57 protein-coding genes (2 of these 57 cut by a window edge) are annotated in these 55,583 nt (G+C 64.9%); 20 read left to right on the forward strand and 37 right to left on the reverse strand.

Annotated features, from left to right (window positions below; genetic code table 11):
• On the reverse strand, nt 1-423 hold the start of the coding sequence (locus tag U0034_RS23270; RefSeq protein ID WP_085229688.1) for a benzaldehyde dehydrogenase. 1,056 nt of this gene lie to the left of the window's left edge; 423 of the gene's 1,479 nt are visible here — the first part of the coding sequence; the start codon lies at nt 421-423; its stop codon lies off the left edge, out of view.
• A 327-nt stretch (nt 424-750) separates the two neighbouring features.
• Between U0034_RS23270 and U0034_RS23275 the strand changes: the two genes are divergently transcribed.
• Nucleotides 751-2,631, forward strand: coding sequence for a sigma-54-dependent Fis family transcriptional regulator (locus tag U0034_RS23275; protein WP_085229689.1), 1,881 nt, complete (start codon nt 751-753; stop codon nt 2,629-2,631).
• Nucleotides 2,632-2,717: 86 nt separating this feature from the next.
• Here the strand turns inward: U0034_RS23275 and U0034_RS23280 are convergent, their stop codons facing one another.
• Nucleotides 2,718-3,608, reverse strand: a complete 891-nt coding sequence (locus U0034_RS23280) for a LysR family transcriptional regulator (protein ID WP_085229690.1) — start codon at nt 3,606-3,608, stop codon at nt 2,718-2,720.
• A gap of 130 nt (nt 3,609-3,738) precedes the next feature.
• On the opposite strand from U0034_RS23280, the gene U0034_RS23285 reads away from it, so the two are divergent.
• Both U0034_RS23285 and U0034_RS23290 read left to right on the forward strand, forming a co-directional pair.
• A complete protein-coding gene (locus U0034_RS23285; protein ID WP_085229691.1) occupies nt 3,739-5,292 on the forward strand; it encodes an MFS transporter in 1,554 nt (517 codons plus the stop codon).
• Entirely contained in the window at nt 5,289-6,119 is an 831-nt protein-coding gene (locus tag U0034_RS23290; RefSeq protein WP_254902579.1) for an expansin EXLX1 family cellulose-binding protein, read from the forward strand. Before U0034_RS23285 ends, U0034_RS23290 begins: the two co-directional genes overlap by 4 nt.
• Before the next feature lie 122 nt (nt 6,120-6,241).
• Here the strand turns inward: U0034_RS23290 and U0034_RS23295 are convergent, their stop codons facing one another.
• Entirely contained in the window at nt 6,242-6,880 is a 639-nt protein-coding gene (locus tag U0034_RS23295; protein ID WP_085229693.1) for a LysE family translocator, read from the reverse strand.
• Nucleotides 6,881-7,182: 302 nt separating this feature from the next.
• Here U0034_RS23295 and U0034_RS23300 point away from each other — a divergent pair, with 302 nt between their 5' ends.
• Both U0034_RS23300 and U0034_RS23305 read left to right on the forward strand, forming a co-directional pair.
• Nucleotides 7,183-8,025: a helix-turn-helix transcriptional regulator gene (locus U0034_RS23300; RefSeq protein ID WP_085229695.1), complete on the forward strand. Its 843-nt coding sequence runs from the start codon at nt 7,183-7,185 to the stop codon at nt 8,023-8,025.
• A gap of 120 nt (nt 8,026-8,145) precedes the next feature.
• The gene (locus U0034_RS23305) at nt 8,146-8,871 is read left to right on the forward strand and encodes an alanyl-tRNA editing protein (RefSeq protein WP_085229696.1); all 726 of its coding nucleotides are present in this window, start codon (nt 8,146-8,148) and stop codon (nt 8,869-8,871) included.
• Nucleotides 8,872-8,939: 68 nt separating this feature from the next.
• On the opposite strand, the gene rhaS is transcribed toward U0034_RS23305, so the two are convergent.
• The 6 genes from rhaS to U0034_RS23335 all read right to left on the reverse strand — a co-directional run bounded on the left by rhaS (nt 8,940) and on the right by U0034_RS23335 (nt 15,074).
• Nucleotides 8,940-9,947 carry a rhamnose ABC transporter substrate-binding protein gene (rhaS, locus tag U0034_RS23310; protein WP_085229697.1) on the reverse strand — a complete coding sequence of 336 codons (1,008 nt, stop codon included), beginning with the start codon at nt 9,945-9,947 and terminating at the stop codon, nt 8,940-8,942.
• A 151-nt stretch (nt 9,948-10,098) separates the two neighbouring features.
• Entirely contained in the window at nt 10,099-11,115 is a 1,017-nt protein-coding gene (locus tag U0034_RS23315) for an ABC transporter permease (RefSeq protein ID WP_085229698.1), read from the reverse strand.
• A complete protein-coding gene (locus tag U0034_RS23320; RefSeq protein ID WP_085229699.1) occupies nt 11,108-12,166 on the reverse strand; it encodes an ABC transporter permease in 1,059 nt (352 codons plus the stop codon). The genes U0034_RS23315 and U0034_RS23320 overlap by 8 nt, the downstream gene beginning before the upstream one ends.
• Nucleotides 12,163-13,689 (reverse strand): sugar ABC transporter ATP-binding protein, encoded by a 1,527-nt coding sequence (locus tag U0034_RS23325; RefSeq protein ID WP_085229700.1) that lies wholly within the window; start codon nt 13,687-13,689, stop codon nt 12,163-12,165. Before U0034_RS23325 ends, U0034_RS23320 begins: the two co-directional genes overlap by 4 nt.
• 146 nt (nt 13,690-13,835) lie before the next feature.
• Nucleotides 13,836-14,744 (reverse strand): amidohydrolase family protein, encoded by a 909-nt coding sequence (locus U0034_RS23330; RefSeq protein WP_085229701.1) that lies wholly within the window; start codon nt 14,742-14,744, stop codon nt 13,836-13,838.
• 15 nt (nt 14,745-14,759) lie between these two features.
• A complete protein-coding gene (locus tag U0034_RS23335) occupies nt 14,760-15,074 on the reverse strand; it encodes an L-rhamnose mutarotase (RefSeq protein ID WP_085229702.1) in 315 nt (104 codons plus the stop codon).
• Nucleotides 15,075-15,201: 127 nt separating this feature from the next.
• Between U0034_RS23335 and U0034_RS23340 the strand changes: the two genes are divergently transcribed.
• Nucleotides 15,202-16,194, forward strand: a complete 993-nt coding sequence (locus tag U0034_RS23340; RefSeq protein WP_085229703.1) for a LysR family transcriptional regulator — start codon at nt 15,202-15,204, stop codon at nt 16,192-16,194.
• Here U0034_RS23340 and U0034_RS23345 read toward each other — a convergent pair.
• The 5 genes from U0034_RS23345 to U0034_RS23365 form a co-directional block, all read right to left on the reverse strand.
• Nucleotides 16,188-16,970: an SDR family NAD(P)-dependent oxidoreductase gene (locus tag U0034_RS23345; RefSeq protein ID WP_085229704.1), complete on the reverse strand. Its 783-nt coding sequence runs from the start codon at nt 16,968-16,970 to the stop codon at nt 16,188-16,190. The two genes, U0034_RS23340 and U0034_RS23345, sit on opposite strands and share 7 nt — an antisense overlap.
• Nucleotides 16,971-17,062: 92 nt before the next feature.
• Complete coding sequence (gene rhmD, locus U0034_RS23350) at nt 17,063-18,241, reverse strand: L-rhamnonate dehydratase (RefSeq protein WP_085229752.1); 1,179 nt, start codon at nt 18,239-18,241, stop codon at nt 17,063-17,065.
• Between the two features lie 61 nt (nt 18,242-18,302).
• Nucleotides 18,303-19,628, reverse strand: a complete 1,326-nt coding sequence (locus U0034_RS23355) for an MFS transporter (RefSeq protein WP_085229705.1) — start codon at nt 19,626-19,628, stop codon at nt 18,303-18,305.
• 78 nt (nt 19,629-19,706) lie between these two features.
• Nucleotides 19,707-20,459 (reverse strand): SDR family NAD(P)-dependent oxidoreductase, encoded by a 753-nt coding sequence (locus tag U0034_RS23360; RefSeq protein WP_085229706.1) that lies wholly within the window; start codon nt 20,457-20,459, stop codon nt 19,707-19,709.
• Entirely contained in the window at nt 20,456-21,319 is an 864-nt protein-coding gene (locus tag U0034_RS23365; RefSeq protein WP_085229707.1) for a fumarylacetoacetate hydrolase family protein, read from the reverse strand. Before U0034_RS23365 ends, U0034_RS23360 begins: the two co-directional genes overlap by 4 nt.
• Nucleotides 21,320-21,493: 174 nt before the next feature.
• Between U0034_RS23365 and U0034_RS23370 the strand changes: the two genes are divergently transcribed.
• Nucleotides 21,494-22,573 (forward strand): DnaJ C-terminal domain-containing protein, encoded by a 1,080-nt coding sequence (locus U0034_RS23370; RefSeq protein ID WP_085229708.1) that lies wholly within the window; start codon nt 21,494-21,496, stop codon nt 22,571-22,573.
• Between the two features lie 158 nt (nt 22,574-22,731).
• Here the strand turns inward: U0034_RS23370 and U0034_RS23375 are convergent, their stop codons facing one another.
• Complete coding sequence (locus tag U0034_RS23375; protein WP_085229709.1) at nt 22,732-23,205, reverse strand: VOC family protein; 474 nt, start codon at nt 23,203-23,205, stop codon at nt 22,732-22,734.
• Between the two features lie 325 nt (nt 23,206-23,530).
• On the opposite strand from U0034_RS23375, the gene U0034_RS23380 reads away from it, so the two are divergent.
• Both U0034_RS23380 and lhpI read left to right on the forward strand, forming a co-directional pair.
• Nucleotides 23,531-24,199 carry a helix-turn-helix domain-containing protein gene (locus U0034_RS23380; protein ID WP_085229710.1) on the forward strand — a complete coding sequence of 223 codons (669 nt, stop codon included), beginning with the start codon at nt 23,531-23,533 and terminating at the stop codon, nt 24,197-24,199.
• A 9-nt stretch (nt 24,200-24,208) separates the two neighbouring features.
• Nucleotides 24,209-25,117, forward strand: a complete 909-nt coding sequence (gene lhpI / locus U0034_RS23385) for a bifunctional Delta(1)-pyrroline-2-carboxylate/Delta(1)-piperideine-2-carboxylate reductase (RefSeq protein WP_085229753.1) — start codon at nt 24,209-24,211, stop codon at nt 25,115-25,117.
• A 29-nt stretch (nt 25,118-25,146) separates the two neighbouring features.
• On the opposite strand, the gene ligD is transcribed toward lhpI, so the two are convergent.
• From ligD to U0034_RS23420, 7 genes are all read right to left on the reverse strand, one after another.
• Nucleotides 25,147-27,939, reverse strand: coding sequence for a DNA ligase D (gene ligD / locus U0034_RS23390; protein ID WP_085229711.1), 2,793 nt, complete (start codon nt 27,937-27,939; stop codon nt 25,147-25,149).
• A gap of 50 nt (nt 27,940-27,989) precedes the next feature.
• On the reverse strand, nt 27,990-28,805 hold the full coding sequence (gene ku, locus U0034_RS23395; RefSeq protein ID WP_085229712.1) for a non-homologous end joining protein Ku: 816 nt from the start codon (nt 28,803-28,805) through the stop codon (nt 27,990-27,992).
• A gap of 168 nt (nt 28,806-28,973) precedes the next feature.
• Nucleotides 28,974-29,132, reverse strand: coding sequence for a DUF1328 domain-containing protein (locus U0034_RS23400; RefSeq protein WP_018443916.1), 159 nt, complete (start codon nt 29,130-29,132; stop codon nt 28,974-28,976).
• A gap of 270 nt (nt 29,133-29,402) precedes the next feature.
• The gene (locus U0034_RS23405) at nt 29,403-30,014 is read right to left on the reverse strand and encodes a hypothetical protein (RefSeq protein WP_085229713.1); all 612 of its coding nucleotides are present in this window, start codon (nt 30,012-30,014) and stop codon (nt 29,403-29,405) included.
• A 163-nt stretch (nt 30,015-30,177) separates the two neighbouring features.
• A complete protein-coding gene (locus tag U0034_RS23410; RefSeq protein WP_085229714.1) occupies nt 30,178-30,456 on the reverse strand; it encodes a DUF1488 family protein in 279 nt (92 codons plus the stop codon).
• Nucleotides 30,457-30,522: 66 nt separating this feature from the next.
• Nucleotides 30,523-31,077 carry a type 1 glutamine amidotransferase domain-containing protein gene (locus tag U0034_RS23415; protein WP_085229715.1) on the reverse strand — a complete coding sequence of 185 codons (555 nt, stop codon included), beginning with the start codon at nt 31,075-31,077 and terminating at the stop codon, nt 30,523-30,525.
• A 93-nt stretch (nt 31,078-31,170) separates the two neighbouring features.
• Complete coding sequence (locus tag U0034_RS23420; protein ID WP_085229754.1) at nt 31,171-31,734, reverse strand: ferritin-like domain-containing protein; 564 nt, start codon at nt 31,732-31,734, stop codon at nt 31,171-31,173.
• 220 nt (nt 31,735-31,954) lie between these two features.
• On the opposite strand from U0034_RS23420, the gene U0034_RS23425 reads away from it, so the two are divergent.
• Both U0034_RS23425 and U0034_RS23430 read left to right on the forward strand, forming a co-directional pair.
• Entirely contained in the window at nt 31,955-32,326 is a 372-nt protein-coding gene (locus tag U0034_RS23425) for a DUF3175 domain-containing protein (RefSeq protein WP_085229716.1), read from the forward strand.
• A gap of 14 nt (nt 32,327-32,340) precedes the next feature.
• Nucleotides 32,341-33,675 (forward strand): cation:proton antiporter, encoded by a 1,335-nt coding sequence (locus tag U0034_RS23430; protein ID WP_085229717.1) that lies wholly within the window; start codon nt 32,341-32,343, stop codon nt 33,673-33,675.
• A gap of 110 nt (nt 33,676-33,785) precedes the next feature.
• Here the strand turns inward: U0034_RS23430 and U0034_RS23435 are convergent, their stop codons facing one another.
• Together U0034_RS23435 and U0034_RS23440 are read right to left on the reverse strand one after the other, a co-directional pair.
• Complete coding sequence (locus tag U0034_RS23435) at nt 33,786-34,310, reverse strand: hypothetical protein (protein WP_085229718.1); 525 nt, start codon at nt 34,308-34,310, stop codon at nt 33,786-33,788.
• A gap of 176 nt (nt 34,311-34,486) precedes the next feature.
• Nucleotides 34,487-34,945 (reverse strand): response regulator, encoded by a 459-nt coding sequence (locus U0034_RS23440; protein WP_085229719.1) that lies wholly within the window; start codon nt 34,943-34,945, stop codon nt 34,487-34,489.
• A 165-nt stretch (nt 34,946-35,110) separates the two neighbouring features.
• Between U0034_RS23440 and U0034_RS23445 the strand changes: the two genes are divergently transcribed.
• Entirely contained in the window at nt 35,111-35,974 is an 864-nt protein-coding gene (locus U0034_RS23445; RefSeq protein ID WP_085229755.1) for a MipA/OmpV family protein, read from the forward strand.
• A gap of 31 nt (nt 35,975-36,005) precedes the next feature.
• Here the strand turns inward: U0034_RS23445 and U0034_RS23450 are convergent, their stop codons facing one another.
• From U0034_RS23450 to U0034_RS23475, 6 genes are all read right to left on the reverse strand, one after another.
• Nucleotides 36,006-36,473, reverse strand: a complete 468-nt coding sequence (locus tag U0034_RS23450; RefSeq protein WP_085229756.1) for a CBS domain-containing protein — start codon at nt 36,471-36,473, stop codon at nt 36,006-36,008.
• 67 nt (nt 36,474-36,540) lie between these two features.
• Nucleotides 36,541-38,043, reverse strand: coding sequence for an efflux transporter outer membrane subunit (locus U0034_RS23455; protein WP_085229720.1), 1,503 nt, complete (start codon nt 38,041-38,043; stop codon nt 36,541-36,543).
• Nucleotides 38,044-38,051: 8 nt separating this feature from the next.
• A complete protein-coding gene (locus tag U0034_RS23460) occupies nt 38,052-39,194 on the reverse strand; it encodes an ABC transporter permease (RefSeq protein ID WP_085229721.1) in 1,143 nt (380 codons plus the stop codon).
• Complete coding sequence (locus tag U0034_RS23465) at nt 39,191-40,147, reverse strand: ABC transporter ATP-binding protein (RefSeq protein ID WP_085229722.1); 957 nt, start codon at nt 40,145-40,147, stop codon at nt 39,191-39,193. Before U0034_RS23465 ends, U0034_RS23460 begins: the two co-directional genes overlap by 4 nt.
• The gene (locus tag U0034_RS23470; protein WP_085229723.1) at nt 40,144-41,070 is read right to left on the reverse strand and encodes an HlyD family secretion protein; all 927 of its coding nucleotides are present in this window, start codon (nt 41,068-41,070) and stop codon (nt 40,144-40,146) included. The genes U0034_RS23465 and U0034_RS23470 overlap by 4 nt, the downstream gene beginning before the upstream one ends.
• 35 nt (nt 41,071-41,105) lie before the next feature.
• The gene (locus tag U0034_RS23475; protein ID WP_386092432.1) at nt 41,106-41,828 is read right to left on the reverse strand and encodes a TetR/AcrR family transcriptional regulator; all 723 of its coding nucleotides are present in this window, start codon (nt 41,826-41,828) and stop codon (nt 41,106-41,108) included.
• A 235-nt stretch (nt 41,829-42,063) separates the two neighbouring features.
• Here U0034_RS23475 and U0034_RS23480 point away from each other — a divergent pair, with 235 nt between their 5' ends.
• A complete protein-coding gene (locus U0034_RS23480; RefSeq protein ID WP_085229725.1) occupies nt 42,064-42,468 on the forward strand; it encodes a response regulator transcription factor in 405 nt (134 codons plus the stop codon).
• A gap of 18 nt (nt 42,469-42,486) precedes the next feature.
• Here U0034_RS23480 and U0034_RS23485 read toward each other — a convergent pair whose 3' ends face one another.
• From U0034_RS23485 to U0034_RS23505, 5 genes are all read right to left on the reverse strand, one after another.
• Nucleotides 42,487-43,899, reverse strand: a complete 1,413-nt coding sequence (locus U0034_RS23485; RefSeq protein ID WP_244142499.1) for a sigma-54 dependent transcriptional regulator — start codon at nt 43,897-43,899, stop codon at nt 42,487-42,489.
• Nucleotides 43,900-44,152: 253 nt separating this feature from the next.
• Nucleotides 44,153-46,063 (reverse strand): ATP-dependent zinc metalloprotease FtsH, encoded by a 1,911-nt coding sequence (gene ftsH / locus U0034_RS23490; RefSeq protein WP_085229727.1) that lies wholly within the window; start codon nt 46,061-46,063, stop codon nt 44,153-44,155.
• Between the two features lie 79 nt (nt 46,064-46,142).
• A complete protein-coding gene (locus U0034_RS23495; protein ID WP_085229728.1) occupies nt 46,143-46,607 on the reverse strand; it encodes a universal stress protein in 465 nt (154 codons plus the stop codon).
• A 63-nt stretch (nt 46,608-46,670) separates the two neighbouring features.
• Nucleotides 46,671-47,366, reverse strand: coding sequence for a CBS domain-containing protein (locus tag U0034_RS23500; protein WP_085229729.1), 696 nt, complete (start codon nt 47,364-47,366; stop codon nt 46,671-46,673).
• A gap of 243 nt (nt 47,367-47,609) precedes the next feature.
• Nucleotides 47,610-48,260: a BON domain-containing protein gene (locus tag U0034_RS23505; protein WP_085229730.1), complete on the reverse strand. Its 651-nt coding sequence runs from the start codon at nt 48,258-48,260 to the stop codon at nt 47,610-47,612.
• A gap of 159 nt (nt 48,261-48,419) precedes the next feature.
• On the opposite strand from U0034_RS23505, the gene U0034_RS23510 reads away from it, so the two are divergent.
• The 4 genes from U0034_RS23510 (at nt 48,420) to U0034_RS23525 (ending at nt 52,693) form a co-directional block, all read left to right on the forward strand.
• Nucleotides 48,420-49,367, forward strand: a complete 948-nt coding sequence (locus U0034_RS23510) for an LOG family protein (RefSeq protein ID WP_102623050.1) — start codon at nt 48,420-48,422, stop codon at nt 49,365-49,367.
• 223 nt (nt 49,368-49,590) lie between these two features.
• Complete coding sequence (locus U0034_RS23515) at nt 49,591-49,791, forward strand: hypothetical protein (RefSeq protein WP_085229731.1); 201 nt, start codon at nt 49,591-49,593, stop codon at nt 49,789-49,791.
• Nucleotides 49,792-49,813: 22 nt separating this feature from the next.
• A complete protein-coding gene (locus U0034_RS23520; RefSeq protein WP_085229732.1) occupies nt 49,814-51,220 on the forward strand; it encodes an MBL fold metallo-hydrolase RNA specificity domain-containing protein in 1,407 nt (468 codons plus the stop codon).
• A 216-nt stretch (nt 51,221-51,436) separates the two neighbouring features.
• Nucleotides 51,437-52,693: a phosphatidylserine decarboxylase family protein gene (locus tag U0034_RS23525; RefSeq protein WP_085229733.1), complete on the forward strand. Its 1,257-nt coding sequence runs from the start codon at nt 51,437-51,439 to the stop codon at nt 52,691-52,693.
• Between the two features lie 16 nt (nt 52,694-52,709).
• Here the strand turns inward: U0034_RS23525 and U0034_RS23530 are convergent, their stop codons facing one another.
• Nucleotides 52,710-52,946: a UDP-glucose 4-epimerase gene (locus tag U0034_RS23530; protein ID WP_085229734.1), complete on the reverse strand. Its 237-nt coding sequence runs from the start codon at nt 52,944-52,946 to the stop codon at nt 52,710-52,712.
• Nucleotides 52,947-53,007: 61 nt separating this feature from the next.
• Nucleotides 53,008-53,658: a BON domain-containing protein gene (locus tag U0034_RS23535; protein WP_085229757.1), complete on the reverse strand. Its 651-nt coding sequence runs from the start codon at nt 53,656-53,658 to the stop codon at nt 53,008-53,010.
• 162 nt (nt 53,659-53,820) lie between these two features.
• Here U0034_RS23535 and U0034_RS23540 point away from each other — a divergent pair, with 162 nt between their 5' ends.
• From U0034_RS23540 to U0034_RS23550, 3 genes are all read left to right on the forward strand, one after another.
• A complete protein-coding gene (locus U0034_RS23540) occupies nt 53,821-54,420 on the forward strand; it encodes a rhomboid family intramembrane serine protease (protein ID WP_085229735.1) in 600 nt (199 codons plus the stop codon).
• A gap of 85 nt (nt 54,421-54,505) precedes the next feature.
• A complete protein-coding gene (locus U0034_RS23545) occupies nt 54,506-55,345 on the forward strand; it encodes a universal stress protein (protein WP_085229736.1) in 840 nt (279 codons plus the stop codon).
• 49 nt (nt 55,346-55,394) lie between these two features.
• Nucleotides 55,395-55,583 carry the 5' end (the start) of a universal stress protein gene (locus U0034_RS23550; protein WP_085229758.1) on the forward strand. It continues 636 nt past the right edge of the window, so 189 of the gene's 825 nt are visible here — the first part of the coding sequence; the start codon lies at nt 55,395-55,397; the stop codon falls past the right edge of the window.

The following is a 55,583-nucleotide window of genomic DNA, read 5'->3' on the forward strand; positions in this document are numbered from 1 at the left end:
GCCTGCGGGGCTGGCCAACACCTGCCCTTGCGGGTCCAGCGGCATGCCGGCCGCCAGGTGGCACAGCGTGATCGCCTCCCGCACCTCGTGCTGCCCCTTGAACAATACGCCGCCGGTTTCGCGCGCGATGGCAAGAGACAGTTCATCGAAGTGCTGCGAGAACAGCGCGGCGGCGCGGCGGAACACCTCGGCGCGATCGCGCGGCGCCATGGCCACCCACGCAGGTTGAGCCGCTGCCGCTGCCTGCGCGGCGGCGCTCATGTCCTCGGCCTCGGCCAGACCCACGCAGGTCAGCGGGTGGCCGGTGGCGGGTTCGATCACGTCCACGGTCTGCCGGCGCAAGGGCGGTACCCACTCCCCCAGGAACAGCAGACCGTTCCACTGGGCGTCGTCCAGAAAGTGCATTGATTCCGGGGCATTCATCAATCGTGTCTCCTTTGCTGAGGTGGGATCTTCATCGGCCGGCCGCTCGGGGCTCGTGGTCTTCCGCTTACTGCTTTCGAGCCGGGCGCCGATTGCCGGCTCCCCCGATTGCAAGCGCTATGCCATCGGCAGCCGCGTGCGCGCATGCTGTCATGCAGCAACCGCTCGCTGCCGTTGCGTCGTGGCCATTTCCTCGCGGCGCAGCACTGCGCTGCCCGCAACGCAGCAGTGCCTCAGGCAAAACCCCGACTTGCTGATTTGAGCAAGCACGGACAGTATCAGGGTTCCTGACATCATCATTTGAACAATCTCTTCCCGGACCGGCTCATGGCGCAGTTGCCCCGTATTTCCCTCGCCGATGTGGCGCGCATCGCCGGGACCGTGCTCTGCCCCGCCGGCAGCGACCGCTGGAGTGCCGATTCGCAGCCCACGTTGGCCGACATCAGCGAATGCGTGTACTTCTCGCCGGGCGACGGCCGCATTTGGCTGAACGATCAGCGCATGCTGTTGCTGCACAGCCGGGCGATGGGGACGCTGCGCCGCGAACTGATCGACAGCCTCGGCATCGACAAAGCGCGCGGGCTGCTCACGCGCTCCGGCTATGTATCGGGCGCGCACGATGCGCGGCTCGTGCGGGAACGCTGGTCCGATGCCGATCCGTCGGCAATCTTCGTTGCCGGCACGCGGCTGCATACGCTCGAAGGCGTGGTGAAGGTCGTGCCGGTCAGCTTCAGCTACAACCCCGAAAGCGGCCGCTATCGCGGCGAGTTCCTATGGCACAACTCCAGCGAGGACGACGAACATCTCGATGCCTACGGTGTAGGCACTTCGCCGGCTTGCTGGCTGGAACTCGGCTACGCGATCGGCTACGTGAGCACGCTGCTCGGGCATCTGGTGATCTTTCGGGAAGTGGAATGTCGATCGATGGGCGCGGCGGTGTGCCGGGTGATCGGCCAATCGGCGGAGCTGTGGGACGACGCGAGCGAAGACCTGCGCTACCTGAACGCGCAGGACTTCGTCGGCTCCGGCATGCTCGCCGCAAGCGTACCTGTCGCGACGGCGCCAGGAGTCGGTCCGGAACCGGCGCCGGGGCCAAGCGATGGGGCGAGGTCTGCGCAGGAGGAACGCGGAGCGAACGAGTCATCCGGGCCGGCACTCGTCGGTGCCTCTTCCGCGTTCAATGCGGCGTGCCACCTGCTGCGGCGCGTAGCCCCGACCGATGCCACGGTGCTGTTCACGGGCGAGTCGGGCGTCGGCAAGGAGCGCTTCGCGCGCATGCTGCATCAGATCAGCCGGCGCCAGGATAAACCGTTCGTCGCCATCAATTGCGCGGCCATTCCGGAAACGCTGGTGGAGGCCGAGCTGTTCGGCGTGGAGCGCGGCGCGTATACGGGCGCCACGCATTCGCGCGCGGGGCGCTTCGAACTGGCGCACGAGGGTACGCTCTTTCTCGACGAGATCGGCACCTTGAGTCTCGTGGCGCAGGGCAAGCTCTTGCGCGCACTGCAGGAAGGGGAACTCGAGCGCGTGGGATCGAGCGCGACACGGCGCGTCAATACGCGCGCGGTGGCCGCCACCAATGAGGACTTGCTGCAGGCCGTGCGCGAGGGGCGCTTTCGTCAGGATCTCTTTTTCAGGCTCAACGTATTTCCGATCCACTTGCCGCCGCTGCGCGAGCGCCGCGACGATATCCCGCTCCTGATGAGCCATTTTCTGAAGACGTATGCGCACAAACATGGCCTTGCGGTGCGCGGGTTCACTCCGCGCGCGATCAAAGCGCTGCTCAATTACAGCTTCCCGGGCAACATCCGCGAACTGCAGAATCTGGTGGAGCGCGGCGTAATCCTCGCGCAGGAAGGACTGCTCGATCTCTCGCACATGTTCATCAGTGGGGAAACGCTCGACCAGGAAGTGTTGTCGTTGGCCATCGCCGGTGAAGTGGGAACGCTCGCCCGCGAAGAGGGACGCGACGAGGGACTGGAAGCCGCGGCGCCGCCATCGAAAACGCTGCTGGATCTGGTGAGCGCGTGGAGCCAGCGGCAGCACGGCAGCGTGGCATCGCTGCCGGTACTCGAACAAACGCTATTGGAGGAAGCCGTCGAGCGCGCCGGCGGAAATCTGTCGTCGGCTGCGCGCGCGCTGGGTATCACACGCGCGCAGTTGGCTTACCGATTACAACGGCGAGCAGCGGGAAACGGTGACCATTGATTTGCGCGTTGTGCCGCAGCCGCCGAAGGCATAGGGGATCGCCGGGCAATGCCGCTGTCGAGTCGCGCCAGGCAACGCCGCGCCCGTCAGGCGTCACGGAATAAATGCTCGCACATGAAGTCGACGAACACGCGCAACTTGGGCGTCAACTGCCGGTTCGACGGCCATAGAATCGAAAACTGGCCCGGCGCGATCGGATGCTGCTCGAGCACCGTCACGAGCGCGCCGCTCTCGAGCGCCTCGCGCGCAAGGAAGTCCGGCATGAAGCCGATTCCGAATCCCGCGATCACCGCCCCGCGCAGCGCCTCCATGTTGTTGCAGACCATCGCCGCGCGCAGGTTCGGCGGCTCGCTACCGTCGCGCTCGAGTGCCCATGGTTGAAGCTTCCCGGTGGTCGGGAAACGGTAGCGCACACAACGATGTTTCGGCAGATCCCCGACCGCCCGAGGCAGCCCGTAGCGCGCCACGTACTCGGGCGACGCGCAAAGAACGAATCGAAACGGCCCGAGCCGGCGCGACATGAGGCTCGAATCCGGCAGCAAGCCGCTGCGGATCACCGCGTCGAAGCCGCTTTCGACGACGTCGACGAGCCGGTCATTGAAGTCGAGATCGAGTTCGACGTCCGGATAGCGTGCGCTGAACGCGGGCAACACCGGCAGCAAGAAGCGATAGCCGATCACGGGCAGGCTCACGCGCAAACGCCCGCGCGGCGTCTGCGCGGCCTCCGAAAGCGCAGCCTCCGCGTCGCGCAATTCCTCGAGTATGCGCTGGCAGCGCTCGTGAAAATGCCGCCCCTCTTCCGTGAGCGTGACGCGGCGGGTAGTCCGGTGAAAGAGCCGCACGCCGAGCGAGCGCTCCAGTTTCGCAATCGTCTTGCCGACCGCGGAGGCCGAAATGCCGAGCTTGCGCGCGGCCGCCACGAAGCTGAGCGTTTCCGCTGTGCGCACGAATGCAACGATGCCGTTCAAATTGTCCATTTTCCGATCCTGCCGCCCTCGCTCCTCGCCCTCTATTGCGGAATATAACTCCGCAATATACGGACCGGCACCGCATTTTTCGCGAATTGATTCCGGATTATCTTTTTTCCCTCTTTCACGAGGATCAAAGATGGATTCGACCATTCCTTCCGATTCGACGCGGCGGCTCGTCGTACTCGGCGCCGTGTGCGTGGCCGCGCTCGCGCTGCCGCTGGCGTTTTCGGGCGGCGCCGTGGCGACGCCCGCAATCGCACGCGATCTCGGCGGCGGGCCCGTAGCGATGAACTGGATCACGAATGCATTCATGCTTGCATTCGGAAGCCTGCTGATGGCGGCGGGCACGCTTGCCGACCGCTTCGGCCGAAAGCGCGTTTTCGCGTGGGGCGTGACGGGATTTACATTGAGTTCGCTCGCTCTCGGCTTCGCGCCGTCGATCCTGGCCGTCGACGCATTACGTGCGCTTCAGGGCGTAGCCGCCGCTGCGGCGCTCGCGGGCGGCACGGCCGCACTTGCGCAGGAATTCGAGGGCGCCGCACGTACCCGCGCGTTCAGCGCGCTCGGCACCACGTTCGGGATCGGGCTCGCGTTTGGCCCCTTGCTGGCCGGCGGGCTCATCGCCCATCTGGGCTGGCGCGCGATCTTTGCAACGGGTGCGCTCGCCGGGGCGCTCTCGCTTGCGTTCGGCGTGCCACGCATGCGCGAATCGCGCGATCCCCATGCCCGCCGCCTGGATTGGGCGGGCACGCTGACATTCACGACCGCGCTCACCTGCTTCACGTGCGCCGTCATCGAGGCGCCATCGCGCGGGTGGACTTCGCCCCCCGTACTCGCCCTGCTCGCAGCATGCATACTGTTCGGGCTTGCCTTCGTCGCCGTGGAAATGCGCGCGACGCGGCCCATGCTCGATCTTTCGCTGTTCCGTTATCCGCGTTTCGTCGGCGTGCAGGTATTGCCTGTCGCGACCTGTTATTGCTATGTCGTCCTGCTCGTGGTACTGCCGCTGCGCTTTATCGGCATCGACGGCCACGACGAAATGCACGCAGGGTGGCTGATGCTCGCGCTTTCGGCGCCCATGCTTTTCGTCCCTTTCATGGCAGCCGCACTCGCGCGCCGGTTCTCGGCGGGCACGATCTCGGGAATCGGGCTGTGCATCGCTGCGGCGGCGCTCTACATGCTCGGTGAAACACTGAGCGCCGGCGTAAACTCGGCCGCGCTCGGTGCAATGGTCGCCATCGGGGCGGGCGCGGGTCTGCCGTGGGGTCTCATGGACGGGCTATCGGTCAGCGTCGTGCCGAAATCGCGGGCCGGCATGGCTACCGGCATATTCAGCACCACGCGCGTAGCCGGAGAGGGTATCGCGCTGGCGGTCGTGAGCGCCGTTCTGGCCGCATTCGTACAGGCCCACTTGCATGGGCAGTGCCCGGAGATTCCGTCGGCCGCGCTCGCCGATGCTTCCGCGCGGCTGGCAACGGGCGATCTCGCGCATGCAGCGGCGAATTTGCCGAATACGGCGCGCGCGGCGCTGCTGGCCAGTTATCAGGCATCGTTTGAAATGCTGCTGCGGGCGCTATCGATCATTACCCTGTTGTGTGCGCTTGCCGTGTTCGCGTTCTTGAGCCGCGTTCGGGCGCACGACGCATCGGAATCCGCCATAGGCGATAACCGGGTTAAAGGCTCGCAATAACCCGCTGCGAGTCGACGAATACCGCGCAGGCATGCGGTGCCTGCATCGAGGTAACCAACCTCAATACTCAGCAGTCAGTGGTCGTGCGCGTGGACAACAGTTGCCCCGGATGCGCGGCCGGCAACGTCGACCTGTCGCAGGAGGCCTTCGCCCTGATCTCGCCGATCGGCGCAGGCCAAATTCCTATCAGTTGGAAGTACGTCTCCTGCGCGCCGCCGACCATGAAGCTGTATTTCAAGGAAGGCTCCTCCCAGTGGTGGACCGCGGTGCAGGTGCGCGATCACCGCAATCCCGTCGCGTCTTTGGCTTACCGGGCGAGTGGCAGCACCGGTGCCTACATCCCGCTCGAGCGGCAGACGTACAACTATTTCCTGGCGCCCAGCGGAATGGGACCGGGCCCCTACGACCTGCAGATCACCGATGTGTTCGGCCAAACCATCACCGCCACCGGCGTGGCGCTGGCCGTCACCACCGAGATCGATTTGGGGCAGCAGTTCCCGGCACTGCTGCCGTCCGCCGACGGCAGCAGCAGCGGTTCGTCCGGTGGAAGCGGCGATAGCGGAAGCACGGCAACCCAGCCGGCCACGGCGAGCGTTTCCGTGGCGAACGACTGGGGCCAAGGCTATTGCAGCAATGTGACGGTGACGAATCCAAATACCGTTCCCCTGACCTGGACCGTCTCGTTCGCCAGCGCCGGAACGATTTACACCTCGTGGAATGCCACCCTGTCGCAAAGCGGTGGCACGGTGACAGCCAGTGGGGTGGCATGGAATCAGGTGCTGCAGGCAGGCGCCAATACTTCGTTCGGCTTTTGCGCCAATCGATGAGCCTGCCGGCCTCGCGCTTCGCACCCGCCCCGCTGCCCGCACGGTTTGCGGGCAGCGGTGCCTCGTGAACGGCCTTCAATGCAATTCGACCTCTGTTCGAACCGTCATCGACCGTAACAGGGTCAAAGGCCGACTTTCGGAGCCGTGAGAATCAGTCTCAGACCCAGCACCGAAATGGCACTGGCCGCGATCCGGTCGACCCATTTCTTCGCGCGCAGATAGACTTCACGCGGGCCTTTGCTCGAAAAGCAAAGCGCGACGATGGTGTACCAACCGAACTCGATACCGAAGACGAGCGGCGGCAGCGCGAAATAGCACCAGACGGGCGGGTGCTGCGGCAGCAACGCGGCGAAGATACTGCCGTACCAGATCGCCGTTTTCGGATTGCTGAGCTGGGTGCTCAGCCCGATCCAAAACGATTTACGCGCGCTGCGGGGCCGAACTGAAAGCTCGCCGTCCATCGCGATCGGATGAGCGGCGCCGCGCCAGATCTTCGACGCAACGAGAATCAGATAGGCACCGCCCGCGATCTTCAGGCCGATATAGAGCCACTCGACCGACTGCAGCAGCGTATAGAGGCCCGCCAGGGCAACACCCGCGAAAAACATGCCACCGATTCCCATGCCGAGCGCCGTCGCAAGACCATCGTTGCGGGACAAACCGATTGCGTTGCGCGCCACGATAACGAAACTCGGGCCAGGGATCATTGCGCCGAGCCACAGTGCAAAAAGAATTGCGGAAACGGCTGCTGATGCGGTCATCGAAGGCTCCTTCGAAAGAGGAAAAGACGCCGTTTCGGCGGTTTCATCGCGCCATGATACGCGCCCCGAACCGCCCCCGGCATTCAGGCCCGCAATCGATTCGCCGATCGCGCGCGCCCGTCGGCGGCTATTTCACCGGCCCCGGGGACGCGGGTGCGGGCCGCGCGCGAGCGTTATCATTGGCCATGCTGCCGGCCAGCGTCGGCGGCGCTCAATTGCAGTAGATTTGGGCATTATTCAGGTTCAATGCCGGCGAGCCGTTCAACGGCCGTCAATCGGGGAATCGAATCGGGGAATCGACCATGGCACGCAGCGATCCAAAAAATCTATCGCGCTATTGGTGGGACCGTCATACGCCGGGTCTGAGCCTGATGTGCGCCGATTTCACCACACAGCAGTATGCGCCGCATTCGCACGACGGTTTTGTCATAGCGGTGACCGAGACGGGCGGTGCCGTGATCAAGAGCCGTGGCGTGGTGGAGGAAGCTCGCTCGTCGAAGCTCTTCGTGTTCAACCCTGCCGAGGCACACGCGGGCTGGATGGGCTGGAGCGACCGCTGGCGCTATCGCTCGTTCTATCTCACGCAAGGGGCGATCGATGCGGTCGCGCGTGGCCTCGGCATCGACGACGTGCCCTACTTCACGACCAACATGTTCGGCGACGAGGACCTGATTGCCGGCTTTCTGACACTGCACCGGGCACTCGAAGAGGGCCGCGACATCTTTCGTAAAAAGGAACTCCTCTTTTCGACGTTCGGGCGGCTCTATCTGCGGCACGGCAGCGGCGGCGGGCGCATCGAACCGCCGCCGCACGATCAGGCGCTCATGCGTATCGCCCTCGATCTCGTCCATGACCGGCATGCGCGGGAGTTGCATCTCGAAGAACTGAGCGCGGCGGTCGGCCTGACGCCATTTCAGCTCATTGGGCTCTTCAAGCGCTGTCTCGGCCTGACGCCGCATGCCTATCTGACCCAGGTCCGCCTGAAACACGCGTGCCACTATCTGAGTCGCGCGATGCCCATCGCCCATGTGGCCGCCGCCACCGGTTTTTACGATCAAAGCGCGCTGACCCGGCATTTCAAGCGCTGCTATGGCATCACGCCGCTGCAATTCGCCATGGCATCGGCGGGCAACGCGTCGCGTTGATCTGCCCTCGCTCGAGGGTAATCGCTTGCGGGTAATCCTTCGCGCAATTTTCGCCAATACGCCAGCCGGCCCGCCGCCCAGACTTCCGCGGTATCCCATCACCGTTCGAAGGAAGCAAGCATGGCTGCACGCGCGTTCTATCACGAGCACCCCGAAATCTTTACCGTCGAAACGACCGTGGTCGACACCAACCCGGGGCGTGTCCTTCTGGCTCAATGCCCTTTTTACCCGGGCGGCGGCGGTCAACTGGCCGACCGCGGCGTGCTGCGCCACCGTGGCGGCGAAGTGGTGGTGACCGGCTTCGAATCCGTGGCGGGCCGGACGTGGGCCATGCTGGCCGACCCATCCCTGGAAGTGGCAGGAACGGTGCAAGCCGTGGTCGATCCGGCCTTTCGCCAGATGATGCGCGAACTCCACACGGGCACGCACATCCTCAATGCGTTCGTTTTCCAGGCTTTCGACGGCGCGCTCGTGACCGGCGTTCAGATGAACGACGACGGCACGGCCCGCATGGATTTCGACTTGCCCGACGCGGACAATGACCGGTTACCGGCACTGGAAGAACCGATCAACGACGTGATCCGGCAGAGCCTGCCCGTGCGGAGTCTGTACGTGCCGTTGCAAGCGGCACGCGAAGAGCACGGGCTGATCCGGTCCAGATCCGTCGCACCGCCGCCCACACCCGATGGGCTCATTCGTATCGTCGAGATCGTCGGCCTCGACAAGCAGGCCTGCGGCGGAACACATCTCGCCGAAACGGGCGCATCACGTGCCCTACGGATTCTGAAAATCGACAACAAGGGCCGTCATAATCGGCGCGTGCGAATCGGCCTGGCGAATGCATGAGGATTACGCCTGCGCCCGGATGCTCGATGCCGGGCGCGGTGCACGACGGCCTTGCCTAACCCCGATCGTCAGAAATTGAAGTTGTCAATATTGCCGGCATCGAAAGTCGTCGGCGGCCCGAGAATGATTTCGCCATCCTTACCGATCGTGCGCTTGCCGAGCTTGCCGGCCTCGAACGATTCGCCTTCCTTGCCGCTGATCGCGCCCGACGCGAGATTGGCCGCGGCATAGGCGGCCAGATAGCCGAGCTGGCCCGGGTCCCAAAGCTGGAACGCCTTGACGGTGCCGTTCTTGATGAATGCGCGCATCTGATTCGGCGTACCCAAGCCCGTCACCGCGACCTTGCCCTTGCTCGGCGACGACGAAATATAACGCGCCGCGGCGGCAATCCCCACAGAGGTCGGCGCCACGATGGCCTTCAGGTTCGGATACGCCTGCAACAGGCCCTGCGTTTCGACGAACGACTTCTGATCGTCGTCATTGCCGTAGGCGATCTTCACGAGCTTCATCTTCGAATACTCGGGCTTCTTCAGCTCCTCCTGCATCCATTTGATCCAGGTGTTCTGATTCGTCGCATTCGGCGTGGCCGATAGAATCGCAAACTCGCCCTCACCGCCCATCAGCTTGGAGACGAGTTGAATCTGCCCGCGGCCGATTCCCTCCGCATTCGCCTGGTTGACGAAAAGCTGCCTCCCGTCGGGGGCCGTATCCGAGTCGAACGTCACGACCTTGATACCCTGCGACATGGCCCGCTTCAGATACGGCACGAGCGCATTCGCATCGTTCGCCGCAATCACGATGGCGTTTTGCCGCTGCGTCGTCATCGTATTGATGTACTGAACCTGAGACGAAGCACCGGCATCCGACGGCCCGACCACTTTTCCGTCGCCCTTGAATTCCTTGATGGCTTCCATTCCGCCGTTGTCGGCGATCACCTCATACGGGTTGTTGATCTGCTTCGGAATGAATGCGATCTTGAGTCCTTCCTTGATGCTCGCCGCATGCGCCGTCGCGCCGATGCCGACAAGCGCGGCACAAAGCACGACCGTGCCGGCACGGCCTAACGATCTGAACATGAGTTGTCTCCTCTTTGAATGAACGGACGGGTCGTCCGCGCTGGTTCCTGCATCACATCCACTACCCGACTGCCAGGCGATCGAATCATCAGGTCCGTCGCGCCTGTTACATCCATCACGCCATCGAAAACGACGGTCTGTCATGGGTCCATCAGTTGATGGACGGCTGCGATTGCGCGACGAGCTTTCGATCCCGCGCGGCGCGCCAGCGCGCCGCCATATTTGGAATCAGCACGGACGCGAGCAGCAGCGCGCCGGTGACGATCGTCAGCGTCTCGCTCGATACGTCGACGAGCGTCAACGCATTCTTCAACACACCGACGATAAGTAGCGAAAGCAGCACGCCATACATCGACCCTTTCCCGCCGAAAATACTGACGCCGCCGAAAAGGACGGCCGCGATGACCGACAGCTCGAAGCCCTCGCCATTGTCACCACGCGCGCTCGTAAAGCGCAGCGTGTAGACGATGCCCGCGAGCGCGCTCATCGCCCCCGAGAGCACGAAGAGGCGCAGCTTGATTCTGGCCACGTCGATGCCTGAAAACGTGGCGGCCTCCGCATTCGCGCCTATCGCAAAGAGGCTGCGCCCGAACGCGCTCGCCTGTAGCACGACGGCGAATATCGCTGCGCAAACGATGACGAGCACGAACGGCACCGGAATGAACCCACCGATCGTCTGCATGCCAAGCAACGTATAGGCCGCCGGAAAGTCGGCCACGGCCTGGTCGCCGAGCAGCACGTAAGCCAGCCCCCGAAAAAGCGCGAGCGTGCCGATCGTGACGGCGAGCGACGGCAGGCCCAGCCTCACGATTGCCAGCCCGTTGAGCCAACCGGCAAGCGCGCCGGCCACGAGCACGATCGTCATCACGAGCGGCATCGGCAAGCCCGCATGCCACAGCACGCCCATCAGCGCACTCGACGCACCGAGCACCGAGGCCACGGAGAGATCGATTTCGGCCGCCACGATAATGAGCGTCATCGGCAACGCCATCAGCACGACTTCGCTCAGATCGGCCAACAGATTGCCGACGTTCGACGCATCGAGAAACACGGGCGAGAGCACCCGCCCCAGCATCAGCGACGCAATCAGAATCACGACCAGCAGTGCTTCCCAATGCAGCCAGACGGTATGACGGCGCCGGCCGCGTTCGAGCTTCGAATCAACCATGATCGCGCTTCCTCATCATGCTCCGGGCCACCGAACGGGCCAGCAGCGTGTCGGCGGTAATCGCGGCGACGATGAGCGCGCCTTCGATCGCCTGCTCCCAGAACGGCGAGACGTGCAGCACCACGAGCGCGATACTGATCACGCCGAGCACCAGCGCGCCGAGCGTCGCCCCCAGGATCGTACCGGCCCCGCCGGTGATGGCCACGCTGCCCACTACGGCAGCGGCGACCACCTGCAGTTCGATGCCCTTGGCTGTGCTTGCGTCCACGGTGCCGAAGCGGGCAAGCCACAGCGCGCCCGCAAATCCCGCAATCGCGCCGCACAGCAGGAATCCCGCGAATACGCGGCGCTCGACACGAATGCCGGCAAGCCGCGCCGCCTCCGGATTGGATCCGATCGCGTAGTGCTCGCGGCCGGCGCGGAATTGCTTCAGATACATCGACATTGCGGCGAGCACCACTGCCGCGATCAACGCCAGCGTCGGAACACCGAGCACCGTACCGGTGGCGAGGCGCGAGAACGCATCGGGTAAGCTCGTTGCGTTGATCTGCCCGCCGTGCACCCACGCATAGTCGGCACCGCGGAAGATGTAGAGCGTCGACAAGGTCGCGACGAGCGACGGCACGCGCCCGATTGCGACGAACAGGCCGTTGACCGTGCCCGCCGCAGCACCGACCGCCACGCCCGCGCCCAGCGCCACCACCACGGGCATATTCGGAAACGCAACATAAAGGCTGCCGATCGCATAGGCGCTGATGCCGACTGTCGAGCCTATCGACAAGTCGATGTGGCGCATCAGGATCACGACCGTCATGCCGGCCGTCAGCAGGCTCACGATCGAGACATTGAGCAACACGTCACGCAGGTTCTGAAGATTGAGAAACTGCGGGCGCGCGAGCGCCGTTGTGCCTACGAGCAGCAGCAAAACCACGAATAGCGTGCTTTCCCGGCTCTGAACAATCGCATCGGTAAAACGCCGGGCATGAGCGCCGCGCGCATGCTTGCCAGTTGGCGGCAGCAAATCGGAGCGTGTCGTCGAATGGCGGATCATGCTGCATACCCCAGGTGAAATCCAGGCTGACCGAGTGCGGCGGCCATGATCCGCTCTTCGCTCGCCTCCGCGCGTGCCAGCTCGGCGCCGATGCGGCCTTCATGCATGACGAGCACACGGTCGGCCATGCCGAGCACTTCCGGCAATTCGCTCGATATCATCAGTACGGCCATGCCCTCGCTGACGAGCTTCGAAAGCGTCGCATAGACCTCTGCCTTCGCGCCCACGTCGATGCCGCGCGTCGGTTCGTCGACGATGAGCACCTTCGGGCCCGTGGCGAGCCACTTGCCGAGCACGACCTTTTGCTGGTTGCCGCCCGAGAGCGTGCCCACGGGCGCGAGCAGATCGGCGGCCTTGAGCCGCAGCCGCTGGCCCCACAGGCCCGCGAGTGCGATCTCGCCGCGCGTCGACAACAAGCCGAAACGCGTGAGCCGGCCCAGTACCGTCATGGAAGCGTTGCGCGCGATGCTCAACTCGAGTGCGAGGCCCTGCTGGCGGCGATCCTCCGGTACAAGCGCGAGGCCTGCGCGCACGGCGGCGGCGGGCCGGCCCGGCGGCAGCAGTGCGCCATCCACACGCACCTCGCCCGCATCGACGGGATCGATGCCGAATATCGCGCGCACTACCTCGCTACGGCCCGCGCCCACCAGCCCCGCGAGCGCGACGATCTCGCCCGCGCGTACGTCGAACGAGATGTCGCGAAATACGTGCGCGCGCGTGAGCCCGCGCACGCTCAGCAGCGTTTGGCCCGGCTCGACGTTGGCTTTCGGATAGAGGGTATCGAGGTCGCGGCCAACCATCTTCGCCACGATCGACGATGTATCGAGCGTCGACGTCAGCGCATCGAATACCTTCGCGCCATCGCGCATGATCGTCACGCGCTGGGTCAGCGCAAACACTTCCTCGAGCCGATGCGTGATGAACAGAATCGCGACGCCGCGCTCGCGCAGTTTGCGCACGATCGCGAAAAGACGCTCGACTTCGAGCAGCGAAAGCGCCGCCGTCGGTTCGTCCATGATCAGCACGTTCGCGTTGAGCGACAGCGCCTTGGCGATCTCGATCACTTGCTGGTCCGCGATCGAAAGACCCTTCACCGAGCGTCCGGCGCGCAGATCGACACCGAGCGAGCCGAGCAGCGCATCCACCTCGCGCTGCATCGCCGCGTAATCGATGCGGCCGAAGCGATCGACGGGCTGGCGGCCCATGTAGATGTTCTCGGCGATCGAGAGATCGTAAAAGAGCGTCGGCTCCTGATAGATCACGGCGATGCCGGCAGCGCGCGCGTCTCCGGGCGCCGAAAACGATCGCTCGATACCGTCGATCAGCAGTTGCCCGCGATCGGCCCGGTGAACGCCCGCGAGAATCTTCACGAGCGTCGATTTCCCGGCGCCGTTTTCGCCGAGCAACGCATGCACCTCGCCGGGCCATAGCGTGAGATCGCCATCGATGAGCGCGCGAACACGGCCAAATGCCTTGCTCGCACGCCTGAGTTCGAGCCGCGGCCGTTGGCCGGCCTGATCCATCGTCTCCACTCGTGTCTCCTGAACCTGTTCTGCTTGTGTTGCATTGTGTTTGGCGGTATCGGTCGTGTTCCTGCCGGACACGGACACGCACCCGCGGCGGGCATCGGCCGGTTGCCGCAAACCGCACACCGATAACCGGCGCCGCCTCAGATCCGATAAATGCGCTCGGCGTTGCGACGAAAAAGCGCCTGACGTTCCGCTTCGCCCGCCCCGCCGACGATCTCGGCATAGGCACGCCAGAGATCGCCGTACCCGCCGAAAAGACGATCGACGGGGAAGTTCGATGCGAACATCGCACGCTCCACGCCGAACGTATCGATCGTTTCGAGCACATACGGCCGGAAGCTTTCGATCGTCCAGGCATGGTCGAACATGGCGAGCCCGCTGATCTTGACGGCCACATTGGGCAGTGCGGCCAGCGCGCGCATGCCGTCGCGCCATTCGCGGTATCCGGTCACGGTATTGCGGTCGACGAACATGCCGGCATGGTTGAGCACGATCTGAATGTCGGGGTGCGCGGCCGCGAGTTGGGCGGCTTCCTTCATTTGCGCCGGATAAAGCTGCAAATCGAACGAAAACCCGTAGCGCGCAAGCAGACCGAAATGCCGGCGCCACGTTTCGTCGCGCAGATAGTCGCGCTCCACGTAGTTGTACAAACGATTCGGATGCCGATTGAGAATCTGCCGTATACCGCGCGCATTTGCGAAGCGGGCGTGTGCCGCCAGCGTCTCGGCCGCATCGGGAGCGGCCAGATCGGCCGCCGCGACGATCGCATCGGGCAGCCGGCGCGCAGCGCCCCCGGCTTCCTGCCCCGCATCGGCGAGCGACTGCAGCCAGCGCGTTTCCTCGACAGGGTCACGCGGATCATGATTCGCCTCCACATGAACCGCCTTGACGACTTCGATATCGCCCGCATCGCGCAAGAGATCGCCGGGCAGATAGTTGTGCTTGAGCAGCCGCGCATCGCCCACGAACGACGTGCCCGGCTCTGCAAGCCACGGATAATGATGCGTGGCGAGGTCCCAGAAATGCATGTGGGCGTCGACGACTTGCATGGCGCGCTCCCGTTGTCAGGGAAGATGAAAAAGCGGAACCAGCGTTTGTCGAGCGGGCGCGCCGTCGGGTCCGGTCTCCATGATGTCCGACATATACGCCCACCATCTGCGCATCACTTCGGAAGCCGGAAGCGCATCCATCTTGTGATCTCCGGTTCTTTTGAGCACCGCGAAAAGATGATGGGTGCCTTCGTCGAGGAAGATCCAGTAATCGCTTATTCCGGCTTCATGCAGCAGCGCCGCGAGATCGGGCCAGATTTCCCGGTGCCGACGCTCGTATTCGTCGCGCTGCCCCGCGTGGAGCACCATCCGGAAAGCAATCGTCTCCATGATTGCGCTTCTCCTCATCCTCTTTCGCCCCAATGGGCCGGACTGCTTGCGACTATAATCGGACCACCGATAGCCAACCAATCCGTTGTTGGGATCGGGCGATCCACAAACCGAATCGCGGGAGCTCATGAACGCTCAGGCTGCTACCGTCGCGCTCGTCAACCGGCTCAAGTTCAAACACCTTGCGCTGCTCGTCGCGCTCGACGATGCGCGCAACGTCCATCTGGCCGCCGAAGCGATCAACGTTGCCCAACCGAGCGCGAGCCGGATGTTGGGCGACATCGAGGAGGCCTTCGGCTTCCGCCTCTTCGAGCGCAACGCGCGCGGCATCGAACCCACCGCACTCGGAGCCGCCACACTGGCCTACGCCCGCCGCGCGCTAGCCGAACTCACGCGCTTTGCGGAAGACCTCGAGGTCAAGCGCAAGGGCGGCCACGGGCAGCTCACCGTCGGCGCGATCATGGGCGCCGCGCCAGACCTGCTCGCCACCGCCGTCGCCACCCTCAAAACCGAACGCCCGCTCTTGAACGTGCGCGTGCTCGGCGAAACGAGCGACCAGCTCGTGCAATTGCTGCACCGCCGCGAGGTCGATCTCGCGCTGGGCCGTCTCACGACGCCCCTCGCCCATAACGACTTCCATTTCGAGCCTCTCGCGCGCGAAACGCTGACGCTCGTCGTTCGCGTGCGCCATCCGCTCGCGAACACCCGACGCGTCACGCTGCGCGAGCTGATGGACTGGCCGTGGGTAGCCCAACCCGTCACCTCGCCGGCGCGCATCCTCTTCGAGGAAGAACTCGCGCGCGCGGGCCTGGCTACGCCGGCCAACCTGACCGAATGCGCATCGATCTTCGCCACGCTGCAACTGCTCGAAAAATACGACGCCGTCGCCATGCTGCCCGAATCGGTCGTGCGCGACCACGTGCGGGGTAATCTGCTCGTGCCACTGCCGCTCGAGATCGGCAAAAGTCTGCCCGGGTTCGGCATACTCACGCGCAAGGCAGAACCGCTCAACGAGCCGGCCGAACATTTCGTCGGCCTGCTGCGGCGCTTCTCTCAACCGCTGGCCGCCGAGCAGTTCGCCGTTCATGATCGCAATACCCCTTCGCTGCCGATCTACTGAAGATTGACGAAGAGCCCGCCATCGACGAGCAGCGCGGCCCCCGTCACATAGCGCGCGCGGTCCGAAGCCAGAAAGACGACACACTCCGCCACATCCTCGGGCGCGCCGAGGCGGCCGAGCGGGATGCGCTTCTCGAAGTACGCGCGCTTGCTTTCGTCGGCCAGATCCTCGGCATTCAGATCCGTTGCGATCGTACCCGGCATCACCGAATTGCAGCGAATGCCATAAGGACCCAATGCAATCGCGCACGACTGCATGAGCGAGTGCACACCCGCCTTGGTCGGCGTGTAATGCGTCTGCAAGGCGCCGCCCACCAGTGCGCTGATCGAACTCGTCGCGACGATCGAGCCGCCCGTACCCTGCTCTTTCATTTGCCGCGCCACGGCCTGCGTGACGTAGAACGCACCGTTCAGATTGACACCGATCGTGCGCTCGAGGACCGAAGGCGGCATATCGAGGAATGCATGAAACGGGCAGATGCCGGCATTGCTGGCGAGCACGTCCACCTTGCCGAACGCCTCGACGGTCTGGCGCACGAGATCGATGCCCGTTTGCGGCGCGGCGACATTTCCCTCCACGGCAATGACGCGGCGGCCGAGCGATTCGACCTCGGCCGTCGCCTCCGCGATGGCCGAACGCCGTCCGTACGAGGCATCGTTGTCGCCCCAGTAATTGATGGCGACATCGGCGCCTTCCCGCGCGCAGGCCACGGCAATCGCACGGCCGATGCCACGCGAGCCACCGGTGACGATCACCACTTTGTTTTCGAGCAGCACGGCCTTTTCTCCTCGTATCCGCGAATGGTCGGTCAGGGCGTAAACATCGTTGGAGCCGCCCGGCGGCGGGCCGCTCCGTGCACGCTATGCATTCAATGCGTATAGGGCCGGGCCAACGGGCACTCGGGGTTCAGCCGCACCCCGAAGCCGGGCCTGTCGGGCACTTTCATGCGGCCGTTGACGGGCACCGGTTCGTCGAGCAGCAACGGCGTGAACATCGGCACGACCTCGTCGGCTTTCGGCGCCATCATCAGGAATTCGGCGAACGGCGAATTGTGACGCGTGACGACGAAGTGGTAGCTGTACACCGACGAACCGTGAGGCACGACCAGCGCATTGTGCGCATCGGCCAGCGCCGAAATCTTGATGAGTTCCGTAATTCCGCCGCACCAGCCCACATCGGGCTGAATGAGATCGCAGCAGCCCATCTCGAGCAGCATGCGAAAGCCCCAGCGCGTGGCCTCGTGCTCGCCCGTCGACACCATCATTCCGCGCGGCACGTTGCGGCGCAGCTCGGCGTAGCCCCAGTAATCGTCAGGCGGCAGGCATTCCTCGATCCACTTGAGGCCATACTCGTGCGCGGCATGAGCAAGACGCGTGGCGTAGCGCAGATCGAGGCTCATCCAGCAGTCGAACATGAGCCAGAAATCGTCGCCCACGCGGTTGCGCATTTCGGCCAGTTGCGCGATGTTCGCTCTGAGCCCCTCTTCGTTCTCGGCCGGGCCGTGCTGCAGCGCGAGCTTGCCGCCGATGAAGCCCATCTCTTTCGCGAGATCGGGGCGCGCCCCCGTGGCATAAAAAACGAGTTCGTCGCGCACCGGGCCGCCCAGCAACTGGTAGACGGGCTCGCCGCGCACCTTGCCGAGCAGGTCCCACAGCGCGAGATCCACGCCCGAGATGGTGTTCAGCACCACGCCCTTGCGGCCGTAATAAAGGGTCGCGTAGTACATCTGATCCCACATTTTTTCGATGTCGGTGACGCTCTGCCCTTCGAGAAACCGCGCGAGATGCTTTTCGACGATGAACGCACCGATCTCACCGCCCGTGGTGACGGCGAAGCCCACCGTGCCGTCGCTCGCCTCGATCTCGACCACGAGCGTGCCCAGCACGTTGATACCGAACGAACGGCGGCTTTGCCGGTACTCGGGGTAGCGCGCCATCGGCGTCGAGATATGGTCGTCGATCCAATGGCCGTCCGACTGGTCGTGGTAATCGGCGCCGCCCCCGCGGACGACGAATGCACGAACGGCTTTGATGGTAGGCATGGCCATGTTGTTGAGCTCCGCTGTTTTCCAGGTGAATGTCTTCGGAATCGATCCGTCCGGCGAGACGCTAGGTGCGCCGAACAGCCGTATCGGCAGCCACGTCGGCGCGCGTGCCCACGCGCGGCGCCACGACGGCAATCAGCAACGCCGCTGCGATACTGCCCAGAGAGAGCACGGCAAGACCGGTAGCAGGCGAATGCGTGGTCTTCTCGACGACGGCGCGCAGCGTCGGCGCAACGAAGCCGCCGAGGCTGCCCAGCGAATTGATCATCGCGATGCCGCCGGCCGCCGCCACGCCGGAGAGATGGCGCGTCGGGAACGTCCAGAAGAGCGGCTGCGCGGCGATGAATCCGCTCGCGGCGCAGCAAAGGGCGAGCAACGCGGCTACCGGGTTCGACAGTGCCCCCGAGAGCGCAATACCGCATCCGGCAAGCAGCAGCAACCCGATGGCGAGACCGCGGTGATGCCCCGAGCGGTCGGCGTAGCGCGGCACGAACCAGGTCGCGACGACAGCGCACACCCAGGGTAGTGCCGTCACGAAGCCGACCTTGAGCCCGACTTTCGTGCCGAGCAATGCCGCGACTTGTTGCGGCAGAAAGAAGATGAGCCCGTAGACGCTGATCTGAATCGAGGCGTAGATGAGCGAGTAGGCGAGCACGCGGCGGTCGACGAGCGCCGCCAGCGCGCTGCGCGGCCCGTGCGCGGCGGCTTCGCGCGCATCGCGTTCGACTTCGCTCGCCAGAGCCGCACGCTCGGCAGCGTCGAGCCAGCGTGCGTCGGCAGGCTTGTCGACGAGATACCAGAAGGCCCATATGCCGACGATCGAAGCCAGCCCGCCCTCCACGAGAAAGAGCCATCGCCAGCCTGCAAGCCCGAGCGCGCCGTCGAGATCGAGCAGCATGCCGGAGAGCGGCGAGCCGAATATGAACGCAAGCGGCGCGCCGAAATAGAAAATGCCGACGGCTCTTGCACGCGACGATTGCGAGAACCAGTAAGTCAGGTAATAGATGATGCCCGGAAAGAATCCTGCCTCGGCCACGCCCAGCGCGAAACGCAGCGCGTAGAAGAGAGCTGGCGTTTCGGCGAGCGACATCGCCGCCGAAACGATGCCCCACGTCACCATGATCCGGCACATCCAGATGCGCGCGCCGATGCGGTGCAGCAGCAGGTTGCTCGGCACCTCGAACAAGGCATAGCCCACGAAGAACACGCCCGCGCCGAATGCGAACGCCGCGTCGGAGAGCCCGGTATCGTGCTGCAGTGCCTTTTGAGCAAAGCCGATATTCGCCCTGTCGAGAAACGCCAGCACGTACATGAGCAGCAAAAACGGCAGCAGGCGGCGCATCGTCTTGTCGTGCGCCTCCTGAGCCACTGACCGCGAAGTCGGTGTCATGCGTGTCTCCAGTTATTGTTGTGCGCGCAACAAGGCAGTGCCCGATCGCGCGCGGTCGCCGTTACTGCCGGCGCGGTGCTAATAGGTCGCGCGCCCGCCCGACAGATCGAATACGGACCCGGTGCTGAACGCGCAGTCTTCCGAGGAGAGCCATACGATCAGCGAGGCCGCTTCGTCTGGCATCAGGAAGCGGTTCATCGGAATCTTCGAGAGCATGTAATCGATGTGCTGCTGCGACATCGAATCGAAGATTTCGGTTTTGGCCGCGGCGGGCGTGACGGCGTTGACGAGAATGTTCTTCGTCGCGAGTTCCTTGCCGAGCGACTTCGTGAAACCGATGAGCCCCGCCTTCGACGCACTGTAGTGCGCGGCATTCGGATTACCCTCCTTGCCGGCAACGGACGCGATGTTGACGATGCGCCCGTAGCCCTGCTCGATCATGTGCGGCACGATGGCACGGCAGGTCAGGTAGGGGCCTGTCAGGTTGACATCGAGCACGCGCCGCCATGTCTCGGGAGCAAGCTCCCAGCTCAGGCCGTTGCCGCCCGTGATGCCGGCGCAATTGACGAGGATATGGATCGCCCCGAGCGCGCCCAGCGTTTGCTCGACCGCCGCGTTGACGGATGCCTCGTCGGTCAGCTCGACCGCCGCGGTACATACGGTGCCCCATTCGGACAACTCGCGGCCGCTGCGCTCGAGCCGCTCGGCGTCGATGTCCCACAGTGCCACGGCCGCCCCGGAGCGCAACGCGCGCTGCGCCACCGCGTAGCCGATGCCACGCGCGCCGCCGGTCACGACCATTACGCGCCCTTTCAGATCGATCTGGTTCATTGCGCCTCCGCCGCTTGGGCATTTACGGTGCGTTGCCGCTGCTCGCCAAGGCCCGAAATGCCGAGGCGCATCGACTGGCCGGCACGCAGATAGACCGGTTCCGGCTTTTGTCCCATGCCGACGCCCGGCGGCGTGCCGGTCGAAATGACATCGCCCGGCTGGAGGCTCATGAACTGGCTGATATACGAAACGAGGGTGGCCACGTCGAAGATCATCGTGCGCGTATTGCCGTTCTGAAAGCGCTTGCCGTCCACGTCGAGCCACATGTCGAGCGACTGCGGATCGGCGATCTCGTCGCGCGTGACGAGCCACGGGCCGAGCGGGCCGAACGTGTCGCAGCCCTTGCCCTTGTCCCATTGGCCGCCGCGCTCGAGCTGATACGCGCGCTCGGAGACGTCATTGACGATGCAGTAGCCGGCCACATGGTTCAGTGCCTGCTCGCGGCTCACGTAGCGGGCCGGTTCGCCGATGACGACGCCCAGCTCGACCTCCCAATCGACCTTTCCGGCACCAGGCGGAATTTCCACGTCGTCGTTGGGCCCGACGATCGCGCTCGTCGCCTTCATGAACAGCACCGGCTCGCTCGGCACGGCCATGCCGGATTCGGCCGCATGGTCGGAATAGTTGAGACCGACGCAGATCATCTTGCCGACCGCGCTCACACACGGGCCGAGCCGCACACCTTCCGGCGCGAGCGGCAACGATGCCGGATCGACCGACGCGAGCCGATCGAGCGCCTGCCGCGAGAGCGCCGCACCGCCGATGTCGGGCGTATGCGCCGACAAGTCGCGGATACGGCCGCTCGAATCGACGACGCCGGGCTTCTCCTTGCCCGGCTCCCCAAAACGGACCAGCTTCATGCAGTGCCTCCTCCTGGAATGATCGATGCCTGTGCCGGTGCACTATAGGGCGCGCATCGATACCCGAACAATCCGGATGCCGGATGGGGCGATAACGAAACCGAATCGCTTTTATGGCACGCGGCCCCGGACACGATAAACTGGCGACTTTGCGGAAAAACGTCGGAAGAACGCGTGGCACTTGATGAGTACTACGAACGATTAGGGCTGCCCAATGCCGCGTCGGCGGCGGAGATCAAGCGCGCCTATCGGCGTCTGCGGGCGAAATTCCATCCCGATCGCAACAGAGGCAAGGAAGCGGCCGTCGAGCCGCAGTTCAAGCGCGTTCAAGAGGCATTCGAGATCCTCACCGGGCAGCGTGAAGCGCCGGCTGCCCCGCGGCCGGCCGCCGCATCGTATTCCTCGCATTCCCCACATCCCCCTCGGCGCGCGGAACCCCATCCCCGGCCCGCTGCGCCCCGAGAACCTCATACGGCGCCGGGGGCAGCCGATACCCGCCCGTGGACGGAGGCGTTCAGAACCGGCGGCCCGATGCCGGTGCGCGGCGCGAACCGGCACACGCAACTCCATGTGCCGCTCGACGTTGCGCTCAACGGCGGCCGCGTGGTTGCCAGCTACCAGGTCAGCGACACCTGCCGCCAGTGCCGTGGGATGAGCGCCCGCCTTGCCCTCCAACCCTGTGCGGACTGCGACGGGCAGGGCATCGCGCCGGGCGGCGCCCTCTGCCGCTCATGCTCGGGGCAGGGGCGCATCAAGACCAACCGCTGGTGCACGAAATGCCAGAACAAGGGCGTCGAGCAATCGCAGAAAACCGAAACGGTCGAGGTGCCGGCCGGCGCGTGGGACGGTCAGCGCATCGTGGTGCCCGGTGCGGGTTTTCCCGGGGTGCACGGCGGGCAAGCGGGCGATGCGACGTTTACGGTCGTGATCGTCTGTGGACCCGGCTATCAGCGTGACGGGCTCAATGTGAGCGGCGAAATCGAGATCGACTTCGTCACGGCCACGCTGGGCGGCACGTTCGATGCGCGCGTGCTTGGCCGTGACATGCTCGTGACGATTCCGCCGAACGCGCAGCAAGGCAGTTTCATTCGGCTGCCGACGCAGGGCTTGCGCGACGGCTCGGGAAATCAGGGCGAATTGAAGCTTCGCATCGTGCTCGCCATGCCGAAGGCCGCGGCGCAATTGACGAGCGATCAGCGCGCCGTGCTGCGGGAAATGTTCGCCGACGCCGCGCGGCGCGAGCGCAAGAACTGAAGGCGGCACGCGCCGCTTCGGCGCGATGATGCGCCAGGCACGCGCCGTCCCTTACGACCACCGCCAGCCGGAGATAGGGTCATAGGATCCTGTTCATCCGCTTTCAAGCGCCCGATGACCCTGGGATTGCTTTCTGGCCGATGACGGCCCGCTACGCATCAGGCCGTCGTCCCGGCGTAGGCGGCTCGCAGCGCGGCAGCATCGAACTTCACCATTTTCAACATCGCCTCGGCCACGCGCCCCTGCTTGACAGGATCGGTATCTTCCATCATCCGCATCAGGTCGTCCGGAACGATCTGCCACGAGACGCCGAAGCGGTCCTTCAGCCAACCGCACGCCTCGGGCGCGCCGCCGCCTTCCAACAGCCCGTTCCAATAACGGTCCAGTTCGGCCTGATCGGCGCAGTTGACCATGAGGGAAATCGAATGATTGAACCCGTCCGCCCCGGCCACGCTCATCGCGGTGAACGGCTGCCCGCAGAGAACGAATTCGACGACCTTCACGCCATGAGCGGCCGGTATCGTCGTGACGCTGACCACGCGGGAATCGGGAAAGATACCCGCATAGAAGGCGGCGGCCTCCTCGGCTTCGCTCGCGTACCAGAGAAAAGGCGTGATCTTTTGAATCGTCATGGCGAATCTCCTGTCAGTGTGGGCCGTATGCACATGCAATCCGCAGCCGGTTATGAACACGACGAACGAGCAACGTCGAAATCGACGTGCGGGCAAAAAAAACCGATGCGTGGACGGCATCGTAGTGTGACGCATGGCGAACGATGGCTCCGAATCCGGGGGCTCGTGAGCGGCGTGCAACACACGCCGCCGTGCTCGCTGCCCTCTGCTGCGCGCCGCCCCGGGGCCCCCGCTGTGCCGTGTCGTACATCGGCTCAGGCTTTCCTCTGGGCCGGTGCTATGATTGGCAACCTTTCGCCATGAACGCATCTTCCGTCTCATTTGCATGAACACGATTCCGTTGAAGCCCGTAGCGGAGACGTCGAACGATCTCGGAAAGCGCGTCAAGGCCGCGCGCCAGCAGCACGATTACACACTCGATGCGGCCAGCCGCGCTTGCGGCGTGTCGCGCTCGACGCTCTCGAAGATCGAGAACGGACTGATGTCGCCCACATTCGACGTGCTCCAGAAGATCGTTCACGGGCTGCGCATCGATCTGGGCGAACTGTTCGGCTCCACGCCGAAGCCGCTTGCGAGCGGCCGCCGCGCACTCACGCGCAAGGGGCACGGGCAACGGCATTCGTCCGGCTGCTACGAAATGGAGCTGCTCGCCACCGAACTCGCCCAAAAAGCGATGCATCCGTTCCATATCCGCATCACGGCGCACTCGCTCGACGAGTTCACGGAATGGGGGCGTCACGAAGGCGAAGAGTTTCTTTACGTACTGCGCGGCAGCGTTTGTTTGTACTCCGAACTGTATGCGCCCACCCATCTGGAGGCGGGCGACTGCCTCTACTTCGACAGCCGGACCGGCCACGCGGCCGTCTCCACGAGCGAGGAGGATGCCGAAGTGCTCTGGGTCATCGACGAACGCTACGCCCCGCCTGCCGAAACCGCGCCGCGGCTGAAGCCGTCCACGGTCCGCAAACGCCGGTTCCCCGCCGGTTCGGAGTAAATGCGCCTCATGCAAACCATTTCCACCTTTGATGCCGCCGCCACGGCGGAATTGCTCGACTTCGGGGCACTCGTTGACGCATTGCGCCGCGCGGCTCGGGAGCATGAGGCGGGGCAGATCCGGTCGCCGGTACGCACGGCGGTACCGCTCGCCTACGGCGGCGTGCTGCTGTCGATGCCCGCAGCCGCGGCCGATATCGCCATCCACAAGCTTGTGAGTGTCTGCCCTGCGAACGCGCAGCGGGGCATCCCGACCATACACGGCACGGTGACGGTGTGCGACGGTGCGACAGGCACGCCCGAATTCGTTCTGGATGGCCCGACGGTCACGGGCCGGCGTACCGCGGCACTGTCGATGCTCGGCATCGAGTTGCTGCACCTGGCGGCGCCACGCGTCTTTCTGCTGATCGGTACGGGCACGCAGGCACGTTTTCATGCGGAAGCGATCGGGCGGTGCCATCCGGGCTCGGAAATCCTCGTCGCGGGCCGCCAGCCCGGCAGCGCCGAGCGCTTTTGCGATGCGCTGGCAGGCGCCGGCATTGCCGCGCGCGTGGCCGGCAGCGATGCGATCGATCGGGCCGACACGGTCATCACCGTCACCACGAGCAAAACGCCCGTCTATCACGGGCCGGCCAGCTCGAAACGACTGGTCGTGGCGGTCGGGGCGTTCACGCCGGATGCCGCCGAAGTGGACGGCGAAACAGTGCGGGCGAGCCGCATTTTCGTCGACGACCTCGAGGCCGCGCGCGAGGAAGCCGGGGACTTGCTGCAAGCCGGCGTTGACTGGCAGCAGGTGACTTCGCTCGGCCGGGCGCTCGATATGGCCGCGCCGGCAGGCGAACCAGTGCTCATCAAGACGGTCGGCAGCGGCGCATGGGATCTCGCGGCGGCGCGCGTCGCGCGCGAGCGCATCGGCTGAATCGCGTTAATCGATCAACGACCTGCAGTCTATACAAGCCCCAGCCGCTCGCGCATCTCGCGCGTAATGCGCTGCTTCTTGCCGGCGTAGTCGGCCCACGGGTCCGCTTTCAACGCGTCGAGCCGCTCGTGCACGTTTTCGACGGTCCATTGCGCGCCGCCCGTGGTCCGCTCGACCTCGTCCCACCCAAGCGGAACGGAAACGCCCAACCCGGGGCGCGCACGCGGCGAATATGCGACGACCGTACTCGAGCCGCGGTTGTTGCGCAGATAGTCGATGAAAATCCGCCCACGCCGGTTTTGCGCTCCCATCTTCGCGCTGAATCGATCGGGGAGCGTCGACGCCATGTGCTGCGCCGCAGCCTGCGCAAATGCCTTCACCTCGTCCCATCCGGCATGCCGCGAGAGCGGCACGACGACGTGGAGCCCCTTTCCACCGCTCGTCTTGCACCACGATTCGAGGCCCAACTCGGCGAGCAGCGAACGCGTCAGCAACGCGGCCTCGATCATGCGATCCCAGCCGAGCTTCGGATCCGGGTCCAGATCGAAGACGATACGGTCGGGCTTTTCGATGTTCGATGCCACCGCATTCCAGGTATGAAGCTCGACGGTGCCCATCTGCGCGGCGCCGACGAGCGCTTGGGCACTGTCGATCGTCAATACCGGCGCACGCCCCGGGTCGAGCCCGGGATGCTGCGTGATGTGGGGGATCTCGAGGCGGCTCGTCGTGTGTTTCTGGAAGAACAACTCTCCCTCGATACCTTCCGGCGCGCGCACGAGCGCGAGGGGCCGGTCCTTCAAATGCGGCAGCATCCACGACGCGACCGATTCGAAATACCGAGCGAGATCGCCCTTCGTGAAGCCGGTGCTCTTGTCGATGACGCGCTCCGGGTGCGATATGCGCACACCGAGCACCGAGTCGGCTCCATCGCCGGCGGCGTTCTTTGCGTGCGCCCTCCCGCCGCTCTTCGCCGCGCGCCCCTTGCGGGCGACCGTCTGCTCCACCGCTTGCTGGTTCACGTCGTCTCCCGCGTTGTCGTCGACACCATCGGCCTTGCCCGGCGCTTCCTGAGAAATTTCGCCTGCGGGCTTGTCGCGCCGCAAGCTGATGAACGATGCCTGCCGCACGACGCCCTCATTCGTCCATTCGGAAAAATTGCACTCGGCAACAAGCTCCGGCTTCACCCAGTGCACCGGTGTGCGGCTTCGCTCGCCGGGGGCCTGTGCGAACGGCATGTCCTTCGTCTCCCGGGCATCGAGCTCCTTCTTGAGCGCGCGCAACGTCGTGGTGTCGAAGCCCGTACCCACGCGCCCCGCGTAGCGAAGCTTGCCCTTCGCGTCGTACACGCCGAGCAGCAGGGCGCCAAACCCGGAGCGGCTACCCGACGGCTCGCTATAGCCACCAATGACGAATTCCTGCCGGCGCCTGCAGCGGAGCTTGATCCATGCGCCGCTGCGCGCGCTAACGTAGCGACTATCGCTGCGCTTGCCGACGATGCCTTCCAGCGCCATTTCGCAGGCGCTGTGCAGCAGATCGCCCGGATCGAGCGCGAAGTCCTCCGAAAAACGCAGCGTCTCGTCGTCCATACGCTCCATCAGCGCACGCAGCAACGCCCGCCGCTGAACGAGCGGCACCTTGCGCAGGTCGTATCCATTCAAGTACGGCAAGTCGAAGACAAAAAACACGATCTCCTGCGGACGCTTCGCATCGAACGCGTTTTGCAACGCCTGGAAGCTCGGCACGCCATGCTCGTCGAGCACGGTCGCCTCGCCGTCGATCCACGCGCTTTGCACGTCGAGCTTTGCGAATGCCTCCGTCTGCCTGCCGAACTTCGCGGTCCAATCGAGGCCGCTGCGCGTGAAAATCCGCACAGGCACGTCCGCGTCGCGATCGATCCGCGTCAGCATGCGATAGCCGTCGAACTTGATCTCGTACGACCAATCGTCGCCGTGCGGAGGGGCGTCCACCAGCGTCGCGAGTTGCGGCTTCAGCGCGGCCGGTAGCGGTGCCTTGAGCGCTCCCTCGATGGCCGGCTCGTGCGCCAACTCGCGCAGCGATTCGCCGCTGCGCGTGGCGACGATGTCGGGCCGGCGCGACTTCGGCGCCCCCGTATGCGGCGCCTTCGCCGGCACCGCCAGCTTTCCGGCAGCACCGCGCCGCTTGGCGGTCGCCTCGCTGGAAGTGTGGCCCGCGGCCACGGCGCGCTCTTTCGTCTTGCCGTCGCCTTTCGATTTGCCATTGCGCTTCGATTTGCCGTTGCCGAGCACGCTGCCTGGGCGGTCATGCACGACGTCGAACTCGCTCTCGGGCCGCGCTTCGTCGTCGCGCTCCTTGATCAGCAGCCATTGCTCCTTGTCGCCGCTGCCACGCATGCCGCTGCGCACGAGCGCCCAGCCCCCGTGCAGTTTCTCGCCTTCGAGCCGAAACTTGAGCCGCCCGGCCGCATAGGCCTTGCGCGCCTCGTCGGCGCCACCCGCGGGCTCCCACACGCCTCGGTCCCAAACGATAACGGTCCCCGCACCATAATTTCCTTCGGGGATTTCGCCTTCGAACGAGCCGTATTCGATCGGGTGATCCTCCACGTGCACGGCAAGACGCTTGACGGAGGGATCGAGGCTCGGCCCTTTCGGGATCGCCCATGACCTGAGCGTGCCGTCGAGTTCTAGACGAAAGTCGTAATGCAGACGCCGCGCGTGGTGCTCCTGAATGACGTAGGAAAGCCCCACGGCCGCACCGGCCTGCTTCCCGCGGCGCGCGCCCGATGGCTCGGGCGTTTCCTTGAAGCGCCGCATCTTTCGGTAGGTATCGAGATTGCCAGCCATGCTGTGGGATCACCTCGTTCACTCGAATGACGTCGGAGGGTACCGCGCGCCTACGCGGCGTGCTTGCCCTTGCCGCGGCCCAGACTGCGCTTGAGCAGTTCCGACAAGTCGACGACGTCGGCGCTCGCGCGCGTGCGGGCCGGCGCCTTGGCGACTTCGCTGATTTCCCGCGTCTTGCCTTCGCGCACTTTCCGGTCGACGAGTGCCAGAATTTCCTCACGGAAAGTGTCGTGATATTCGGCCGGATTCCATTGCTCGGTCATGTCCTCGATCAACTTCTTCGCCATCTCGATCTCGCGCGGATGCACGCCCGCTTTCTTCGCATCCTCGGGCACCGACAATTCGGCGAACGGGAGCACTTCGCCGGCCCACCGCAGCGTATTGAGCGCGAGCACGGAGCCGGCGGGAATCAGCGCCGCGAGATGCTGCTTGTTGTGCAGCACGACACTGGCGATCCCGATCTTGCCCGTTTCGGCGAGCGCTTCGCGCAATAGCGCATAGGCCTTTTTGCCCTGCCGCTCGGGAACGAGATAGTAGGGTGTATCGAGGAACAGAAACGACACCGTATAAGCCTCGACGAACGAGAGAATGTCGACAGTTTGCGTCGATTCGGGACTTGCCGCGCGGATCTCCTCGTCGGCCAGCAGCACGTAGTGGCCTTTCTCGTACTCGAAGCCGCGTACGATGTTCTCGCGGCGCACCTCCTTGCCCGTCCGCTTGTTGATCTGCTTGTAGCCGATAGGGTCGGCCGTATCCTTGTCGAGCAGATTGAAGCTCGTGCGTTCGGGCCGGGTGGCGGGATGAAGCTGCACCGGCACGTTGACGAGCCCGAAGCTGATGGCTCCTTTCCATATGACGCGTGACATGGCACCTCCCGGATGTCAGGTCCTGTTCACGCAACAGGCGATCGTTAAAAGAAGAGCACGAAACAAGCCGGGGCGCCAGCGTTCATCACCGTACCGGCGGAGAACCAAGCAAAGGCGGGGCTTATCGCCCCGCCCTACGCTTCCATTCCTGTCTTCAGTGTGCAATCGTCATCGGAATACGCCTATGAGCAGCGTGGCGAGGAAGATGACGAGGAAGATGAAGAACAGGATCTTGGCGATTTCCGCTGCGCCGGCTGCGATGCCCGTAAAGCCGAACACAGCGGCAATGAGCGCGACAATGAAAAAAATAACGGCGTATCGAAGCATGACTTCCTCCTGTGGCTAGCCGGCTTGCCGGCGTTTTGAACCGTCGGCACGCCCGCCGCGGCTGATACGATGCGTTGTTCCGCCCGTGTTGCAACGTTCAACACACTCAACCGTTCTGCAATGGGCATGCCCGTGGCATCGGTTGCGCGCCGCTTTGCGAGCAGACGCATGCCATAGACGCACGCCATCCGCGCCGCCGCACCGAACCCCCGGGCCCCAGTGGTGCGCCGGGCCCGCCGCGGGGTTGCCGCCGCGATGCGGGCTGCGGCCCTAGCGGTGCGCGGGGCGCGGCTGCGCCGTCGTCTGTTCGCGGCTGCCGCGCGGCGCGTCGATCGGCTCGATATCCTTCGTCGGATCGAAATCGGCCCAGCGCCCATGCTGCCAACGCCCGTGCGCGCGCTCGATTTCGAGGCTGCCCGCGTCACGCAGCACGGTCGCAGCCAACTGCTGGTTCTCGGGGTTCACGTGCACCGCGACGAGCACACCTGAATCGCGCGACTCGTGGGCAACCGCATGCTCGGGCACTTTGCCGCCGCCACGCGTGTGCGACATCGCACCCGCCAGCGAGCCGACATAGGCGCCCACGCCCGCTGCCGCGATCAAAACGATGAACGGTGCGGAGAAAAGACTGAAGATCGCGACCCCCACCACGGCACCGATCACGGCGCCGATCACCCCGCCCTTGCCCGCTCCCACTGACGCGCGCGAGGCCTGCGGATCGGCGTACTGATCTCCGCCGACGGCAAAGCGCGCGTGCTGGCCGCGCGGATTGACGAAAAAGAGCGTGACGTCTTCCTGCACGAAGCCGGATTCGAACAGGCGGCCTGCTGCCGCCTCGGCTTCATGAAAGGTCGTGAAACGACCGGCAACGATCAACGACATGATGACCTCCCGTTGCACCTGCGCGTATCCTTTGGACTCCTCATGATCGGGCGCGGTTCGACCCGGCCGGATCCGCCATCGTGCGCACCGGCGCACGTCTTTGCGCACGCATCGAGCGCTTTTTCGGCACGTTCAAATGCGTCTTGAGCATATTCAGGCGCATTCACGCGCTCTCGATGCGGAAAAGGCCGCTGCGCAATACCACCGCGGCGCCCCCATTCGCTTCGAGCGCGCGCGTACACACCTCGCGAATGCGGCCCTTGCCGGTTTCATAAGCGCGCAGAATGTCGGCCTCGAGCGGTGGCTGCGCCCCGAAATGGTCCTCCAGCGCTTCCAGCGTCACCGCACAGGCGAGCGGCACACCGTCGACGGCGGCCATGAAGCGCACGACGAGTTGCGCGCCGTCGTACATCGGCGGGTCGTCGGGAAAAGTAACGTCCATGGCTGCCCCCTGCTCATTGCCCGGCATGCGGCGGTTCCCATCGCTCGCGGTGCGCGCAGCGCCGCATCAGCGCGCTTGCGAGTGCTGCGACAGCCGCTCGACGATTTTCCGGTTGAACGCGGGAAGATCGTCAGGTTTTCGGCTCGTGATGAAATTGCCGTCTTCCACCACCTCCTCGTCCACCCAGGTCGCGCCGGCGTTGCGCAGATCGTCTTGCAAGCTGGGCCAGCTCGTCATCGTGTGGCCTTTGACGATCCCCGCCGAGATCGGCAGCCACCCGCCGTGGCAGATGACGGCAACTGGCTTGTGCGCATCATCGAGGGCTCGCACGAACGCCTGTGCCTCGGGCACCGTCCGGATCGCGTCGCCGTTGACGACGCCCCCCGGCAGCACCACCGCATCGTAGTCTTCGGGCTTGACCTGATCGAACGTCGCGTCCACGGTCACCATGCCGCCGCGTTCGACGTGCCGGAAACCCTGGATCTGCCCCGGCTTCTTCGAAATGACGTGCACCGTCGCGCCGGCCTCGGACAGCGCGCGCTTCGGCTCCATCAACTCGGCTTCTTCGAAGCCGTCCATTGCAAGCATCGCAACCTTGCATCCTTGTAGCGCCTTGGCCATGTTTCGGACTCCTCGCAAGTAACGAAGACATTCGGGCAAACACCGGAAAGCCGAGCAAGGCCGGTGCCCGCGCCGCAGTGCGGCAGGGCACGGCTACTGCGCCTTGCGCTCCCTCAGCTCGGCGGGCAGACCTTCGAGCAAGTCCGCCATGTCGTCCGCGTGCTCCTCCTCCGCGGCCAGAATCGATTCCATCACACGCCGCGAAGTCGGATCCTTTTCGCCGAGGTATTGGATGATCTCTCGATAGCTGTCGATCGCGACTCGCTCGGCCACGAGGTCTTCCTTGATCATTTCGACGAGCGATTTGCCCTCGACGTACTCCGCATGACTGCGCGTGAGCAGACCCTCAGGCGAGAAGTTCGGCTCGCCGCCCAACTGAACGATGCGCTCGGCGAGTTGGTCCGCGTGATCCCGCTCCTCGTTCGAATGCTCGAGAAACTCGTCGGCCACACCCGTGGAATGGATGCCCTTGGCCATGAAATAGTGGCGCCGATAGCGCAGCGTGCAGACGATTTCGGTGGCGAGCGCGTCGTTGAGCAGCTTGAGCACCGTGTCCCGATCGGCCTGGTAGCCGGCCGTGACGGCGCCCTCGGAGATATGCTCGCGAGCGCGTTTGCGGATTTCCTGAACATCGGTGAGGAACGGTTGGTGAGCCATCGTTTTCTCCATCGGTTCGAGTGACGCATTGACAAAACAACTGGCGAACGCTTGCCTGCCTGCGGCGATCCGCGGGCACGCGACACGGATACCGCCGGCATTTAACGTGCCAGCTTTGCTGGCATCGGCCGCATCCCGCGCGGGCACAGGGGTTGCGCCACTTGCAGCAACGCGTACGCTTGCCGCCGCTACCCCTGTTGTTTGTCAGAAAGGCATACCGATGACCCGATCCTCCACGAATCACTCGTCGACACGCCGGCGCGCAGGCCATCCGCCTCGCCAACGGCACGCGCAGGCAACCGCCTCGAAGAAGCACCACCCGCGCCGCTGGTCTCGCCATGTCATGGAGACGAGCGACGCCTTGGATCTGGAGCCCGGCATTTTCAAAAGCGGGAGCGCCGAAGACATTGCACGCTCGCTCAAGCGTTCGGCGCTTGCGAGCAAGCGCCGGCGCGGCACGCCGTACCAGTCGGCCATGTCCATGCTCAATTTCTATGTGAACCGGGCCGGCCGAAACCTGCCGAAATCGCAGCGTGGGGTGCTGCAGCGCGCAAAAGGCAAATTGCGCGAAGCGTTCGGCCGCGGGCACTGAGGGCTTCTTCGCCCATGCATGAAGCAGTCTGGTTTCTGATCGTCGGCGCGATGTTCGTCGGCATGGGGGTGGCGAGTTCGCTGTTCAAGCGCCTTCCGCTCACCGGCGCGATGCTCTATCTGGTCGCCGGCTTCGCCATCGGCCCGGCGGGAGCGGGCCTGCTTGCGCTGGACATCTTCAATGACGCCCACATCATCCGCATGCTGAGCGAAGTTGCGGTACTCGCTTCGCTGTTCGCAATCGGATTGCGACTGCGGTTGCCGCTCGTGGATGCACTCTGGACGCTGCCGTTAAGGCTCGGCCTGCTGGCCATGGTGATTACCGTGCCGATGCTCGCTGCCGTCGGAGTATGGGGCCTCGATCTGGCCTGGGGGCCGGCGTGGCTGTTGGCCGCGATGCTCGCTCCTACCGACCCGGTGCTTGCGCACGACGTACAGGTGAGAGATACGAACGACTTTGACCGCGTCCGGTTTGCGCTCTCGGGCGAAGGCGGGCTCAACGACGGCATCGCCCAGCCGTTCGCAATGGTCGCGCTCGCGCTTACCCCGCTCGGCACGGTGGCGTTTCGCCCGCCGTCGGTGCTCGCGCTCGCCGGCATGACGATATGGGGTGTCGTGGGCGCGGTGGTCATAGGTGCGCTCCTCGGATTTGCCACGACGCATGCGGTTGCGTGGCTGCGGACACGTCATGCGCAGGCACTCGGGCTCGAAGGTTTTTTCGCGCTTGGCTTGATCGAGCTGGCTTATGGGACGGCGCAGCTTCTGCATACGTTCGGGTTTCTGGCCGTCTTCGCGGCTGGTGTGGCGATGCGCCGCGTCGAGCATCGCGCGACGGGCGAGCGCACGCCGCAGGATGCCATCGGCGCGATCGACTCGTCCGACGTCGCGGCCACCGCGTCCCATCCTGACAAAGCCCACGCTTATATGGCCGAGAAAGTACTGGGTTTTACCGTCGAACTCGAAAGGATTGCCGAAATGGCGATGATGATGATGGTTGGCAATTTGCTCGGCACGCTCGATGCGCCGCTCGTCACCTGGCGCAACGCCGGGATCGTCGCGGCGCTGTTTCTCGTCATCAGGCCCATTGCCGTGGAGCTTTCGTTGATCGGGTCACAGGCGGCGCCAGCCGAACGGCGCATGATGAGCTGGTTCGGCATTCGCGGCATCGGCACGCTCTATTACCTCGCCTATGCCCTGGAGCAGGACCAAAGCGAGCAAATGAAAGCGCTAGCGCCGATCGCGCTCGCCGTCGTGACCGCATCGGTGTTTATTCATGGCGTATCCGCTACGCCGCTCATGAAGCAGTATCAGCGCCACCACGCCCGCCGTGCGGCTCGCACTCGCAAGTGACGGTCAGTCGCCGGTGAAAACTGCCGTACATTGCCCACGCACGATACCGCGACGGGCCGCAAAGGCGGGCTCGTTTGCGACCACCGTTTGACTCCGCAGCGGTACACCCGTCAGGGACCGCCTTCTGGCTTCAACCGCGTCCGGTAAGGTGGAACACTCTGCGGATCTGCGGTCGTCTCGTCGATCACGCGTTCGACGTCCGCGGTCTTTGCCAATTCGGACAGAAATGTCTGCTTATCGAAGCCGGGTGCCACACAGCCTTGCACGTAGACGAAACGCCGTTGCAGCATCAGCCATAGCGTCGTCCGCGTTTTCCAATGTGTCGCGGGCTCGATGTTCGTGAGGCGCCGCTTCACCGCCTCGGCGATTTCCTTGTCATAGAGATAACTGTTCGATAAACGGCACCGCCCTTCCCACCAGCAGCTGTTGCCGCGTTCGATGCGGTAATGGCCCTCGGCCAGCCACTCGGCATCCGTTTCGAGCGGGCCGAGCGGCGCCGGGCAGCCTGGAAGCGCCGCCGATATGGAAAAGAATGGATCGTCCCCGCGGTTGACGCGCCGCGGCTCGGCAAGCGCCCATGCGGTCGCCGCAATGAGTCCCAGCACCGCACCACGCAATACCAGAGTACGCCGCATGTCGCCGAGCCCCCGAATCGGTTGAAATCCGCATGAAGCTGCGCGATTTCAACACGCCCTCGCGCCATTTGGCAATATCGCCGCACGGGGCCGGCATCGCTCGTTGCATGTCGTCAATCGGCGTGGCCTTTCCCACGCCGCCGGTGGTCCCTCCCTCCGGACCGGCGCTCCGCGGCTCAGCATGCGTCGGTAATCGGCCCCGCGCTCGCGAACTCGAGCACACGCAAGATCAGCTGCGGCGTCAAAGGCTTCGCGCAGTGTGCGTCGAACCCGGCCTCGCGCGCCTTTTCGCGATCGTAACTCGACGCATAGCCGCTACAAGCGATCAGCAGCATGTGCGCGGTCTCGGCATCGGCACGCAGTTGGCGCGCAAGCTCGAGGCCGTCGATCCCGGGCATCACGATATCGAGCAGCACGGCGAATGGCTGCCAGTCCCGTGCAATCGCGCATGCTTCGAGCGGATCGCTCGTTGCACGGCACTCGAATCCATCGGCGTCGAGCAAAAGTTGCAACGCTTCTGCCGCATCGCGGTAGTCGTCCACCACGAGCACGCGGCGATGCCCCGCCATGGCCGGACGGAACGTCCGCCAAAGCACGACATCGTCGTTCGGATCGGGCTGGCGAGTGTCGGTCACGGGCAGCTCCCTTGTTGCAGGTCATATAGGCGCGAACGTATTGCGTTGCAAAATACGAACCAGCCGGCATACCACGTTCGAAGGCATGCACATTGCTCCCGCTTCTGGCACGATTCATGTCGTATGAGCGCGGCACTCGATAAGCAAAGCAATAAGGAACCAGCCATGTCGATTTCCACTGCGGCACCGCGTCTTCTTCTCGTCGGCACCCTGAGCGCAATGAGCGCCCTGCTCGCCCCCGTTCAAGTGGCCGCCCAAACACCATCGCCGCTCGCGCAATGGCAATACTCGGCGGGTATCACGCTCGAGCAGCTGTTCATGCCGCAATTGCCTACCTGGCGCATCCGCGTCGGGCCGTCGTTCAGCTTTCAGCCACGCTACGACGGTGCAAGCAGCTATCACGTGCTCTTTGGCCCGACCATCGATATCCGCTACCGCGACCGGTTTTTCCTGTCGACGGGGGAGGGCTTGGGCGTGAACGTGCTGACCGGGCCGAACTGGCGAGCGGGCGTTGCCCTGTCGTACGATCTCGGGCGCCGTGCGGCAGACGATTCCGATCACTTGCACGGCATGGACAACATCAATCCCGCCCCGCTGATTCACCTGTTCGGCGAGTATGTGTGGTCAAAATCCTTTCCGCTCGTATTACGCGCAGATCTGCGCCGCGCGGTGGGCGGCGACAACGGGTGGGTGGGAGACCTCGGCGCCTACATGCCGATGCCGGGGAGCAGCGAGAAATTCAATTGGTTCGCCGGGCCGACGATCACGTTCGCCGATTCCAATTACATGAATCACTGGTTCGGCGTGAACGCCGCCCAGTCCGCTCGCAGTGGCTACCGGCAGTACGACCCCTCGGCCGGCGTCAAATCGGTCGGCTTCGGCGTTGCCGCCACATGGATGCCGCGCAAGAACTGGTACGTTACCGGCAACGCGGCCTATCAACAGCTCGTCGGCTCAGCCGCCGATAGCCCCATCGTCCAGCGCAAAGGGTCGGGCGTCTTCGATTTGTCGGTCAGCTATCAGTTTTGAAAGGGCGGCGGCGCGGGCGGCCGCCCGCCCCTTACAGCGACGGCAACGGCGACTGAACACTCGCCGTGCGCTCGCGACTGCGCTCGCCGCGCAAAACGCTCGCGAGCATGGCCCATTCGCGCCCGAGCGCATCGAGCACGTCATCGAGCGAAAGCACGCCCACGACCGCGCCATCCGCGCTCGTTACCGCAAGCCGCCGCAAACCGTGACTCGCCATCGCCTGCAACGCATCTGCTATGTCGGCCTTTTCGTCTACCGACAACACGCCGGCCGTCATGATGTCGCCGACGAGCACGTCGCGCGGTGCGGTGTCCCGCACAACGGCGTGGATCACAATGTCCCGGTCGGTCACGATACCGACGACTCCCTCGCCTTGCCCGTCGTCCGTAACGATCAAGGCGCCGACGTGCTGGTCGCGCATCTGCCTGGCTGCCTCCTGCAGCGTACAGGTCATGGGGATGTGAACCGTACCGCCGCTACGGAATTCCTCGACTTTCATCGCAGTCTCCTTGAAGAGCATCAGCGACTAGCGTGTTCCGTTGCGGCTCGCCCCGGATTGACTCACGTCAACGAACCCGTTTCCGCGCGATCGGCGCCGCGCCATCCAAAGGCGTCCCACCCAGCGATTGGAAAAGCGCCGCCGTATCCGAAAGACGATCGGCCTCGGCCTTGGTCCGATCCAGCAACGTGTCGAGCGCAGCGCGCTGCGCCTCGATCAGCTCGGCTTCGCTGATACCGCCCGCCGCATGGCGTGACGCCGCGATATCAGCCCGACCTTGCTGCTGCCTCGCCGCCCGATCGCGCTCGGCGAGCGCGATCGCATCGTGCTGCAACGCGCGCAGCACGTCGGCCACCTGCTGTAATGCGCCGAGCACGGTTTCGCGGTAGTCGGCCAGCGCGGCATCGTAAGCCGCCATGGCAGCCCTTCGTTGCGCGTGCAACGCTCCGCCGTGAAAAATCGGTTGGGTGAGACTTGCGCCGACGTTCCACACGTTCAGGCTATCGAGCAGGTTGCGAATATGCCGACGTTCGCTCCCTGCGCCGGCCGAAATGACGATCTGCGGATACAGGTTGGCCGTGGCCACCCCAACGTTCGCGCTGGCCTCGTGCAGCAGAGCCTCCGCCGCGCGGATATCGGGGCGCTCGCGAGCGAGCGTCGACGGCAACGTAAGCGGCAGATCGGCGGGCAAGCGAATAGCTTCGAGCGCGATGTCGTCAAAGGCCGCAACTGAAGGTGCCTCCCCGGTCAGCACCGCAAGCCGGTGCTCGGCCTGCGCGTGCTGCGTTTCGAGCGGCGCCAGCGCCGCACGCGTCTGCGCAAGCAGCGCACGTTGCGCGCGCACATCGAATTCCGCCAAGCCGCCCGCACGCATGCGCCCCTCCATGATCTCGAGCCGCCGCGCCTCGTAGCGCTCGATCTCTTGCGTCAAACGGATCTGGCGCTGCAACGACGCGCGCCTGATCGCCGCCGATACGACGTTGCCCGCCAGCGTCAGGCGGGCGGCCTCCAATTCGTATCCGTCATAGTCCACATGCGCACGCGTCGCCTCGAGTGCGCGACGATTCGCGCCAAACAAATCGAGCGCATAGCTGACGCTCACCGATGCATCGTAGAGCGTGAACGGCCCCGGGCTCGCCACATTCGGCAACCCCACGGAAGACAGGTCGACTTGCTTGCGCGTGGCCGACAGGCTCGCATCGACCGCAGGCAGCAGCACCTGCCCCGCCTCGGCACGATAGTTCTCCTCGGCCTGCCTGAGCCGCGCGCGCGCCGCCTCGAGCGTGGGGCTGTTGCGCAGTGCCGCATCGACGAGCCGGTCGAGCGGCGCGCAACCAAACGTGGTCCACCACATGTAGGGAGCAGCGGGCACGACTGCAAACGACTGCGCCGTGCCGTTCGTGCCGCCGGCCGAAGCGGTGGCGGTAGGCTGTGCGCCACGCGTGTACTGCTGCGCGTCCGGTGCGGCGGGCTGCCGGAAATCCGGCCCCATCGCGCAGCCGCCCGACAACAGCACTGCGACTGACACGACGCAGCGAACGACGACCGAGGCACGAGCGAACGGGTTCATAAGCGCGCCTAATCGAGCGTGCGCCGGTAAAAGCGCAGTGCAATGGCGACGACCACCAGGGTGAACAATACGAGCGGCCACACCGATGGCCACATCTCGGTCCAGCCCACGCCCTTGAGCAAAATGCCACGCACGAGCCGCGTGAAATAAGTGAGCGGTAACAGATTGCCGATAGCCCGCGCCCACATCGGCATACCGGCGAACGGGAAAAGAAATCCGGAAAGCAGAATGCTCGGCAGGAAATAGAAGAACGTCAGTTGCATGCCCTGCAACTGATTCTGTGCGAGCGAGGAAAGCATGATGCCGACGGTCAGATTTGCCGCGATGAACAGCAGCGCCGCAACGTACAGCGCGAGCAGGCTTCCAGCGAACGGCACATGAAATACGAAGCGCGCCGCGAGGAGGATGATCGAGACTTGTATGAGCCCGATGAAAACGTAGGGCACGATCTTTCCCGTGATGACCTCCAGCGGCTGCACGGGAGTGGCAAGCAGGTTCTCCATCGTTCCGCGCTCGCGCTCGCGCGTGATTGCAAGCCCTGTCATCATCACCATCGTCATGGTGAGAATGACGCCGATAAGGCCCGGCACGACGTTATATTGCGTAATGCCCTCGGGGTTGTAGAGGCGATGCACCTGAATATCGAACGGCGCGGAACGTCCCTTCAAATGCGCGAGCGCGCCGGTCAGGTCTTTGTCGGCAACGGGCTGGACCAGTCCGGCAAGCGCTTGCAGCGCGGAGCTCGTCGCCACAGGGTCGGTCGCATCGGCTTCGACCAGCAGCGGCGGGCGCTCCCCGCGCAAAAGCCGCCGGGAGAAATCGACCGGCACACTCAGCACGAACTGCACCTCCCCGCGCGCCAGCGCCCGGCGTCCGGACGCCTCGTCCGGCAGGCTCTCGACGATATCGAAGTACGCCGAGTTCCCAAGTGCGGCAACGACGCTGCGCGCGAACGGGCTTTGATCCGATACGACGATCGCGGTCGGCAAATGCTTGGGGTCCGTATTGATCGCAAAACCGAAAAGCGCCAATTGAATGACGGGAATGCCCACGATCATCGCGAACGTCAGGCGATCGCGCCGCAATTGCAGAAATTCCTTGCGCACAATGCCCCACCATCGAGCGGGCGAGAAATGTCCGGCGATGCTCATCGGCTTGCTCCGGGCGGCTTGTCCGCGTCCGATCGATTCATCAAGTAGATGAAGACGTCTTCGAGCCCGGTCGGGATAGCGGCGATATGCAGCCGCCTGTCGGCCTCGAGCTGCGCCAGCGTGGCCGAAAGCGTGGTGGCATCGCTACCGCTCACATGCAGCGACGCTCCGAATACGACCGTCTGATCGACGCCTTGCATCGTCGCGAGCCGCTGCGCGAGCGCGGAAAGTTCAGGGCCTTCGATCGACCATGTCGAGAGGTGCTGCGAGTCGACCACTTCGCTCGCGCTCCCTTGTGCGAGCAGCACGCCGTCCGCAATGTAGGCGAGCTTGTGGCAACGCTCGGCTTCATCCATGTAGTGCGTGCTCACGAGCACCGATATTCCCTTCGCCGCGAGCCGGTGCAGTTCCTCCCAGAACTCTCGGCGAGCATTCGGATCGACGCCTGCCGTCGGCTCGTCGAGCAGCAGCAGCCTTGGCTCATGCAGCATGCAGGCAGCCAACGCAAGCCGCTGCTTCCATCCGCCCGACAGCGCACCCGCGAGCTGCTCCGACCGATCCACGAGCCCGAGCGATTCGAGTGCGTGCTGCACCGCCAACTTGCGATCCGGCATCTGATAGACGCGCGCGACGAAATCGAGGTTTTCTCGGATCGAGAGGTCTTCCCAATACGAAAAGCGTTGCGTCATATAGCCAACGTGGCGCTTGATTTCGACGCTCTCGCGCAAGATGTCGTAGCCAAGGCAGGTGCCGCTACCCGAGTCGGGCGTCAACAGGCCGCACATCATCCGGATCGACGTGGTCTTGCCGCTGCCGTTCGGCCCGAGAAAACCGAAGATCTCGCCACGCCGCACCTGCAGCGAGACGTCCTTGACCACATGCTTGCTGCCGAAGCGCTTGTTGAGCTTGCGCACGTCGATCGCGTATTCGCCCACGTAATCGTTGCCGCTCATGGCAACCGCACCTCGACGGGCTGACCTGGGTGCAGCTTCGGCGCATCGGCAGCGGACGGATGCGCTTCCACCATGAAGACGAGCTTCGAACGGCTTTCGTTGCTGTAGATGACGGGCGGCGTGTATTCGGCCTCGCTCGACACGTAGGTCACCACGCCCGCGATATCGGCTGCACAGCCATCGCAGTGCACGAGCACGCGGGCACCCGTCTTCAATCGGCCGACCACCGTTTCGGGCACGAAGAAGCGAACCTTGATATTTTGCGGCGGCAGCATCTGCACGACAGGGCTGCCGGCCTGCACCCATTCGCCGATGCGATAAAGCGTGTCGTAGATCACGCCGGCCTGCGGAGCCGCCACGCGCTTTTCGTCGAGCTTCCACTGCGCTTCGGCCAGCGCGGCCTGCGCCGCGTCCATCTGGGCTCGTTGCGCGGCAATCTGCTGCGAGCGTGCCGGCAATTGCGCAACGGCCACCTGATTCGTCAGCTCACGCACCTGTGCCGCCGCTGCATCGGCTTGCCCGCGCGAATCGTCGAGTTGCCCCTTCGAGATACCGCCCGCGCGGTACTGTGCCTCGTCGCGTGCGAGCTGCAGCGCGGCCTTGCGGGCATTGGCCGCGGCCTGTGCAAGCTGCGCCCTGCTTACGTTCACCTCCGGAGGCCGCTTACCCGTCAGCGCATCGGCCAGTTGCGCGCGCGCCGCCGCGAGCTGATGCCGCGCCTGGGCCAGCGCAGCCGTTTCGTACACCGCCTCGAGCGAGAAAAGCGGCGCGCCCGCAGCGACCGTTTGCCCGCGCCTCACCGCGAGCGCGGTCAACGCGCCCGATTGTGACGACGACAAATAAACGAACTCCCCCTCGGCGTAGCCCTGCCAGCTATCGGTGCGCGTGCGGTCGCAGCCGCCCGCCGCGAGCGCGAACACCATGGCAACCACCACGCCGCCAAGTCGCCCCCTGCCCGTCACGATCGCCTCCTGCCAGCGGTGCCCGCGGCACGGGAGCGCGCGGCCGCATGTGCCGTGCGAGGACCGCGCGACACATGGAGGCCGTTCGCCAGCAGCGCGGCGACATGGCGATGGAGCGTCTCGCGGTCGATCTCGGGCATGCCCGGCAAGCCCTGCCAGACCTTGGCGGTAGCAAGCGGCAGCATGACGAGCGCGAGTATCGACAGGAAAACGAGCGAGGGTTCGATCTCGCCGCGGACGGTGCCGGCCTTTTGCCCCGCTTTCACCTGCCGTGCAAATTGCTGGAGCCGCTCGACGGGCAAACGTCCGAGCACGCGCTCGCGCAGCATGCCGCCCTCGTTGACGATCTCTCGCAGCCATAACGACGGCAACCACGGCATGCGTCCCGTGACGTCGAAAAGCCGATCCACGAGCGCGTGAGCCAGCGTGATCGGATCCGCGCCCGCTCGGGCCGAGCCGATCTGCCAGACGAACTCGATTGCCTGCATGATGCGCTCCTCGACGATCACATCGAGCAAGGTTTCGCGGTTGCGAAAGTAGTAATGCACCATGGCCGAGGTGACACCGCCCGCGTCCGCGATCTGCGCCATCGTGGTCGCGGCGATGCCCTTCTCGGCGAAGAGCCGCGTCGCGCAATCGAGCAGATGCTCGCGGCCATCGGTTTCGGGGGCACGCCGGCGGCCTCGCGTTCTGCTCGCGGCGATCAGCGTTTCTTTCATGACCATTTCAATCTAATTGATGAATTAGTTAATTTCAAGTAACGCCTGCGCGGCATGGCCATCATCACGCACCAACCGCCTGCCTCGGTTGATGCATGTCAACGTCGCTGTACGCGAGCCGGCCCCGCGTTCGCCGCCTGCGTGTAAGCCGTATCTGACACGACGACAGAATTCCCCACAGCATTTGCATCCTCGTCCGATTTCCAGGCGCGGTGGTTTCGGCGACACTTGAGCCATGAATCGCAAGCAGTCGAGTCCCGCCGTGAAGGTATTTCTGGTTGAAGATTACGTGCCGATTCGCGAGCGACTCGCGGAATTGATCCACACCGTCGAGGGCGCGCGCGTCGTAGGCGTTGCCGACGAAGCCGAAGACGCGCTCGAGCGCATCAAAGCAAGCGAACCCGACATCGTCATCGTCGATCTCCAATTGAGAGCCGGAACGAGCGGCATGTCAGTCCTCAAATGGCTGCGCGAGCACGCCCCCCACGTCGTGGCCGTCGTCCTCAGCAACATCGCCTATCCGCAGATGCGGCAGGCTTGTCTCGATCTGGGCGCGCGACTCGTGCTCGACAAGGCTTCCGAAGCGCTGCACGTGCGCGACGCCGTCGCACAGATCGCGCTGGCGCGGGCGGGCGACTGAGCGGAACCACCCACCCGTTCACTCCATCGGCAACGGCAGTTGCGCCTGGCCGTCCGTCGCCGGGCGCTCGTCCACGGCGGCCTCCCGAAGTCCATACCGCACCATCAGCCGGTAGAGCGTGGAGCGCGAAACGCCGAGTTCCGCCGCCACGTCGTTGATACGATCCAGATGCCGCAGCAGGGCCCTCTCGATGGCGGCCTTTTCGGCCGCCTCGCGCGCCTCGGCGAGGGTCATCGCCGGCCCCGAGGATAGCTTTGCCAAGCCCAGATCTTCGGCCGTCAGCAGTCTCCTGTCCGACATGACGATCGCCCGCCGTACCCGGTTGATCAACTCCCGCACGTTGCCAGGCCACGCATAGGCATGTATGGCGTCGAGCGCGCACGGGGCAAACCCGCGAATGGGCCGGCCGCCTTCGGCCCTGAAGGTCTGAAGGATATGATGCGCGAGCAGGTCGATGTCCTTTCCGCGTTCGCGCAGCGGCGGCTCGTCTACGCGCAGCACGCACAGGCGATGATAGAGGTCCGCGCGAAACCGGCCCTCCACAACCGCTGCTTCGAGATCGACGTGAGTGGCCGAGACGATCCGTGCGTCGACCCGTATCGAGACGTGCCCGCCGAGCCGTTCGATGGATCCCTCCTGCAGAAAGCGCAGCAGGCTCGCCTGGCTTTCGAGCGGCAGATCGCCGATCTCGTCGAGAAACAGCGTGCCGCCGTCGGCCGATTCGATGCGCCCGATCCTGCGTTCGGTCGCGCCCGTGAACGCACCGCGCTCGGAGCCGAATAGTTCGGACTGCAGAAGATGATGCGGGATCGCGCCGCAGTTGATCGGAACGAAAGGCGCGCTACTTCTGGCGGACTGCTCGTGGATCGCCTGCGCCGTGAGTTCCTTGCCGGTGCCCGACGCGCCGGAAATGAAGACCGGCGCGTCGGTTCGCGCCACCTTGCGCACGAGGCCGAACAACCGGAGCATCGCGTCGCACTGCCCAACGATGCGCGCGTCTTCCGGCGCGGGCGGCTCCGCTCCGCCACAGTCGGTAACGTCCAGAAGCTCCGACATCCCCAGCGCGTGCCCAAGAACGGCCGCTATCCGGGCCGGCTCCGCCGGCAGCGTCACATAGTCGAAGCAATGCGCCCGTATGAAACGACGCACCGGGTCATGGCTGGCACTGCCGCGCGAAACGGCGGCCACCCAATTCGCGTTCGAGGCGCGCACGAATGCTTCCAGTGCCTGCAGATCCTCCCCCTTCGCGTGCGCGAGATCGACCAGCCCGACCGCAGCGCCGCCACGTCTCGTCTTGCGCGGGCGTCGAGCCCCGCATCCGACAGTATCGATTTGCCAGCCGCCATGCCCGAGGTAGTCAAGGAGCGATCGATCTGGCTCGTCGCTGACATACAGCAGACTACGAGTCGTGAGCCGTCCTTCCTTCGGCACCTCCCCAGCGGCCGTACTGCCTGAATGCCGTTCAACGCTGTCATGCTGTCTGCAAGGTGCGCCCATCGATCGATTCCCGATAGAAGTCGTCTGGGTGAAACGTTTACATCAGGGGATTAGGGCGAGTATTCCAGGCAAGGGGCTTCTCGCGCATTGATCGGGATCAATATCGCGGGCCGTTGCTGCTTCTGGTTTGCGGGGAAGCACGGGATTTCGCGAGGTGTCTGCTGTTACCGCGGCGCCCCGTGGCTGCTCAAGCGTCGCCCGTATCGGACGTCGCGTGTTCGGGCAAGTCGCCCGGCGCTTCGTTCGCAGCGCTCGCGTCGCTATTGCCGGCGATGAGCCGCATGAGCGTGTCATGGTCGAGCACTTCGTGTTCGAGCAGCTGCAGCGCGATGCGCTCGAGCGGCGCGCGCCGCTCGACGAGCGTCTGCATGACGCGCTCATGCGCTTCGCCCAGGATGCGCCGCACTTCCTCGTCGATGAGCTGTGCCGTGCTTTCGCTATAGCGTGTGCCGTCGGCCGCGTTGGCAAGAGCCGCACCCATCGAGTTGACGGTAGCGAGCCCAAGGCGCTCGCTCATGCCGCACCGCTCGACCATGTGTCGTGCCATCGCGGTGGCGCGGTCGAGGTCGTTCTCCGCTCCCGTCGAAACGTCGCCAAACACGATTTCCTCGGCCACGCGCCCGCCCAGCAGCACGTCCAGCCGATCGAGCAATTCGCTCTTGCGCAGCACGTAACGGTCTTCGGTGGGTACCTGCTGCGTATAACCGAGCGCGGCCACGCCGCGTGGAATGATCGAGACTTTCTTGACCGGATCGCTATGCTCGCGGCTTTGCGCCACGAGCGCGTGCCCCGCCTCGTGATAGGCGATGATCAGTTTTTCCTGCGCATTCATGACGCGGCTCTTGCGCTCCATGCCCGCCATGGCGCGATCGATCGCCTCGTCGAAATCGGCCATCTCCACAGCCGCTTTTTCGAGCTCCGCCGCGTGCAGTGCCGCCTCGTTCACCACGTTGGCCAGGTCGGCCCCGACGAAACCGGGGGTGCGCGCGGCGAGTTCGCTCAAATCGACGTCGGCGGCAAGTTTCACGTTCTTCGCGTGCACGGCAAGGATCTGCCGGCGCCCGACGACGTCGGGCCGGTCGATTGCAATATGCCGATCGAAGCGCCCGGGACGCAGCAACGCGGGGTCGAGAATTTCCGGGCGGTTCGTGGCCGCCATGATGATGACCCCCGAATTCGCCTGAAAGCCGTCCATTTCCACGAGCAGCTGGTTGAGCGTCTGCTCGCGCTCGTCGTTGCCCGAGGTGACGCCGGCGCCCCTCACCTTGCCGAGCGCATCGAGCTCGTCGATGAACACGATGCAAGGCGCCTTTTGCTGGGCCTGCTCGAACAGGTCGCGCACGCGCGCCGCGCCCACGCCGACGAACATCTCGACGAACGCGGAGCCGCTGATCGAAAAGAACGGCACGGAGGCCTCGCCGGCCACGGCCTTCGCGAGCAGCGTCTTGCCCGTGCCCGGCGCGCCTACGATCAGCACGCCCTTCGGAATCTTGCCGCCGAGACGCCGATAGCGCTCGGCGTTTCGCAGAAATTCGACGATCTGGCGCAACTCGGCTTTCGCCTCGTCGATGCCGGCGATGTCGTCGAACGTGACACCCGTTTCCTTTTGCACATAGACGCGCGCCTTGCTCTTGCCTACGCCCATGAAGTCCTGCATCGCGCCGCCACCCGCGCCGCGCCGCATGAGAAAGCTCCATAGCACGACGAACGCGAGCACGGGCACCACCCACGAGAGCACCGTGGCCACCCAGCTGTTGTCGGTCGTGCCGCGATAGCGGACATCGGCTTGTGCGAGCGCGTCGGCAAGCCGGTCATCCGCCACGCGTGTCGTCGAAAAGCGCCACGGCGCCCCTTCGTCCTTGAAGGCCGCCGCATCCGAGGCCGAGAGCAGCGGTGCGGCTCCCGGCATGCGAACGACGCCGGAGATCTGCGTCGGGGAGACTTCCAGATTGTCGACCTGCTTCGCGGCGAGCAGGCGGCGGAAATCGCTGTAGTCGATCTGGTGCGCGGGCGCGTGCAGCGTCAACAGCTGAAACGCGATCAGCGCAAGGAAGCCGATCGTGACGATCGTGCTGAGCAGGTCGTTCTTGCGTTCCATGACGATGAAGGTGCCTCGCGCGCGCAGGATTGCCTCTCGGCGGGGCCGCGCCAGCGGCGGCCCCTTGCCGATCGGTCGGTCAGACGTTCTTCTCGCCGGGTTCGCCGCGCACGAGCATGACCGGGCACGTCGAAAACCGCAGGAAACGCTCCGCCACGCTGCCGAGCACGAGCCGCTGCACACCGCGGCGGCCGTGTGTGCCCATCACCGCCAGATCGGCGCCGCACCGCTCCACGTACCGCTGCAGCGCGTTTTCGATGTGGTCCGCGATGCCTTCGGTTTCGATGATTTCCTCCTCGCAGGCCACGCCGGCCGCCAGACAGGCATCGTGGACCTGCGAGAGCGCAGCCTTGCCCTCGCTGCGCAATGCGTCGACGAGCGCGTTCGGATCGTAATAGCCGCCGTAATTGAACAGCGCCGACTTGTCGACGACGTACACGGCATGGATGGTCGCCTTCGCCAGCGCCGCCATACTCACGGCTTCCCGAGTGGCCTTGCGCGACGACGGGCTGTCGTCCACGGCCAACATGATGTTTCGATACACGGTCGTTCTCCTCGTCTCGCTTCGCGCGTTAGCGCACCTGTTGGCTCGCACCCGGCGAGCCGCTCACATTGCCGGAATGACGGGCGGAAACTCGAGATGACTTTCCACCCGCTTGACGCCCGGCACCGTTTCGGCCGCCACACGGATTGCACGGCCCTCCTCTTCCGATTCGATGACGCCCCAAAGGTGCACCACCCCCGCGGTCACGATCACGTTCTGCCGCGGCAGCGACCAGCGGTGGCCACGCAGCGCCGCCAGCACCGCATCCCGGATGGCAACGTCGTCCGCCACGGCGGCCGCGGCGGCTTCGGGCGGCGTTACGCTCGCGAGCGCACGAATCAGATTGGCGCGGCTGACGATGCCGACGAGCTTGCCGTCGGTCATGACGGGCACGCGCTTGATCCGGTTACGCTCGAGAACGTCGGCGATCTCGCCGAGCGGCGTGTCCTCCGTGACCGAGATCACGTTGTCGCTCATGACGTCCTTGACCAGATTGGCGTGCTCCTTCGTATAGGCTTGCGCCAGTTCGCGCGTGGACGAAAGCAGCTCGAGCCACCAGGCGCGCCGCTGGGCACCGGTGCCGATCTCGGCGCGGTGCAGCAAATCTCCTTCACTGACGATGCCGAGGACGGCACCATTCCCGTCGACGACAGGCAACCCGCTGATATGGTGATCCGCGAGCAGCTTCGCCGCGGCATGGATCGTCGTATCCGGGGTGATCGTCACGACCTGGGTCGTCATCACATCTGAGGCGCGCATGAGGCTCTCCTGGAAAATGTGCCGAACGTGCGCTGTGTCAGCGCTGCCAGCTTTCGTTCACTACGTTGATCTGCGTCGACGAAACCGGGTGCTCGTCCATGGGAGCCGGTCGAGTGCACCGTGATTCGTCGCTTCAATAGCGACTTTAGGGCGGCTTGCCGCAGGCTGCGTTGATGCGCGTCAAACTGGCGCCTGATCCGCCGCATGCGGTGCGGCCGGGCGTCCGCCCCGTCCGTCCGGGTATCACCCTACCGTCAGCTGGTCGACTACGCCGCGCACGCCGCGCGTCGCCCAGGCTACGCCCTCGGCCGCGCGCTTCTCGGCAAGCGACCCCACTGTGCCGCGCAACGTCACCACGCCCTCGCGCACTTCCACGTCGAGCCGCTTCGCATCGGCATGCGCCCGCCGCTTCAGCGCCGCGAGTATCTTCGTGGCGATGTCCGCGGGGTCGGCATCCGCGCGCACGGAGATCAGGTTGACGACGCCGACCACGCCTCTCACGCGGGCGGTAGCGAGTTCGGCCGCACGGCGCTGGTGGCCCCAGCCGAGCGTACCCGTCAGCGTGATGCATCCGCGTTCGACCGCAACCGTTATGGCACCGCGCGGCAGCCCTTCCGTGGCCTCCAGCACGGCCCGCACCGCTTGAGCGACAGTTTCGTCGTCCTGGACTTCCGCCGCAGGGCGAGCCACCGCTACTTCGACGACGAAAGCGCGTACGCCGGCCACGCGCTGTACCGCCTTTTCCAGCGCCACCTTCTGCGCGAAGCTGGGCACATGCCCCTCGAGCTTGACGATGCCGTCGGTCACAGCCACGGACACGGCGGAAGCGTCGAAGGTCGGATCCCATTCGAGTTCGTCGCACACTTCCTGTTTCAACACGTCATCGGTCTTCATCGTTCGCACTCCTCATTCGCGATCGTCCGGCCGCGCTCGGCCATCGAGCGGCACGGGCCTCGACAGCATCGCGCGCTTCCGTGCCGGGGCCTTGACGCCGATCAAGCCCGGCGCGGGAAACGGGTCCACGATGGATTCAATGCAACCGGCACGACGACCATGACCCACCCAGACCCGGCTCGGAACCTGTCCGGCACCGATGCGCCGTGCGACGATCAGCAGACCGAACGCGTGCGCCGGCTCGTCGAGAGCCCGAGCTACCGGCGCGCGGACGAAGATCTCGAGTTCCTGCAGCAGCCCGAGATGTGCGGCGTGCGGCTGCAACTCGATTACTGGAAGACCGAGCAGATCCTCCAGGCGCACCGGATCGAGCATACAGTCGTCGTCTACGGCAGCACGCGGCTCATCGAACCCGACGCCGCACAGCGCCGCCTGGCCGCGGCGCGCGAGGTGCATGATGCAGCGCCGCAAGATGCCCGCGCAAAGCGAGCATTACGCACGGCCGAGCGGCTGGCGGCCTCGAGCGGGTACTACGACGTCGCGCGGGAGTTCGGCGAGAAGATCGGCCGGCTTGCCGCGCACAGCGCGTTCGCACGCATGGCGATCATCACGGGCGGCGGCCCCGGCATCATGGAAGCAGCCAACCGCGGCGCATTCGAATCGCGTGCGCCGAGCATCGGCCTGAACATCGCACTGCCGCGCGAGCAGCATCCGAATGCCTATATCAGCCCGGATCTTTGCTTCCAATTCCACTATTTCGCCATTCGCAAGCTTCATTTGCTCGAACGCGCGAAAGCCGCTGTCTTCTTTCCGGGCGGCTACGGCACCTGCGACGAACTGTTCGAAGTGCTGACACTGCTCCAAACGGGCAAGATCGAGCCGCTGCCCGTCGTGCTGGTCGGCCAGGCGTTCTGGCGCCGCGCATTCGACGTCGACTTCCTCGTCGAGGAAGGGATGATTTCCGAGCAGGACGTGAAGCTGTTCACGTTCGCCGAGACAGCCGAGGAGATTTGCGCGCGCATTGTGGATTGGTACGTGCGCGCCCGGTCACAGGAAAACGAGAAGGAGGAAAACCCTTGCCCTGAATGCGATGCCGACCAGGTGTAAACGCATGCGGCGGCTCGTCGTCCGCTTCGCGCCATCACCCCGTGTAGGCAAACGCCGACAACGACGATCGATCCCCTACGCAAGCTTCAGCGCGGCCTGATTTGCATCGCGGTTCGCCGGAACGATACTGGTTCCAAGGAAATGCGAATCGGCCCGAGTGCCGAAAACGCCGAAAACGCCGGACCGCCGGACACGCAAAGAACACGCAACGGGAGCAGTCGCCATGTCGGACTACGCAACAAAAGACGCACACGATAGCGAAGTCGATGAAATTCTCGAACTCGCACGCCAGGCCGGCCTGCTCATCACCCTCGATGGGCAAATCGGACGCCAGAAGTACCAAAGCGTTGCGGGCTCCGTGAACGCATTACTGCGTTTCGTCGAAGCGCTTCGTGCCGATATCGCCGACCAAGAGACGGCGTAACGCACACCGTTGGAGGTGCCGAATGAGGCTGACGTTTCTCGGAGCCACCGAAACCGTCACCGGCTCGAAGTACCTGCTGGAAGACGCGGGCCTTCGCATTCTGATCGACTGCGGCCTGTTCCAGGGAACGAAGAATCTGCGGCTGCGCAATTGGGCGCAGCCGCCTGTCGATCCCCGAACGATCGACGCGGTGATCCTGACCCACGCCCATATCGACCATTCCGGGTATCTGCCGCTGATGGCGCGCCTGGGCTTTCGCGGCCCCATCTATGCAACGCCCGGCACCTGCGATCTATGCGAGGTATTGCTGCGCGATGCTGCCAAGCTGCAGGAGGAAGAGGCCGAGTATGCGAACCGCCATGGATTCTCGAAGCATCACCCCGCTCTGCCGCTTTACACCGCCGACGACGCCGAGCGCGCACTGAAGCTTTTCGTACCCCGCGCTTTCGATGCGCCCATGATGCTCGGCGAGCATGCGGGGTTCCGCCTCATGCCGGCCGGCCATATCCTCGGCGCCGCCACCGTCGAGCTGCACGTAGCCGGCAAGACGATCGTATTTTCGGGCGACCTCGGCCGCGCTCACGATCCGCTCATGCGCGAGCCCGCACGTCTTGCGCATGCCGATTACCTCGTCGTCGAATCGACCTATGGCGACCGCCTGCATCCCGATATCGATCCGTTGACCGTGCTCGAGTCCATCTTCGCCAAAACCTTCAGACATTCCGGCGTCGTCGTGATTCCGAGCTTCGCCGTCGGCCGTGCGCAAACGATCCTGCACGATATCGCCCTGCTCAAGGGCACGGGCCGCATGGCAAACGTTCCGGTTTATCTGGACAGCCCGATGGCCGTCAGCGTCACCGAGCTTTACCACCGCCACATGCGCGAGCATCGGCTCACGGCATCTGAGCTCGAGGCGATGAACAAGGCCGCGATCATGGTGCGCACCGTGGATCAGTCCCGGGAGGTCACGGCCCGGCGCGGCCCGATGGTCGTCATTGCCGGCAGCGGCATGGCCACGGGCGGGCGCGTGCTGCATCATCTGAAGGCGTTCGCGCCGGACGCGCGCAACACCATCGCGCTCGTGGGCTACCAGGCTGCCGGTACGCGCGGCGCCGCGCTCGAAGCGCACGCGACCTCGGTCAAGATCCATGGCGAGTACGTACCCGTGCGGGCGGCGATCGAGTCGGTGCCGGCTCTCTCGGCGCATGCCGACTACAACGAAGTTCTTTCCTGGCTGAGCGGTTTCGAAGCCGCGCCGCGGCGCACGTTCGTCACGCACGGCGAGCCCGCCGCCGCGGACGCGCTGCGCCGCCGCATTGCCGAAACGCTGCATTGGCCATGCGAAGTGCCGACCTACCTCGAATCGGTCGATCTCGGCCATGAGGCCGATTCGGGCGGCGCGGCACCGCCGGCTGCCACCGCAGCCTAACGCCGCCTCCACCGCCTCCACCGCCTCCACCGCCTCCACCGCCTCTACCGCCTCTACCGCTTTCCTGTCGCGCCGGGCAAGCAATTTGCTGCACGCAGGCGGGAGTGGAGGCAACGACCGCCGACGGTGCAGGCTTCGCTGCATCGACATTCGTCGCCGGCCCCACGCAGGGCGCCTCCGCTCCGATTCCCAACCGGCTCAATACGGAGAAATCAGATGGCGGAACGATCGAGCGGAGCGATCGAGGCCCGGCGCAGGCTGGGCGAGTGGTTGCCGAGCAGCGAAGACACCCTGGCCGAATTCAGGGAGAGCCTCGCGGCGCGCGCCCGCGAACGGGCGGCAAAGGCACAGCCCGCTTCCGTGGTGCGCGCGTTCTCGGCATTGGTCCACGACGATCCGGTGCTGCGGATGAATCTCACGCGTGCCATCGACGAAGCCCTCGAAGCGGGCTATCGGCTCGGCTACGCGTCGATAGACGAACTGATGATCGTGCTCGACTACATTCTGACCTATGCGCCGCCCTACAGCGAAAAGAGCCTCATTCACTGTCCGATCAACGCATTGCTGGACTGGCCGATGTGCATGCCCTCCGGTTACGCGGTATTCCGCGATCCCGCGTTCAACGCCCAGCTCAAGCGCGTACTGAATGTCTGGTGCGGATTCCTGAGCGGCCCGCACTCGCGGATGCATCTGCACGACGCCTCGCCCGAGGGATGGTTCTCCGAACAAGCCGTCAGGAAAATCGGCATGCCGCAATTCGTCTGCAGTCCTGAGGAACGCTACTGGGGCTTCGCCTCGTGGAACGCCTTCTTCACGCGACAATTCAAGGCAGGGGCACGGCCCGTGGCGGCGCCGGGCGACAACCGCGTCATCGTCAGCGCCTGCGAGGCGGCGCCCTACAACATCTCCTACGGCGCACGGCAGCACGACCGCTTCTGGCTTAAATCGCAGCCCTATTCGCTGCAGGAGATCTTTACGGCCGATCAGCGGCAGCTGGCTGAGCGGTTTGCCGGCGGCACGGTCTATCAGGCCTACCTGAGCGGACACAACTATCACCGCTGGCACGCTCCCGTCGGCGGCACGATCACGAAGGCGTATCTCGTCGACGGCAGCTATTACTCGGATCTCGAAGCCGAAGGCGTCGACCCGAGCGGGCTCAACGATTCGCAGGGCTATATCACGGCCGTCGCGGCGCGCGCCATCATCGTCATCGACTGCGATGATCCGGCCATCGGCGAAGTCGGCTGTGTGTTCGTCGGCATGGCGGAAGTATCGTCGTGCGTCGTGGAGGCGCTGCCGGGCCAGCACGTCGAAAAGGGCGACGAAATCGGCTTCTTCCAGTACGGCGGTTCGACTTACTGCCTGGTCTTCCGGCCGGATGTCATCGATCGGTTCGTGGTGGAGCCGCCGTACGGCCACGAGGCGAAACCCGTGCACCTCAACGCCGCGCTGGCGCAGGCCCGCACGCGCTGAAGCCGCGGCGGGCACCTCACATGCTGAAGGTCTTCGACAATTTCTGCTCGATCCAGAGCATGCCTTCGCGCAACCCGTCGAGCACCGCCTCGCGTTCGCTGCAAAACGTTTTGAAATGCTTGAACTCGTGCGCGAAGCTGCCGCCGGCGCCGTCATGCGAAACGCGGATCGTGCAGGCGAAGCCGCCCGGGACCGGCGAGGTATCGGCCGATACGGTCCAATGGCGTTCGACGACGGTGCCGGACAGCGTCATGGCTGGCTCCTTTTTGCTTCGGCGCGCTCGCGGCGACCGTAACGACAGCGCACGCGGGCAACTACTGTATTTCGAGGTCGTCGACAACCGCGCGCACGCCCGGTGCCGACCACGCCGCGCCTCGCACGGCCAGGCGTTCGGCGAGCGAATCGACATGGCCCTTGAGCGTGACGGTGCCATCGTGCACGTCCACGCGAATATGCTTGGCCTCGCGCTCGGCATGACGCTGCAGCGCGCGGTTGATCTTGTCGCCGATGTCGTGCGCGACCTTGCCGCCCTGGACGTCGATGAGGTTCGACACGCCGGTAACGCCCCGCATGTGACTCACAGTGCGCACGGCAAGATGCGCGAGATGCCCGCTTGGTACTTCGCCGCGCAGCGTCACCCAGCCTTTTTCGACCTGCACCTTCACGGCGTCCTCGGTAAGGCCGGCGGTCCAGCGCAGCATCGAGCGTACGGCGTTCGCCGTATCTTCGTCCGTGCGTTTGTCCGCACTCGGCAAACGCACGTCGAGCTCGATCACGACGGCCTTCACGCCCGCCACGCGCTGCGCGGCCTTCTCGGCTGCGAGCTTCTCTGCATAGCTCGACGGATGTCCCGATAGCGTCACGACACGGTCTTTCACCTCCACGCCGATATCGGCGACATTGACCGCGGGATCGTAGTCCAGTTCCTCTTCCACTTCCTGCTTCAACTGTCTGTCCGTCTTCATTGCGCTCTCCTTGACATAGCCGTCGTCGCGGCATCCCATGGGAGCGATACTGCCGCCGCCTGTGGCGCGCCTTCTGATTTGCGTCAAACTCCGGCGCTTTGGCCGCGGCTATCGTCGAATAAGCCCCTGAACAGGCTCGATGCCCCGAGCGGGCAGCTCGCCATGACGCTGATACTCATCACACTCAATATCGCGGCCTTTCTCCTCGAAACCGCCGACGCCGCCGCGCTGATCGACATCTTCGCGCTCTGGCCGCCCGCATCGGCCAGCTTGCCGGGTACGCCTGCCTTCCACGTCTGGCAGCTCGGCACCTACTCGTTCCTGCACGCGGGGCTGACGCATCTCTTCTTCAACATGTTCGGGCTGTACATGTTCGGCCGCGATGTGGAGGCGGTGCTCGGACGCGCGCGTCTGGCGATCGTATACGTGGCGAGCGTCGCGACGGGCGGACTCGCGCAATTGGCCGTGCTGCTCGCCTCGCCGCCCGCCAGCTACCCGACGATCGGCGCATCGGCCGGCGTTTTCGGTCTGCTGCTCTGCTACGCGGTGCTGTTTCCGCGCCGCCGTGTCGTGCTGCTGTTTCCGCCTGTCCCGATGCCGGCGTGGCTCTTCGCTATCGTCTATGCCGCCGTCGAACTCGGGCTCGGCGTCACCGGCACCCAGGCCGGCGTGGCGCACTTCGCCCATCTGGGCGGCATGCTCGGCGCGATCGTGTGTCTGATGCTCTGGTGGCGGCGCGCGAGCCTGCACCGCTTCGATTGACCTGCGTCAACGCAGGCCCCGAGTGCGGGCCTAGACTCGAAGCAACGTTGAGTTGTCCTCACGAATTTTCGTTGGAGCGAAGGCGATGAGCTATACGAGCATCCTCGTTCACCTCGATACGAGCGAAGCCGCCGAGCGGCGCCTGGAATTCGCGTTCAAGGTCGCGCACCAGTTCGATGCCGGCTTGCGCGCGCTGCTCACGCTCGTTCGGCCGGAAAGCGGCTCGTTCTACGTCATGGCAGGCGCCGCCGACTATCTGATGCGCCAGGACCGCCGCAACGCCGAGCGCGCCGAGTCCCTGGAACGTCACCTCAAGACCGAGGCGTCCCATACGAAGGTGAAGGCCGAGTGGGAGGTCACGCGCGACGACCCGAACGCGGCGGTACCGGCGGCCGCGCGGCTCGCCGATCTCGTGATCGCCGGGCAGCCCGATCTCGACGATCCCGAATCGCTCGTCGCCGATCAATTTGCCGCCAACCTCGTGCTGCAGGCGGGCCGGCCGGTGCTCTTCATGCCCTACGCGGGGGTATGCGCCACGGTCGGCACACGCGTGCTCGTGGCCTGGGACGGCAGCCGCGAGGCCGCACGCGCCATTGGCGATGCGATGCCGTTCATTTGCCGCGCGAAACAGACCACGGTGGTCGCGATCGACGCGCTCGAAGACGAGCCGCCCGAGAGCCGCCTGCCCGGCGCCGACATCGCCGCGGCCATCGCGCGCCATGGCGCACAGGTGGGTACCGTCGAAATCGAGGGCGTGCACAGCGCCGCAATCGGCGACGCTCTGCTGTCGCGCGCCGCCGATCTCGGTGCCGATCTCATCGTCATGGGCGGATACGCCCATTCGCGCTGGCGCGAGATCGCGCTTGGCGGCGCGACGCAGACGATGCTGCGCACGATGACCCTCCCCGTTCTCATGTCGCATTGAAAGCGATCGGCACATCCGTCTTTTGCCGACGCGCAAGGAGCACGAGACCATGACGTACAAGACGATCCTCGTTCACGTGGACGACAGCGCCCGCAGCCCCGAGCGCGTGGCGCTCGCCACCGATCTCGCCCGCCGTTACGACGCGCATCTCGTCGGGCTTTATGTGGTCTGTCAGGATGTACTCCGGCCGTTGCTCACGGGCGAGGAGAGCCTGAACCTCGGCGCCAACGAGGCGCGG

It is taken from the genome of Trinickia caryophylli (genome assembly GCF_034424545.1).
In the GTDB taxonomy this organism is placed as follows: Bacteria; Pseudomonadota; Gammaproteobacteria; order Burkholderiales; family Burkholderiaceae; genus Trinickia; species Trinickia caryophylli.

Bases quoted from the DNA above. Each gene is read 5' to 3' on its own strand.
- U0034_RS23505 (WP_085229730.1), bottom strand. From the start codon at position 48,260: ATGAAGACCGATGACGTGTTGAAACAGGAAGTGTGCGACGAACTCGAA.
- U0034_RS23535 (WP_085229757.1), bottom strand. From the start codon at position 53,658: ATGAAGACGGACAGACAGTTGAAGCAGGAAGTGGAAGAGGAACTGGAC.
- U0034_RS23405 (WP_085229713.1), bottom strand. From the start codon at position 30,014: ATGTCGTTGATCGTTGCCGGTCGTTTCACGACCTTTCATGAAGCCGAG.
- U0034_RS23530 (WP_085229734.1), bottom strand. From the start codon at position 52,946: ATGACGCTGTCCGGCACCGTCGTCGAACGCCATTGGACCGTATCGGCC.
- U0034_RS23425 (WP_085229716.1), top strand. From the start codon at position 31,955: ATGACCCGATCCTCCACGAATCACTCGTCGACACGCCGGCGCGCAGGC.
- U0034_RS23480 (WP_085229725.1), top strand. From the start codon at position 42,064: ATGAATCGCAAGCAGTCGAGTCCCGCCGTGAAGGTATTTCTGGTTGAA.
- ku (WP_085229712.1), bottom strand. From the start codon at position 28,805: ATGTCACGCGTCATATGGAAAGGAGCCATCAGCTTCGGGCTCGTCAAC.
- U0034_RS23315 (WP_085229698.1), bottom strand. From the start codon at position 11,115: ATGGTTGATTCGAAGCTCGAACGCGGCCGGCGCCGTCATACCGTCTGG.
- U0034_RS23460 (WP_085229721.1), bottom strand. From the start codon at position 39,194: ATGAGCATCGCCGGACATTTCTCGCCCGCTCGATGGTGGGGCATTGTG.
- U0034_RS23295 (WP_085229693.1), bottom strand. From the start codon at position 6,880: ATGACCGCATCAGCAGCCGTTTCCGCAATTCTTTTTGCACTGTGGCTC.
- U0034_RS23355 (WP_085229705.1), bottom strand. From the start codon at position 19,628: ATGACACCGACTTCGCGGTCAGTGGCTCAGGAGGCGCACGACAAGACG.
- U0034_RS23335 (WP_085229702.1), bottom strand. From the start codon at position 15,074: ATGGAGACGATTGCTTTCCGGATGGTGCTCCACGCGGGGCAGCGCGAC.
- U0034_RS23445 (WP_085229755.1), top strand. From the start codon at position 35,111: ATGTCGATTTCCACTGCGGCACCGCGTCTTCTTCTCGTCGGCACCCTG.
- U0034_RS23300 (WP_085229695.1), top strand. From the start codon at position 7,183: ATGGCACGCAGCGATCCAAAAAATCTATCGCGCTATTGGTGGGACCGT.
- U0034_RS23455 (WP_085229720.1), bottom strand. From the start codon at position 38,043: ATGAACCCGTTCGCTCGTGCCTCGGTCGTCGTTCGCTGCGTCGTGTCA.
- U0034_RS23365 (WP_085229707.1), bottom strand. From the start codon at position 21,319: ATGAAGCTGGTCCGTTTTGGGGAGCCGGGCAAGGAGAAGCCCGGCGTC.
- U0034_RS23525 (WP_085229733.1), top strand. From the start codon at position 51,437: ATGGCGGAACGATCGAGCGGAGCGATCGAGGCCCGGCGCAGGCTGGGC.
- U0034_RS23285 (WP_085229691.1), top strand. From the start codon at position 3,739: ATGGATTCGACCATTCCTTCCGATTCGACGCGGCGGCTCGTCGTACTC.
- U0034_RS23415 (WP_085229715.1), bottom strand. From the start codon at position 31,077: ATGGCCAAGGCGCTACAAGGATGCAAGGTTGCGATGCTTGCAATGGAC.
- U0034_RS23360 (WP_085229706.1), bottom strand. From the start codon at position 20,459: ATGAACCAGATCGATCTGAAAGGGCGCGTAATGGTCGTGACCGGCGGC.
- U0034_RS23470 (WP_085229723.1), bottom strand. From the start codon at position 41,070: ATGGTGTTCGCGCTCGCGGCGGGCGGCTGCGACCGCACGCGCACCGAT.
- lhpI (WP_085229753.1), top strand. From the start codon at position 24,209: ATGCAAACCATTTCCACCTTTGATGCCGCCGCCACGGCGGAATTGCTC.
- U0034_RS23435 (WP_085229718.1), bottom strand. From the start codon at position 34,310: ATGCGGCGTACTCTGGTATTGCGTGGTGCGGTGCTGGGACTCATTGCG.
- U0034_RS23515 (WP_085229731.1), top strand. From the start codon at position 49,591: ATGTCGGACTACGCAACAAAAGACGCACACGATAGCGAAGTCGATGAA.
- U0034_RS23520 (WP_085229732.1), top strand. From the start codon at position 49,814: ATGAGGCTGACGTTTCTCGGAGCCACCGAAACCGTCACCGGCTCGAAG.
- U0034_RS23275 (WP_085229689.1), top strand. From the start codon at position 751: ATGGCGCAGTTGCCCCGTATTTCCCTCGCCGATGTGGCGCGCATCGCC.
- U0034_RS23410 (WP_085229714.1), bottom strand. From the start codon at position 30,456: ATGGACGTTACTTTTCCCGACGACCCGCCGATGTACGACGGCGCGCAA.
- ftsH (WP_085229727.1), bottom strand. From the start codon at position 46,063: ATGGAACGCAAGAACGACCTGCTCAGCACGATCGTCACGATCGGCTTC.
- rhaS (WP_085229697.1), bottom strand. From the start codon at position 9,947: ATGTTCAGATCGTTAGGCCGTGCCGGCACGGTCGTGCTTTGTGCCGCG.
- U0034_RS23375 (WP_085229709.1), bottom strand. From the start codon at position 23,205: ATGACGATTCAAAAGATCACGCCTTTTCTCTGGTACGCGAGCGAAGCC.
- rhmD (WP_085229752.1), bottom strand. From the start codon at position 18,241: ATGGCCATGCCTACCATCAAAGCCGTTCGTGCATTCGTCGTCCGCGGG.
- U0034_RS23330 (WP_085229701.1), bottom strand. From the start codon at position 14,744: ATGCAAGTCGTCGACGCCCACATGCATTTCTGGGACCTCGCCACGCAT.
- U0034_RS23450 (WP_085229756.1), bottom strand. From the start codon at position 36,473: ATGAAAGTCGAGGAATTCCGTAGCGGCGGTACGGTTCACATCCCCATG.
- U0034_RS23500 (WP_085229729.1), bottom strand. From the start codon at position 47,366: ATGCGCGCCTCAGATGTGATGACGACCCAGGTCGTGACGATCACCCCG.
- U0034_RS23325 (WP_085229700.1), bottom strand. From the start codon at position 13,689: ATGGATCAGGCCGGCCAACGGCCGCGGCTCGAACTCAGGCGTGCGAGC.
- U0034_RS23430 (WP_085229717.1), top strand. From the start codon at position 32,341: ATGCATGAAGCAGTCTGGTTTCTGATCGTCGGCGCGATGTTCGTCGGC.
- ligD (WP_085229711.1), bottom strand. From the start codon at position 27,939: ATGGCTGGCAATCTCGATACCTACCGAAAGATGCGGCGCTTCAAGGAA.
- U0034_RS23320 (WP_085229699.1), bottom strand. From the start codon at position 12,166: ATGATCCGCCATTCGACGACACGCTCCGATTTGCTGCCGCCAACTGGC.
- U0034_RS23465 (WP_085229722.1), bottom strand. From the start codon at position 40,147: ATGAGCGGCAACGATTACGTGGGCGAATACGCGATCGACGTGCGCAAG.
- U0034_RS23340 (WP_085229703.1), top strand. From the start codon at position 15,202: ATGAACGCTCAGGCTGCTACCGTCGCGCTCGTCAACCGGCTCAAGTTC.
- U0034_RS23305 (WP_085229696.1), top strand. From the start codon at position 8,146: ATGGCTGCACGCGCGTTCTATCACGAGCACCCCGAAATCTTTACCGTC.
- U0034_RS23475 (WP_386092432.1), bottom strand. From the start codon at position 41,828: ATGAAAGAAACGCTGATCGCCGCGAGCAGAACGCGAGGCCGCCGGCGT.
- U0034_RS23420 (WP_085229754.1), bottom strand. From the start codon at position 31,734: ATGGCTCACCAACCGTTCCTCACCGATGTTCAGGAAATCCGCAAACGC.
- U0034_RS23510 (WP_102623050.1), top strand. From the start codon at position 48,420: ATGACCCACCCAGACCCGGCTCGGAACCTGTCCGGCACCGATGCGCCG.
- U0034_RS23400 (WP_018443916.1), bottom strand. From the start codon at position 29,132: ATGCTTCGATACGCCGTTATTTTTTTCATTGTCGCGCTCATTGCCGCT.
- U0034_RS23280 (WP_085229690.1), bottom strand. From the start codon at position 3,608: ATGGACAATTTGAACGGCATCGTTGCATTCGTGCGCACAGCGGAAACG.
- U0034_RS23545 (WP_085229736.1), top strand. From the start codon at position 54,506: ATGAGCTATACGAGCATCCTCGTTCACCTCGATACGAGCGAAGCCGCC.
- U0034_RS23380 (WP_085229710.1), top strand. From the start codon at position 23,531: ATGAACACGATTCCGTTGAAGCCCGTAGCGGAGACGTCGAACGATCTC.
- U0034_RS23540 (WP_085229735.1), top strand. From the start codon at position 53,821: ATGACGCTGATACTCATCACACTCAATATCGCGGCCTTTCTCCTCGAA.